This is a genomic window from Streptomyces sp. CB01201 (assembly GCF_002803085.1).
GTDB lineage: Bacteria > Actinomycetota > Actinomycetes > Streptomycetales > Streptomycetaceae > Streptomyces > Streptomyces hundungensis.
In genome coordinates this window covers 172,164-229,834 of the sequence record NZ_NNBJ01000012.1, presented here as the reverse complement: position 1 = coordinate 229,834, position 57,671 = coordinate 172,164, and the positions used below count along the sequence as shown (strand labels likewise).

47 protein-coding genes (1 of these 47 only partly in view) are annotated in these 57,671 nt (G+C 71.5%); 11 read left to right on the top strand and 36 right to left on the bottom strand.

What is annotated here, in order from left to right:
• Positions 1-1,212 carry the 3' portion of a phosphocholine-specific phospholipase C gene (locus CG740_RS25490; protein ID WP_100577593.1) on the top strand. It extends 834 nt beyond the left edge of the window, so only the last 1,212 of its 2,046 coding nucleotides appear in the window; its start codon lies off the left edge, out of view; the stop codon is at positions 1,210-1,212.
• 22 nt (positions 1,213-1,234) lie between these two features.
• Here the strand turns inward: CG740_RS25490 and CG740_RS25485 are convergent, their stop codons facing one another.
• Positions 1,235-1,768 carry a GNAT family N-acetyltransferase gene (locus CG740_RS25485; RefSeq protein WP_100577592.1) on the bottom strand — a complete coding sequence of 178 codons (534 nt, stop codon included), beginning with the start codon at positions 1,766-1,768 and terminating at the stop codon, positions 1,235-1,237.
• A gap of 99 nt (positions 1,769-1,867) precedes the next feature.
• Positions 1,868-3,061 (bottom strand): FG-GAP-like repeat-containing protein, encoded by a 1,194-nt coding sequence (locus CG740_RS25480; protein ID WP_100577591.1) that lies wholly within the window; start codon positions 3,059-3,061, stop codon positions 1,868-1,870.
• 222 nt (positions 3,062-3,283) lie between these two features.
• Between CG740_RS25480 and CG740_RS25475 the strand changes: the two genes are divergently transcribed.
• Complete coding sequence (locus CG740_RS25475) at positions 3,284-3,988, top strand: nitroreductase family protein (RefSeq protein ID WP_100577590.1); 705 nt, start codon at positions 3,284-3,286, stop codon at positions 3,986-3,988.
• A 97-nt stretch (positions 3,989-4,085) separates the two neighbouring features.
• Here the strand turns inward: CG740_RS25475 and pruA are convergent, their stop codons facing one another.
• Both pruA and CG740_RS25465 read right to left on the bottom strand, forming a co-directional pair.
• Positions 4,086-5,717 (bottom strand): L-glutamate gamma-semialdehyde dehydrogenase, encoded by a 1,632-nt coding sequence (gene pruA / locus CG740_RS25470; protein WP_100577589.1) that lies wholly within the window; start codon positions 5,715-5,717, stop codon positions 4,086-4,088.
• 90 nt (positions 5,718-5,807) lie between these two features.
• Positions 5,808-6,734 (bottom strand): proline dehydrogenase family protein, encoded by a 927-nt coding sequence (locus tag CG740_RS25465; RefSeq protein WP_100577588.1) that lies wholly within the window; start codon positions 6,732-6,734, stop codon positions 5,808-5,810.
• A 211-nt stretch (positions 6,735-6,945) separates the two neighbouring features.
• On the opposite strand from CG740_RS25465, the gene CG740_RS25460 reads away from it, so the two are divergent.
• A complete protein-coding gene (locus CG740_RS25460; RefSeq protein ID WP_100577640.1) occupies positions 6,946-8,094 on the top strand; it encodes a PucR family transcriptional regulator in 1,149 nt (382 codons plus the stop codon).
• A gap of 22 nt (positions 8,095-8,116) precedes the next feature.
• Here CG740_RS25460 and CG740_RS25455 read toward each other — a convergent pair whose 3' ends face one another.
• The 7 genes from CG740_RS25455 to CG740_RS25420 all read right to left on the bottom strand — a co-directional run bounded on the left by CG740_RS25455 (position 8,117) and on the right by CG740_RS25420 (position 18,617).
• Positions 8,117-8,710 (bottom strand): TetR/AcrR family transcriptional regulator, encoded by a 594-nt coding sequence (locus CG740_RS25455; protein ID WP_100577587.1) that lies wholly within the window; start codon positions 8,708-8,710, stop codon positions 8,117-8,119.
• Positions 8,711-8,802: 92 nt separating this feature from the next.
• A complete protein-coding gene (serA, locus tag CG740_RS25450; protein ID WP_100577586.1) occupies positions 8,803-10,395 on the bottom strand; it encodes a phosphoglycerate dehydrogenase in 1,593 nt (530 codons plus the stop codon).
• A gap of 257 nt (positions 10,396-10,652) precedes the next feature.
• Positions 10,653-11,654 (bottom strand): ketol-acid reductoisomerase, encoded by a 1,002-nt coding sequence (ilvC, locus tag CG740_RS25445; RefSeq protein WP_100577585.1) that lies wholly within the window; start codon positions 11,652-11,654, stop codon positions 10,653-10,655.
• A gap of 109 nt (positions 11,655-11,763) precedes the next feature.
• Positions 11,764-12,291, bottom strand: a complete 528-nt coding sequence (ilvN, locus tag CG740_RS25440) for an acetolactate synthase small subunit (protein WP_100577584.1) — start codon at positions 12,289-12,291, stop codon at positions 11,764-11,766.
• Between the two features lie 26 nt (positions 12,292-12,317).
• Complete coding sequence (locus tag CG740_RS25435; protein ID WP_100577583.1) at positions 12,318-14,186, bottom strand: acetolactate synthase large subunit; 1,869 nt, start codon at positions 14,184-14,186, stop codon at positions 12,318-12,320.
• Positions 14,187-14,412: 226 nt separating this feature from the next.
• A complete protein-coding gene (locus tag CG740_RS25425; RefSeq protein ID WP_100577581.1) occupies positions 14,413-17,283 on the bottom strand; it encodes a putative bifunctional diguanylate cyclase/phosphodiesterase in 2,871 nt (956 codons plus the stop codon).
• Between the two features lie 392 nt (positions 17,284-17,675).
• Complete coding sequence (locus tag CG740_RS25420; RefSeq protein WP_100577580.1) at positions 17,676-18,617, bottom strand: 2-hydroxyacid dehydrogenase; 942 nt, start codon at positions 18,615-18,617, stop codon at positions 17,676-17,678.
• 74 nt (positions 18,618-18,691) lie between these two features.
• On the opposite strand from CG740_RS25420, the gene CG740_RS25415 reads away from it, so the two are divergent.
• Together CG740_RS25415 and CG740_RS25410 are read left to right on the top strand one after the other, a co-directional pair.
• Positions 18,692-19,705: an aldo/keto reductase gene (locus tag CG740_RS25415; RefSeq protein ID WP_100577579.1), complete on the top strand. Its 1,014-nt coding sequence runs from the start codon at positions 18,692-18,694 to the stop codon at positions 19,703-19,705.
• 137 nt (positions 19,706-19,842) lie between these two features.
• Positions 19,843-21,000 (top strand): PQQ-dependent sugar dehydrogenase, encoded by a 1,158-nt coding sequence (locus CG740_RS25410; protein WP_234376478.1) that lies wholly within the window; start codon positions 19,843-19,845, stop codon positions 20,998-21,000.
• An 8-nt stretch (positions 21,001-21,008) separates the two neighbouring features.
• Here the strand turns inward: CG740_RS25410 and CG740_RS25405 are convergent, their stop codons facing one another.
• The 9 genes from CG740_RS25405 to gatC form a co-directional block, all read right to left on the bottom strand.
• Complete coding sequence (locus CG740_RS25405; RefSeq protein WP_100577577.1) at positions 21,009-24,083, bottom strand: helix-turn-helix transcriptional regulator; 3,075 nt, start codon at positions 24,081-24,083, stop codon at positions 21,009-21,011.
• Positions 24,084-24,233: 150 nt separating this feature from the next.
• Positions 24,234-24,410 carry a hypothetical protein gene (locus tag CG740_RS40440; RefSeq protein WP_199846567.1) on the bottom strand — a complete coding sequence of 59 codons (177 nt, stop codon included), beginning with the start codon at positions 24,408-24,410 and terminating at the stop codon, positions 24,234-24,236.
• A gap of 231 nt (positions 24,411-24,641) precedes the next feature.
• Positions 24,642-25,271 carry a hypothetical protein gene (locus CG740_RS25395; protein ID WP_100577639.1) on the bottom strand — a complete coding sequence of 210 codons (630 nt, stop codon included), beginning with the start codon at positions 25,269-25,271 and terminating at the stop codon, positions 24,642-24,644.
• A gap of 46 nt (positions 25,272-25,317) precedes the next feature.
• The gene (locus tag CG740_RS25390) at positions 25,318-25,878 is read right to left on the bottom strand and encodes a GNAT family N-acetyltransferase (RefSeq protein ID WP_100577576.1); all 561 of its coding nucleotides are present in this window, start codon (positions 25,876-25,878) and stop codon (positions 25,318-25,320) included.
• A 139-nt stretch (positions 25,879-26,017) separates the two neighbouring features.
• Positions 26,018-28,114 (bottom strand): phosphocholine-specific phospholipase C, encoded by a 2,097-nt coding sequence (locus tag CG740_RS25385; protein WP_100577638.1) that lies wholly within the window; start codon positions 28,112-28,114, stop codon positions 26,018-26,020.
• Between the two features lie 934 nt (positions 28,115-29,048).
• Complete coding sequence (gene gatB / locus CG740_RS25380; protein WP_100577575.1) at positions 29,049-30,557, bottom strand: Asp-tRNA(Asn)/Glu-tRNA(Gln) amidotransferase subunit GatB; 1,509 nt, start codon at positions 30,555-30,557, stop codon at positions 29,049-29,051.
• Positions 30,558-30,574: 17 nt separating this feature from the next.
• Positions 30,575-30,814: a hypothetical protein gene (locus tag CG740_RS25375; RefSeq protein WP_100577574.1), complete on the bottom strand. Its 240-nt coding sequence runs from the start codon at positions 30,812-30,814 to the stop codon at positions 30,575-30,577.
• Positions 30,811-32,304 (bottom strand): Asp-tRNA(Asn)/Glu-tRNA(Gln) amidotransferase subunit GatA, encoded by a 1,494-nt coding sequence (gene gatA, locus CG740_RS25370; RefSeq protein WP_100577573.1) that lies wholly within the window; start codon positions 32,302-32,304, stop codon positions 30,811-30,813. Before gatA ends, CG740_RS25375 begins: the two co-directional genes overlap by 4 nt.
• Before the next feature lie 5 nt (positions 32,305-32,309).
• Complete coding sequence (gene gatC / locus CG740_RS25365; RefSeq protein ID WP_003966094.1) at positions 32,310-32,606, bottom strand: Asp-tRNA(Asn)/Glu-tRNA(Gln) amidotransferase subunit GatC; 297 nt, start codon at positions 32,604-32,606, stop codon at positions 32,310-32,312.
• A 271-nt stretch (positions 32,607-32,877) separates the two neighbouring features.
• Here gatC and CG740_RS25360 point away from each other — a divergent pair, with 271 nt between their 5' ends.
• Both CG740_RS25360 and CG740_RS25355 read left to right on the top strand, forming a co-directional pair.
• The gene (locus CG740_RS25360; RefSeq protein WP_100577572.1) at positions 32,878-34,275 is read left to right on the top strand and encodes an endonuclease/exonuclease/phosphatase family protein; all 1,398 of its coding nucleotides are present in this window, start codon (positions 32,878-32,880) and stop codon (positions 34,273-34,275) included.
• A 154-nt stretch (positions 34,276-34,429) separates the two neighbouring features.
• Entirely contained in the window at positions 34,430-36,385 is a 1,956-nt protein-coding gene (locus CG740_RS25355; RefSeq protein ID WP_100577571.1) for a phosphocholine-specific phospholipase C, read from the top strand.
• A 299-nt stretch (positions 36,386-36,684) separates the two neighbouring features.
• Here the strand turns inward: CG740_RS25355 and CG740_RS25350 are convergent, their stop codons facing one another.
• The 5 genes from CG740_RS25350 to CG740_RS25330 all read right to left on the bottom strand — a co-directional run bounded on the left by CG740_RS25350 (position 36,685) and on the right by CG740_RS25330 (position 43,628).
• Positions 36,685-38,802: a putative bifunctional diguanylate cyclase/phosphodiesterase gene (locus CG740_RS25350; RefSeq protein ID WP_100577570.1), complete on the bottom strand. Its 2,118-nt coding sequence runs from the start codon at positions 38,800-38,802 to the stop codon at positions 36,685-36,687.
• 275 nt (positions 38,803-39,077) lie between these two features.
• The gene (ligA, locus tag CG740_RS25345; RefSeq protein ID WP_376211000.1) at positions 39,078-41,279 is read right to left on the bottom strand and encodes an NAD-dependent DNA ligase LigA; all 2,202 of its coding nucleotides are present in this window, start codon (positions 41,277-41,279) and stop codon (positions 39,078-39,080) included.
• 25 nt (positions 41,280-41,304) lie between these two features.
• Entirely contained in the window at positions 41,305-42,330 is a 1,026-nt protein-coding gene (locus CG740_RS25340) for a methionine synthase (protein WP_100577569.1), read from the bottom strand.
• Positions 42,331-42,370: 40 nt separating this feature from the next.
• Complete coding sequence (locus tag CG740_RS25335) at positions 42,371-43,060, bottom strand: SDR family oxidoreductase (protein WP_100577568.1); 690 nt, start codon at positions 43,058-43,060, stop codon at positions 42,371-42,373.
• 28 nt (positions 43,061-43,088) lie between these two features.
• A complete protein-coding gene (locus CG740_RS25330; protein WP_100577567.1) occupies positions 43,089-43,628 on the bottom strand; it encodes a TIGR00730 family Rossman fold protein in 540 nt (179 codons plus the stop codon).
• Between the two features lie 52 nt (positions 43,629-43,680).
• Between CG740_RS25330 and CG740_RS25325 the strand changes: the two genes are divergently transcribed.
• Positions 43,681-44,010: a DUF427 domain-containing protein gene (locus tag CG740_RS25325; RefSeq protein ID WP_100577566.1), complete on the top strand. Its 330-nt coding sequence runs from the start codon at positions 43,681-43,683 to the stop codon at positions 44,008-44,010.
• On the opposite strand, the gene CG740_RS25320 is transcribed toward CG740_RS25325, so the two are convergent.
• A complete protein-coding gene (locus CG740_RS25320) occupies positions 43,983-45,011 on the bottom strand; it encodes a GlxA family transcriptional regulator (protein ID WP_100577565.1) in 1,029 nt (342 codons plus the stop codon). The genes CG740_RS25325 and CG740_RS25320 overlap by 28 nt on opposite strands.
• A gap of 115 nt (positions 45,012-45,126) precedes the next feature.
• Between CG740_RS25320 and CG740_RS25315 the strand changes: the two genes are divergently transcribed.
• Positions 45,127-46,077 (top strand): NADP-dependent oxidoreductase, encoded by a 951-nt coding sequence (locus CG740_RS25315; RefSeq protein ID WP_100577564.1) that lies wholly within the window; start codon positions 45,127-45,129, stop codon positions 46,075-46,077.
• Between the two features lie 17 nt (positions 46,078-46,094).
• Here the strand turns inward: CG740_RS25315 and mnmA are convergent, their stop codons facing one another.
• Positions 46,095-47,240 carry a tRNA 2-thiouridine(34) synthase MnmA gene (mnmA, locus tag CG740_RS25310; protein WP_199846566.1) on the bottom strand — a complete coding sequence of 382 codons (1,146 nt, stop codon included), beginning with the start codon at positions 47,238-47,240 and terminating at the stop codon, positions 46,095-46,097.
• 160 nt (positions 47,241-47,400) lie between these two features.
• On the opposite strand from mnmA, the gene CG740_RS25305 reads away from it, so the two are divergent.
• Positions 47,401-48,009 carry an N-acetylmuramoyl-L-alanine amidase gene (locus CG740_RS25305; RefSeq protein WP_100577562.1) on the top strand — a complete coding sequence of 203 codons (609 nt, stop codon included), beginning with the start codon at positions 47,401-47,403 and terminating at the stop codon, positions 48,007-48,009.
• A gap of 72 nt (positions 48,010-48,081) precedes the next feature.
• On the opposite strand, the gene CG740_RS25300 is transcribed toward CG740_RS25305, so the two are convergent.
• The 3 genes from CG740_RS25300 to CG740_RS40435 all read right to left on the bottom strand — a co-directional run bounded on the left by CG740_RS25300 (position 48,082) and on the right by CG740_RS40435 (position 49,749).
• A complete protein-coding gene (locus tag CG740_RS25300) occupies positions 48,082-49,251 on the bottom strand; it encodes a cysteine desulfurase family protein (protein ID WP_100577561.1) in 1,170 nt (389 codons plus the stop codon).
• Between the two features lie 70 nt (positions 49,252-49,321).
• Positions 49,322-49,591 (bottom strand): DUF4190 domain-containing protein, encoded by a 270-nt coding sequence (locus CG740_RS25295; RefSeq protein WP_100577560.1) that lies wholly within the window; start codon positions 49,589-49,591, stop codon positions 49,322-49,324.
• 2 nt (positions 49,592-49,593) lie between these two features.
• A complete protein-coding gene (locus tag CG740_RS40435) occupies positions 49,594-49,749 on the bottom strand; it encodes a hypothetical protein (RefSeq protein WP_162952519.1) in 156 nt (51 codons plus the stop codon).
• A gap of 161 nt (positions 49,750-49,910) precedes the next feature.
• On the opposite strand from CG740_RS40435, the gene CG740_RS25290 reads away from it, so the two are divergent.
• Entirely contained in the window at positions 49,911-50,528 is a 618-nt protein-coding gene (locus CG740_RS25290; protein WP_100577559.1) for a TetR family transcriptional regulator, read from the top strand.
• A 535-nt stretch (positions 50,529-51,063) separates the two neighbouring features.
• On the opposite strand, the gene CG740_RS25285 is transcribed toward CG740_RS25290, so the two are convergent.
• The 6 genes from CG740_RS25285 to CG740_RS25260 all read right to left on the bottom strand — a co-directional run bounded on the left by CG740_RS25285 (position 51,064) and on the right by CG740_RS25260 (position 57,652).
• A complete protein-coding gene (locus tag CG740_RS25285; RefSeq protein ID WP_100577558.1) occupies positions 51,064-51,933 on the bottom strand; it encodes a thioesterase family protein in 870 nt (289 codons plus the stop codon).
• A gap of 70 nt (positions 51,934-52,003) precedes the next feature.
• On the bottom strand, positions 52,004-52,663 hold the full coding sequence (locus CG740_RS25280; RefSeq protein WP_100577557.1) for a trimeric intracellular cation channel family protein: 660 nt from the start codon (positions 52,661-52,663) through the stop codon (positions 52,004-52,006).
• Positions 52,664-52,709: 46 nt separating this feature from the next.
• Positions 52,710-54,113, bottom strand: a complete 1,404-nt coding sequence (locus CG740_RS25275; protein WP_100577556.1) for a M1 family metallopeptidase — start codon at positions 54,111-54,113, stop codon at positions 52,710-52,712.
• A gap of 97 nt (positions 54,114-54,210) precedes the next feature.
• Positions 54,211-55,530, bottom strand: a complete 1,320-nt coding sequence (locus CG740_RS25270) for an ABC transporter ATP-binding protein (protein ID WP_234376484.1) — start codon at positions 55,528-55,530, stop codon at positions 54,211-54,213.
• Positions 55,531-55,559: 29 nt separating this feature from the next.
• Positions 55,560-56,657, bottom strand: a complete 1,098-nt coding sequence (locus CG740_RS25265) for an ABC transporter ATP-binding protein (protein ID WP_100577554.1) — start codon at positions 56,655-56,657, stop codon at positions 55,560-55,562.
• A complete protein-coding gene (locus CG740_RS25260; RefSeq protein WP_100577553.1) occupies positions 56,654-57,652 on the bottom strand; it encodes an ABC transporter permease in 999 nt (332 codons plus the stop codon). The genes CG740_RS25265 and CG740_RS25260 overlap by 4 nt, the downstream gene beginning before the upstream one ends.
• Positions 57,653-57,671: the final 19 nt, after the last annotated feature.

The following is a 57,671-nucleotide window of genomic DNA, read 5'->3' as shown; positions in this document are numbered from 1 at the left end:
GCAGCGATCCGGGCCGACGCGCTGAACGGGACACTCCCCCAGGTGTCCTGGGTGGTCGCCAACCAGGCCTTCTCCGAGCACCCCTACGCCCCGCCCGGCGACGGCGCGCACTTCGTCGACCTGGTCTACCGCGCCCTGGCCGCCTCCCCCGAGGTCTTCGACTCGACCGTCCTGTTCCTCAACTACGACGAGAACGACGGCTTCTTCGACCACGTCCCGCCGCCCTCGCCGCCGGCCGGAACCGCGGGCGAGTTCCTGGGCGGCATCCCGTACGGGCTCGGCTTCCGGGTGCCGATGCTCGTCATGTCGCCCTGGACGCGCGGGGGTTGGGTCTCCTCGGAGGTCTTCGACCACACCTCGGTACTGCGCTTCATGGAGAAGTGGACGGCCGCGCTCGGCACCCCGGCGAACTGTCCCAACATCAGCGCCTGGCGCCGCAAGGTCACCGGCGATCTGACGGGGCTCTTCGACTTCGCCTCGCCGGTGTACGGCATGCCGTCCGGGCTGCCCGGCACCAAGGTGATCGGCATCGGCACCTGCGGCCCGCTGCCCAACCCGGCGCCGCAGAACAACGCGCTGCCCGCGCAGGAGTCCGGCACCCGGCCGGCCCGAGCGCTGCCGTACCAGCCCAACGGCAACCTCGACCGGTTCGAGTTCAAGGCCGCCGGGCAGATCGTGGCCTGGTTCGGGATGGCCAACCAGGGCGCCCCCGCCACCAGCGCCGCGCACCTGTCCATTCACCCCAATGCCTACCGCGACACCACCCCCTGGCAGTACACGGTCGACCCGGGCGGCACGGCCGCGGACTCCTTCCAGATCGGCACCGGTGCGGGCGCGGGCAAGTACGACTTCACCATGGTGGGCCCCAACCGCTTCCTGCGCCGGTTCGCCGGTGACGCCACGAAGGCGGGCAAGTCCGTCGAGGTGGCCGCGCGCTACGCGGTGGAGCCCGGCACGGGGAAGCTGGCGATCTGGTTCAGGATGACCAACTCCTCGGCGGCGGCGGTGAAGTTCACCATCACCTCGAACCAGTACCGCACCGGCACCTGGACGTACACGGTCCCTGCGGGCGGCTCGACCGAGGACTTCTTCAACGCGGTGGCGTACCAGGACGGCTGGTACGACTTCACGGTCACGGCGGACTCGGACAGCACGTGGTCGCGGCGGTACACCGGCCACCTGGAGACGGGCGCGGTCTCGGTCAGCGGCTGACCGGGACCGGCCCACGGGGGTGCTAGAGCACGTCCCCGTCCCGCCAGTCGAAGGTCAACGGGCTTGCGGCGGAGGGGACTTGCGGCCCCAGGACATAGGTGGTGCCCTCCTCCTCGGGGAGCGGCACCACCCCGTCCGGCGCCAGCGCCTCGATGCGTCCGCCCCACGCCCGCCAGCCCCGGGCCCGGTACAGCGGGGCGCCCTGCTCGCTGGCCGACAGCGCGCCGAAGGCGTAGGCGCCCTCGATGACCCGCTCCAGGGGCGCCATGACGAGCCCGCCGAGCCCGCGCCGCCGCTGGTCCGCGCGGACGGCGACGCCCTCCACGTATCCGACGCGGTACGACCGCCCGGCGTGCAGCACCCGGCGCTGCACCACGCTGCCGTGGGCCACGAGGTCGCCTCCCTGGTGGACGAGGGCGTGCACACCGCCGAGGGTGTGGTCCCAGTCGTCGTCGCTGAAGCCGCCGTCGAAGGTGGTGTCGAGCAGGGCGCGGATGACGTGGAGCTCGGCGGGGGTCAAGTCCGCGGTGTGCGCGGTGCGTTGTGTCACGTCCATGACCCGGATCATTCCAGGGACCGGCCGTTCGGGGCGCGGGAACGGTCCGCGGACCGCGCTGGGCGGTCGCGCGGCTCCCCGCGCCCCTCGGGGGGCGGCTCAGAACAGCCGGTCGCTCGCATCCGGGTACTGCAGGGGCTCGGCCGCCGCGAGGCGGCCGCCCGGCAGGCCGCGGTAGAGGCTGACGACGGTGCCGGTGCCGAGCAGGTCGGGACGCCCGTCCCCGTCGTAGTCGCCGATCCCCAGCAAGGAGTCGTAGGCGCCCCAGCCACCGCTGCCGATCATGACGCGGGTGCCGAACCAGCCGCGGCCGTTGCCGGGGTAGAGCCACAGCTTGCCCGTGTTGTCGCTGACCACGAGGTCGTTCCTGCCGTCGCCGTTCAGGTCGCCCGCCCCGGCGAAGGACTTCATGACGTTCCAGCCGCCGCCGATGAGCAGACGCTTGCCGAACCAGCCCTTGCCGTTGCCCGGGTACATCCAGAGCTGCCCCGCGGTGTCACGGGCCAGCAGGTCGCCCTTGCCGTCGCCGTTGAGGTCGCCCGCGGCCTGGATCGCGCTCATGGTGTTCCAGCCGCCGCCGATGAGCAGCCGGGTACCGAACCAGCCCTTGCCGTTGCCCGGGTACATGTAGAGGTTCCCGGCGGTGTCCCGGGCCAGCAGGTCCTCGTTGCCGTCGCCGGTGAGGTCCCCGTGCCGGGTCAGCGCGGTCATGGAGTTCCAGCCGCCGCCGATCAGAAGGCCGCCGCCGTCGTGCAGGAACCACAGCCGTCCCGCGTAGCTGCGCTGGAGCAGATCCGGTGCCCCGTCGCGGTTGAGGTCCCCGAAGGCCTGGGCCGGGCCCGGTCCCCGCGGTGTCGACCAGTCGAGGTTCTCGGTGCCTCCCTGGCACTCCCGCCAGGTGTGGGCCCAGCGGGCGGAACCGAGGTTGTTGTCCATGTGGCTGTTCTTGTCCGCGAACAGGGACAGGTCGATGCCCCACGATCCCGAAGCGGACACCTCGACGTCGTGGACCGCGTCGATGTACTGGAAGTTGGTCCGGCTGTAGAGGCAGAGGTCTTCGTAACCGGTGCGGTTGATGACCGAGGACGCCTTGAAGCGCCAGGAGCCGAAGTCGCGCTGCGGCGACGAATAGGACGCCATCGCGCCCTGCCCCTCGGCACCCTCGAAGACGCAGAACTTGCCCTGCGGACAGCGGTCGAAGCCGGTCGCGGCCTGGGCCGGGACGACGGAGGTCGCGACAAGACCGAGGGCGGCGGCAGCCGTCACCAGGGCAGCGCGAAGCTTGGTGCGCATGGAAGGTTCCCCCCAAAGGAACGACTCGCCCGGCCGTGTGAGCCGGGCGGGAGCTGCATCGTAGTGGCCGCACAGGGACCCCACAGCACGGGGTGGGCGAGCCGCTTTCCGTCCGCCCGGCGGGCCCCCTGCGCACGCCTGCCCGCCACCCTGCACCGACTTTCACGTCACGTGTGCGCCAAGGGACTTGGACCGGACCAAGCCACCCGCCAGACTCGCCCCATGCCCACACCCACCGAGCAGCACTGGACCCCCGTCCACGGCGAGCCCTACCGGCCCGTCCCCTACCGTCCGGCCCGCATGGCGAGCGCCGAAACCCTGGCGCGCGCCGCCGAACTGCGCGAGCGCCTGGCCGAGCGCCGTACCGTGCGCAGCTTCTCGCCCGACCCGGTGCCCGAGCAGGCCGTCCGGGACGCGGTCGCCTGCGCCGCGACCGCGCCCTCCGGCGCCCATCAGCAGCCGTGGACGTTCGTCCTGGTCAAGGACGCAGAGGTGCGGCGCAGGATCCGCGCGGCGGCCGAGGAGGAGGAGCGGATCTCCTACGACGGGCGGCTCGGCGAGGAGTGGCTGGCGGCGCTGCGGCCGATCGGCACGGACGCGGTGAAGACCCACCTCACGGATGCCCCGGCGCTGCTCGTCGTCTTCCAGCAGCGCTACTGGCTGGCCGAGGACGGCACCAAGCACAAGCACTACTACGTGGACGAGTCGGTCGGCATCGCGGTGGGACTGCTGCTCTCCGCGCTGCACCAGTCGGGTCTGGCCGCCCTGGTGCACACGCCGAGCCCGATGCGGTTCCTGTCCGAGGTGCTCGATCGCCCCGCGAACGAGAAGGCGTTCGCCGTCATCCCGGTCGGCTATCCGGCCGACGACTGCGAGGTCCCCGATCTGGTCCGCAAATCCCTCGACCAGGTGCTCGTCGAGGTCTGAGCGGGCGGCCCGCGCGCGGACGGGCGGACAGGGAAACCGCCCCCGTCCTCGGTTGGGGGACCAAGGACGGGGGCGGGGTTTCGGTGCGGCTACGGCATCAGCCCATGTGCGGGTAGCCGTAGTCGGTCGGCGGGACCAGCGTCTCCTTGATGGCGCGGGTCAGCGTCCAGCGCATCAGGTTCTGCGGGGCGCCCGCCTTGTCGTTGGTGCCGGACGCGCGGCCGCCGCCGAAGGGCTGCTGGCCGACGACGGCGCCGGTCGACTTGTCGTTGATGTAGAAGTTGCCCGCCGCGTAGCGGAGCTTGTCCATCGTGTACGCGGCCGCGGCACGGTCGTTGGAGATGACGGCGCCGGTCAGGGCGTAGTCGGAGGCCGACTCCATCTGCTCCAGCATCTCGTCGTACTTGGCGTCGTCGTAGACGTGGACCGCCAGGATCGGGCCGAAGTACTCGGTCGTGAAGACCTCGTTCGCCGGGTCGGTGCACTCGATGACGGTCGGGCGCACGAAGTAGCCCACCGAGTCGTCGTAGCTGCCGCCCGCGACGATCGTGCAGGAGGCGTCCGCCTTCGCGCGGTCGATCGCGGCCTTGTTCTTGGCGAAGGAGCGCTCGTCGATGACCGCGCCGATGAAGTTCGACAGGTCGGTGACGTCACCCATGGAGATGCCGTCGACCTCGGCCGCGAACTCCTCCTTGAAGCCGTCGTTCCAGATCGACGCCGGGACGTAGGCGCGCGAGGACGCGGAGCACTTCTGGCCCTGGTACTCGAAGGAGCCGCGGGTCAGCGCGGTCTTCAGGACGGCGCGGTCGGCGCTGGGGTGCGCGACGACGAAGTCCTTGCCGCCGGTCTCGCCGACCAGACGCGGGTAGGTGCGGTACTTCTCGATGTTCGTGCCGACGGTCTTCCACAGGTGCTGGAAGGTCTTGGTCGAACCGGTGAAGTGGATGCCGGCCAGGTCGCGGTGGTTCAGGGCGACCTCGGAGACGGCCAGGCCGTCACCGGTGACGAGGTTGATGACGCCCTTGGGCAGACCGGCCTCCTCCAGGAGCTGCATGAGCAGCACGGCTGCGTGGGTCTGCGTCGGGGACGGCTTCCACACGACGACGTTGCCCATCAGGGCCGGGGCGGTCGGCAGGTTGCCCGCGATGGCCGTGAAGTTGAACGGCGTGATCGCGTAGACGAAACCTTCGAGCGGGCGGTGGTCCATGCGGTTCCACACGCCCGGGGAGTTCGCCGGGGGCTGCTCGGCGAGCAGGTTGCGGGCGTAGTGGACGTTGAAGCGCCAGAAGTCGACGAGCTCGCAGGGCGTGTCGATCTCGGCCTGCTGGGCGGTCTTCGACTGGCCCAGCATGGTCGAGGCGGCCAGCGTCTCGCGCCAGGGGCCCGAGAGCAGCTCGGCGGCGCGCAGGATGATCGCGGCGCGGTCGTCGAAGGACATCGCGCGCCAGGCCGGGGCGGCGGCGAGGGCGGCGTCGACCGCGTCCTTGGCGTCCTGCTCGGTGGCGTTGGCGTAGGTGCCGATGACGGCCCGGTGGTTGTGCGGCTGCACGACGTCGAAACGCTCGCCGCCGCCCATCCGCTTCTCACCGTTGATGGTCATCGGCAGGTCGACGGGGTTCTCCGCCAGTTCCTTGAGCTTGGCTTCCAGACGGGCGCGCTCCGGGGAACCAGGGGCGTAGCCGTGCACCGGCTCGTTGACCGGGGCGGGGACCTGGGTCACTGCGTCCATGATTCCTTGACTCCTTTGTCCTGTGTGAGGGGTGTTCGGGTGAACGGAGGCACGGGGCCTGTCCGAAAAATCCGTGGTCCTGGTGGACGGCTAGTTCTTGGTGATCATCGAGCGGACGAAGAACAGCAGGTTGGCCGGCTTCTCCGCGAGGCGCCGCATGAAGTAGCCGTACCAGTCGGTGCCGTACGCCGTGTAGACGCGCATCCTGTGGCCCTCGGCGGCGAGCCGCAGGTGCTCCTCGCTGCGGATCCCGTACAGCATCTGGAATTCGTACTCGTCCAGCTTGCGCCCGGCGCGGCGGGCGAGCTCCTGGCCGATGGCTATCAGGCGCGGGTCGTGGGACCCGATCATCGGGTAGCCCTCGCCCTCCATCAGGATCTTCAGGATGCGGACGTACGACTTGTCGATCTCGCTCTTGTCCAGGTAGGCGACCTCGGCGGGCTCCTTGTAGGCGCCCTTCACGAGGCGCACCCGGCTGCCCGCGGCGGCCAGGCGGCGGGCGTCGTCCTCGGTGCGGAAGAGGTAGGCCTGGATGACGCAGCCGGTCTGGGGGAAGTCCTTGCGGAGCTCCTCGTGGATGGCGAACATCGAGTCGAGGGTGGTGTGGTCCTCGGCGTCCAGGGTGACCGTGGTGCCGATCGCGGCGGCGGCCTCGACGACCGGGCGCACATTGGCCAGGGCCAGCTCGTGGCCGCCCTCAAGCGACTGGCCGAACATGGAGAGCTTCACCGACATCTCGGCCTTGGTGCCGTGGCCGAGCTCACCCAGGCGCTCGATGAGCTCCAGGTAGGCGTCCCGCGCGTGGGCGGCCTGCTCGGGGGTGGTGATGTCCTCGCCCACCACGTCCAGGGTGAGCTCCAGGCCCTTGCCGACCATCTCCTCGACGATGCGGACGACCTGGTCGACGCTCTCGCCGGGGATGAACCGGTTCACCACGGGCTTGGTCACCGGGGCGGCCGAAACGAGCTTGCGCATCTTGTCGCTGCGCGACGCGGCGAGGATCACGGGACCCAGCACGGGGCACCTCCACGGAAAGAACTAGACGGGGCCGGGACCGGGATCTTTCGGACGATGGACGCCTTCGGGACGAAACGGTAACGGCACGGAGAACCACCGTGAAACCTATGGATCTCCCCGATCCTCTGCCATCGACAGCTGTCACGCATCCGTGGCCCAGATCTCATACACCTGTCTGAAGCGGTGCGGGGGATGAGCGAGAATGGCTTCCGTGAAGGGCGACTACCAGGACCTGGTCGATGAGATCTCGGCGCTGCTCGGCGCCCCCGCGACGCTGGAGAACCGGGATTTCGGGCTGATCGCCTTCGGCGCGCACGACTCCGACGACGACCTCGCCATGGACCCCGTCCGCACCCGTTCCATCCTGACCAGGAAGTCGACGCCGGCCGTCCGCGCCTGGTTCGAGGGCTTCGGCATCACCCGCGCCACCGGCCCGGTCCGCATTCCGGCCGCGCCCGACGCGGGGGTGTTCCGCGGCCGGGTCTGTCTGCCGGTGCGCCATCGGGGCGTGGCCCTCGGATACGTCTGGCTGCTCGACGCCGAGCCGGGACCGGCCGAGGACAAGCTGGCCGCCGCGATGGAGGTGGCGGCCCGGATCGGGGTGCTGCTCGCCGACGAGACGCAGGCCGGCGCGGATCTGTCCCGTGAGTTCCGGGCGGTGCTCACCGCCGGGCGCGGCTGGCAGCGCGACACGGCGACGGCCGCACTCCAGACCGCCCTCGGCCCGGACGCGGAGGGCCTGCACGCGCTGGTGTGCGTGGCGCCCTGGCCGGGCGAGGACGCCCCTTCGGTCCGTACGGTCCCGGGCGCGGCGGCGGTGTGCACCCTGCCCTGGCCGGGACCGGCCGGCGGCGGGCATGCGCTGGCCGCCCTGGTGCGGCTGCGTTCGGCGGACGCGCTCGCCCCGGCCCGCACCGCGGCGGAACGGCTGCGCGGCGACGCCGGGCACGGAGCGGCGGCCGGGGTGGCGACGGCCCGCCGGGGCCTCGCCGAGCTGGGCCCCGCCCACCGGGAGGCAACGTCCGCCGTGCGCGCGGCACTTGCCGAACCGGGGCTCGGCCCGGTGGCGCACTGGTCGGACATCGGCCCGTACCGGATGCTGACCGCACTGCCGACCCCCGAGCAGCAAGATCCTTGCGTACGGGCCCTGTTGAGCCCGGCGCACCCCGAACTCGCCCGTACCGCCGAGGTGTTCCTGGACCACGCGGGCCAGGCCGGGCGCACGGCGGCGGCGCTGGGCATCCACCGCCAGACGCTCTACTACCGCCTCTCGCGCGTGGAGCACCTGACCGGACTCGACCTGGACCGGGGCGAGGACCGGCTGCTGCTGCACATGGCGTTGAAGGCGGCGCGGCTCTGAGGGCGGTGCGGGGCGGGGCGGTTCAGCCGCCGGCGGCGACCTCGTCCCGCCCCGTGACGATCTTCAGCCCCTCGGTGAGGTCCTTCGCCGAGGGAGCGGTCCCCGGGTCGATCATCCGCTGGACCATCACCCCGGCCAGCAGCGCCTGGAGGAAGGTTCCGGCGAGCCGGGCCCGCTCGGGGTCGGCCCGCTCGTCGATGCCGAGCAAGCTCTCCGCGAGGCCCTTGCGGCCCTCCAACTGCGGTCCGGCGAGGGCGTGTTGCAGCTCGGGGTCGCTGTCGAGCCGGGAGACGATCTCCATCTGGAGCTGCCACACCGGGCGGCTGTGCCCGTAGGAGTCGATGGCCTTGGCCCAGCCCCGCTCGAAGCGTTCCAGCGGGGGCAGGTCCCCGGCGGTCGCGCCCTCGCCCCGGCTGTCGGCGAGCCCCTCGCCCCACTCCTCGGCGAGCTTCAGGAAGGCCAGGTTGAGCAGGGCCTCCTTGGAGCCGTAGTGGTAGCCGATGGAGGCCAGATTGGTGCCGGACTCGGCGACGATGTCGCGGGCGGTGGTCCGGGCGTAGCCCTTCTCAAGGAGGCAGCGCTTGGCGCCTTCGAGCAGACCCTCACGGTGTCCCATGGCGGCAGCGTACCCGGCGTGCGGACATCGTCCTGGACAGGTGTCCAGGACCCGATGCCGCAGCCGGGTACGGGAATCGCGAGATCTCGGGGTCAGTCGGTCAGGTTCACCGAGCGGGCGGAGTTGGCGCCGATCTCCTCGGCGACCTCGGCCAGAACGTTCGGCGGGATGGTGTCGTCCACGGTCAGCACGGCGAGCGCCTCGCCGCCCTCCTCGGCGCGGGCGACCTGCATGCCGGCGATGTTGAGCCCGGCCTCGCCGAGGACCCGGCCGACGGTGCCGACGACACCGGGGCGGTCCTCGTAGCGCAGCACGACCATGTGGTCCGCGAGCGCCAGGTCCACGTCGAACTCGCCGATCGCGACGACCTTCTGGAGGTGCTTGGGCCCGGCCAGGGTGCCGGACACCGAGACCTCCTCACCGTCCGACAGGGTGCCGCGCACGGTCACCACATTGCGGTGGTTGGGCGACTCGCTCGACGTGGTCAGGCGGACCTCGACACCGCGCTCCTGCGCGAACAGCGGGGCGTTGACGTAGGAGACCGTGTCGTCCACCACGTCCTCGAACACGCCCTTGAGCGCGCTGAGTTCGAGCACCTTGACGTCGTGCTGGGTGATCTCGCCGTACACCTCGACGTCGAGGCGGACCGCCACCTCGCCGGCCAGGGCGGTGAAGATGCGGCCCAGGCGCTCGGCGAGCGGCAGGCCCGGCTTCACGTCCTCGGCGATGACGCCGCCCTGGACGTTGACCGCGTCCGGGACCAACTCGCCCGCGAGCGCGAGGCGTACGGACTTGGCGACGGCGATGCCGGCCTTCTCCTGGGCCTCGTCGGTGGAGGCGCCCAGGTGCGGGGTGCAGACGACCTGGTCGAGCTCGAAGAGCGGGGAGTCCGTGCAGGGCTCCTTGGCGTACACGTCCAGACCGGCGCCGGCGACACGGCCCTCCTTGAGGGCGGAGTACAGCGCGGCCTCGTCCACGATGCCGCCGCGCGCCGCGTTCACGATCCGCACGTGCGGCTGCACCTTGTGCAGCGCCTCGTCGCCGATCAGGCCGAGCGTCTCGGGGGTCTTGGGCAGGTGCACGGTGATGAAGTCGGAGACTTCGAGCAGCTCGTCGAGGGAGAGCAGCTTCACGCCCATCTGCGCGGCACGGGCCGGCTGCACATAGGGGTCGTACGCGACGATCTTCATGCCGAAGGCCGACATGCGCTGCGCGACCAGGACGCCGATGCGGCCGAGGCCGACCACGCCGAGGGTCTTCTCGCTCAGCTCGACGCCGGTGTACTTGTTCCGCTTCCACTCGCCGTTCTTGAGTGCGGTGTTGGCCTGCGGGATGTTGCGCGCGGTGGCGACCAGGAGGCCGCAGGCGAGCTCGGCGGCGGTGACGATGTTGGAGGTCGGGGCGTTCACGACCATGACGCCGGCCTTGGTGGCGGCGGAGACGTCGACGTTGTCGAGGCCAACTCCCGCGCGGGCGACGACCTTCAGCTTCTTGGCGTGCGCGACGGCCTCGGCATCGACCTTGGTGGCCGAGCGGATCAGGATCGCGTCGACATCGGCGATGGCGGGCAGCAGCTCCGCGCGGTCGGCTCCGTTGCAGTGCCGGATCTCGAAGTCCGGCCCGAGGGCGTCGACGGTGGCGGGCGACAGCTCTTCAGCGATGAGTACGACAGGTTTCGAGCTCACGTGGGTCCTCACTGAATCCTTTGCGGACGGCCGTCCCGACGGCCGCAGGCGGTGGAGGGGCTAGCTAGCCGCGTGGAAGACGCACGACGCTGTGGGCCTGACGCGTAGGTGTTGCTGAGCAGTCTAGTGCCGCTCCCCCGGAGGAATTCCGCCGTGGCGGCAGGATCACCCGATGGTGGTTGGACGTGGTGTCCAGAGCGGCGCGAAGCCGACGGGGCCGGACACCGGTGGTGTGCCCGACCCCGTCGGCAGGAGGCCTACGCCTCGTCGTTCTGCACCCAGCTCATGAGCTTGCGCAGCTCCTTGCCGGTGGTCTCCAGGAGGTGCTCGGAGTCCTGGGTCTTGTACTCGTTGTACTTCTTCAGACCGCCGTGGTACTCGTCCATCCAGTTCTTGGCGAACGTGCCGTCCTGGATCTCGGCGAGGACCTTCTTCATCTCGGCCTTGGTGTCGGCCGTGATGATCCGGGGGCCGGTGACGTAGTCGCCCCACTCGGCGGTCTCCGAGATCGACCAGCGCATCTTCTCCAGGCCGCCCTCGTACATGAGGTCCACGATCAGCTTCAGCTCGTGGAGGCACTCGAAGTAAGCGATCTCCGGCTGGTAGCCGGCCTCGGTCAGCGTCTCGAAGCCCGCCTTGACCAGCGCCGCGGTGCCACCGCAGAGCACGGCCTGCTCACCGAACAGGTCGGTCTCGGTCTCCTCGGTGAAGGTCGTCTTGATGACGCCGGCCCGCGTGCCGCCGATGCCCTTGGCGTACGAGAGCGCCAGCGCCAGGCCGTTGCCCTGCGGGTCCTGCTCGACGGCCACGATGCACGGCACGCCGCGGCCCTCTTCGTACTGGCGGCGCACCAGGTGGCCGGGGCCCTTGGGCGCGACCATCGCGACGGTCACGTTGGCCGGGGGCTTGATGAAGCCGAAGCGGATGTTGAGGCCGTGGCCGAAGAACAGCGCGTCGCCGTCCTTCAGGTTGTCCTTGATGGACTCCTCGTAGACCTGGGCCTGGATCGGGTCCGGAACCAGGATCATGATGACGTCGGCCTCGGCGGCCGCCTCGGACGGCGTCACCACGCGCAGGCCCTGCTCCTCGGCCTTCGCCTTGGACTTGGAGCCCTCGTGCAGGCCGACGCGGACGTCGACACCCGAGTCACGGAGCGACAGCGCGTGGGCGTGGCCCTGGCTGCCGTAACCGATCACCGCGACCTTGCGGCCCTGGATGATGGACAGGTCGGCATCGTCGTCGTAGAACAGCTCGGCCACTGGGAAATCTCCTTGGTGTGCTGGTGTTGCGTCCACCGTATCGGTGGGGGTGAGTAAGGAATGGGTGAGTCTCGCGATACGGGCGGGTCAGGGCCCGTGCCGGCGGGGCTCAGGCGCTGCGGTCCAGGGCGCGCAGCGAGCGGTCCGTGATGGACCGGGCGCCACGCCCTATGGCGATCGTGCCGGACTGGACGAGCTCCTTGATGCCGAACTGCTCCAGCATCTTCAGCATCGCCTCCAGCTTGTCGGCGCCGCCGGTGGCCTCGATGGTGACGGCCTCGGGCGAGACGTCCACGGTCTTGGCGCGGAACAGCTGGACGATCTCGACGATCTGGGAGCGCGTTTCGTTGTCGGCACGCACCTTCACCAGGACGAGCTCGCGCTGGATCGCAGCGCTGGGCTCAAGTTCGACGATCTTCAGGACGTTGACCAGCTTGTTGAGCTGCTTGGTCACCTGCTCAAGCGGCAGGTCCTCGACACTGACCACGATGGTGATGCGGGAGATGTCGGGGTGCTCGGTGACACCGACCGCGAGCGAGTCGATGTTGAAGCCGCGGCGGGAGAACAGGGCGGCGATCCGGGCCAGGATGCCGGGGGTGTTCTCGACCAGGACCGAGAGCGTGTGCTTGGTGGACATGAGCCTCTTACCTCTTCCTACAGCTCTCAGTCGTCTTCGTTGTCGCCGAAGTCGGGGCGGACGCCGCGGGCGGCCATGACCTCGTCGTTGGAGGTGCCGGCGGCGACCATCGGCCACACCTGGGCGTCCTCGTGGACGATGAAGTCGATCACGACGGGGCGGTCGTTGATGGAGTTGGCCTCCTCGATCGCCTTGTCGAGGTCCTCGGGGCGCTCGCAGCGGATCGCGTAGCAGCCCATCGCCTCGGACAGCTTGACGAAGTCGGGGACGCGGGTGCCGCCGCTCGGCTTGCCCTGCTCGGCGACGCCGTCCTCGGGGCCGGAGTGCAGCACGGTGTTGGAGTAGCGCTGGTTGTAGAACAGGGTCTGCCACTGGCGGACCATCCCGAGCGCGCCGTTGTTGATGATGGCGACCTTGATCGGGATGTTGTTGAGCGCGCAGGTGGTCAGTTCCTGGTTGGTCATCTGGAAACAGCCGTCGCCGTCGATCGCCCAGACCATCCGGTCCGGCTGACCGGCCTTGGCGCCCATGGCGGCCGGCACCGCGTAGCCCATGGTTCCGGCGCCGCCCGAGTTCAGCCAGGTGGCGGGCAGTTCGTAGTTGACGAAGTGCGCGGCCCACATCTGGTGCTGGCCGACGCCGGCCGCGTAGATGGTGTCCGCGTCCGCGAGCTCGCCGATGCGCTGGATGACGCGCTGCGGGGACAGCGTGCCGTCGTTCGGCTCGTCGTAGCCCAGCGGGTAGGTCTCGCGCCAGCGGTTGAGGTCCTTCCACCAGGCGGTGTAGTCGCCCCGGTGGCCCTCGGAGTACTCGGCCTGGACGGCCTGGACCAGATCGGCGATGACCTCGCGGGCGTCGCCCACGATCGGCACGTCGACCTCGCGGTTCTTGCCGATCTCGGCCGGGTCGATGTCCGCGTGGATGACCTTGGCGAACGGCGCGAAGCTGTCCAGCTTGCCGGTGACGCGGTCGTCGAAGCGGGTGCCGAGCGCGATGAGCAGGTCCGACTTCTGCAGTGCGGTGACGGCGGTGACCGCACCGTGCATGCCGGGCATTCCCACGTGCAGCGGGTGGCTGTCGGGGAAGGCGCCGAGCGCCATCAGGGTGGTGGTGACGGGCGCTCCGGTGAGCTCGGCGAGGACCTTCAGTTCGGCGGTGGCGCCGGACTTCAGGACGCCGCCGCCGACGTACAGGACCGGGCGCTTGGCCGCGACGATCAGCTTGGCGGCCTCGCGGATCTGCTTGGCGTGCGGCTTGGTGACCGGTCGGTAGCCCGGCAGGTCGGTCGTGGGCGGCCACGCGAACGTGGTCTGCGCCTGGAGGGCGTCCTTGGCGATGTCGACCAGGACGGGGCCCGGGCGCCCCGTCGAGGCGATGTGGAAGGCCTCGGCGATGGTGCGCGGGATGTCCTCGGCCTTGGTGACCAGGAAGTTGTGCTTGGTGATCGGCATGGTGATGCCGACGATGTCCGCCTCCTGGAAGGCGTCCGTGCCGATCGCCTTGGAGGAGACCTGGCCGGTGATCGCGACCAGCGGCACCGAGTCCATGTGGGCGTCGGCGATCGGGGTGACCAGGTTGGTGGCACCGGGACCCGAGGTCGCCATGCACACGCCGACCTTGCCGGTGGCCTGGGCGTATCCGGTGGCCGCGTGGCCCGCGCCCTGCTCGTGGCGGACCAGCACGTGCCGGACCCGGGTGGAGTCCATCATCGGGTCGTACGCCGGCAGGATGGCGCCGCCGGGGATCCCGAACACGACCTCCGCCCCGACTTCCTCAAGAGAACGGATGAGGGACTTCGCGCCCGTGACGTGCTCAACGGTCGCGGACTGGTGTCCGCCGTTACGGGGCCGCGGCTGCGGATGGTGGGCCCCGGTGGCCTGCTCGGTCATCGGCATTCTCTTCTCGAAGCTGAGGGTTTTTGCGGTGGTTTAGTCGAGATCGCGGTGGTGCTTGAGGGGTGCCAGTGCAACAAAAAACCCCTCGTGCCGCGAGGCAAGCGAGGGGAGCGCGTCGGGTGCGGTCTGCGGAGCCCACAGGGGCTCCGCTTCAGCCGACGCGCTTTCCAAGTACGAGAATTCGGGTGCGCATGGCATTGACCCTCCCCCCGGCGCGCTGGTGGTGTCAAGTAGGTGGGACGGGCGTCTCATTATGTGAGCCCAGCAGCGGTCCGCTCCGGCCACTGAGCACGGGCAGCGCGGCCCCGCCCGGCACCGGATACTCGCCCCTCAGCAGGGCCCTGCGCAGCCGGAACTCGTCGAGCGGACCGGAGAACGCCATGCCCTGCCCATGCGTACACCCCATGGCGCGCAGGGCCAGGACCTGCTCCGGCACGTCCACTCCGTCGGCCACCGACTGCATGCCGAGATCGCAGGCGATCCGGAGCAGCCCGGCGGTGATCTTGTGGAGGCGGGCCGACTCGACGACACCCTCGACCAGTCCCCGGTCCAGCTTCAGGACGTCGACGGGGAGCCGGCGCAGCGCGTTGATCGCGGCGTAGCCGCTGCCGAACCCGTCGAGCGCGATCCGCACGCCGAGCCGGCGCAGGCCCACGAGGTGCCGCTCCAGCTCGTCGAAGGAAATCCTCGGGTCGCTGTCGGCCAGCTCGATGATCAGGGCGCCGGAGGGCAGCCCGTGCCTGCCCAGGAGGGCTTCCACCGCTCCGATGGGCATCGACTTGTCGAGCAGCCTGCGGGCCGAGAGGCGGACCGAGACGGGCGCGGCATGGCCCGCCCTGCGCCGCTCGGCGGCCTGCTCCACGGCCTCCTCAAGCAGCCAGCGGCCGAGCTCGGCGGCGCGCTCGCTCTCGTCGGCGACCCGGAGGAATTCGGCCGGGGTGAACAGGATGCCCTGGGCCGACCGCCACCGGGCCTGGGCCGCGACGGCGGCGACCTCGCCGGTGGCGAGGTCGACGACCGGCTGGTGCAGCACGGCGAACTCGCCCTCGTTGAGCGCGCTGCGCAGCCGCGCCGCGAGTTCGGTCTTGCGCACGACCTCGGCCTGCATCTGCGGGGCGTACATCTCGACGCGGTTCTTGCCGCCCTTCTTGGCGCGGTACATCGCGAGGTCGGCGTTGCGCAGCAGTTCCCCGGCGCCGACGCCCGGCTCGGCGAACGCGACGCCGATGGAGGCGGCGACCCGGACGTCGTTGCCGTCGATCAGGTACGGCTGCGACAGGGTCAGGCGCAGCCGGTCGGCGATCTCCCGCACCTGGTACTCACGGGCCGCCGGGTCGCGGGTGCCGTCGCCGAGGATGAGGGCGGCGAACTCGTCCCCGCCGAGCCGGGCCGCGGTGTCTCCGGCCCGTACCGAGTCCTGGAGCCTGCGGGCGGCCTGGATGAGCAGTTCGTCGCCGGCCTGGTGGCCGATGGTGTCGTTGACCTGCTTGAAGCCGTCGAGGTCGATGAAGAGCACGGCGGTGCCCGGGTCGGTGGTGCGGCGGCCGCCGAGCGCCTTGCGCACCCGCTTGGTGAACAGCGCCCGGTTGGGCAGGTCGGTCAGCGGGTCGTGTTCGGCGTTGTGCTCCAACTGCGCCTGGAGGCGCACCCGTTCGGTCACGTCACGGCTGTTGAGAATGAGCCCGCCCTGGTGGCGGTTGACGGTGGACTCCACGTTGAGCCACTCGCCGGTCCCCGACTTGAAGCGGCACTCGATCCGCGTCGTGGGCTCCTCGGCGGGCGGCGCCGCCAGAAACCTGCGCACTTCGTGCACCACCCGGCCCAGGTCCTCGGGATGGATGAGCGAGGCCAGTTCGGACCCCACCAGCTCCTCGGCGTCCCGCCCGTAGACACCGGCGGCCGCCGGGCTGACGTACCGCAGTATGCCGGTGGGCGCGGCGATCATGATGACATCGCTGGAACCCTGCACCAGGGAGCGGAAGTGGTTCTCCTTCTGGGCCAGTTCATGGGTGAGCGCGATGTTGTCGAGCAGCATGATCCCCTGGCGGACCACCAGGGCGAGCACGACGGTGCAGCCGGTGAACACGACCATCCGGTCGACCCGGTGGCCCTCGATGACGTTGTAGAGGATGCCCAGGGTGCACACGGCTGCCGCGAGGTACGGCGTGAGCGCGGCCAGCGAGCTGGCGAGCGGCCGGGTCGCCACCGGCTGCGGGCGCGGCCGGCCGGGGGCCGGGCGGGCTCCGCGCGGGGCGACGGCGGGCCTGCGCGGCGGCGCGGCGGGCAGTCGGCGGGCGCCCCAGGGGGCGTAGGCGAGGAGCAGGGAGCCGGCGAACCAGCCGGCGTCCAGGAGTTGCCCCGAGCGGTAGTGCTGGCGCAGCAGCGGCGAGGTGAACAGGGCGTCGCACAGGACGGTCAGGGCGAGCGCCGCGATGGCGGTGTTCACGGCGGACCGGTTGGCCGAGGAGCGCCGGAAGTGCAGTGCGAGCACCATGCTGACGAGCACGATGTCGAGCAGCGGATAGGCCAGCGCGAGGGTGGCGTGGGCCACTCCCTCGCCCTCGCCCTGCCGGGCGGTGCGGGCGAGGGCGAGGCTCCAGGACAGGGTGAGCAGGGAGCCGCCGATGAGCCATGAGTCGAGGCCGAGACACACCCAACCCGCCCTGGTGACAGGGCGTTTGGCGAGGACGAGCAGGCCGACGATGGCGGGCGGCGCGAAGCAGAGGAAGAAGAAGTCCGCGGCCGAGAGGGTGGGCACCTGCCGCCGCAGCACCACCTCGTAGAAGCCCCAGACGCCGTTGCCGCAGGCGGCCATGGCGGAGGAGAAGGAGAACAGCAGCCAGGCCGGCCGAAAGCTGCTCTCGCTGCCGGTCGCCCCGCCACGCGCGTAGCGGAAGCAGGAGACCGCGGCGATCAGCGCCGCGGCGGAGAGCCCGAAGTCGCCCATGAACTGGGCGAGTTGCGGCGAGCCCCAGCCGAGGAATGCGCCGGTGGCATATCCGGCACAGATCACCGCGAGGACGAGTTGGGAAACCATGCCGGTTCCGCCACCTCCGGTCATGGGGGGCCGGGTCAGGACCGCTCCCGGCGCGCTCACCGGACCGCTCCGCGCCACCGGGGCCTGGCCGTGGTCCCGCCCGGCCGGGGCCGGGTGCCGGGATTCGCGGCCCAAGAGCCGTGATTTTGGCCGCCGTTGGTCGTTGTGCCGCTTATCGCCCCGGCGAGTGCCGCTCCATCGCGGCGCATCGCCGCGCGCTGCCCGCGACGGGGCCGCCGCCGGCTGCTCCACCGCGTCGGATCGTTCGTCCATTGGCCGTGCATCGCCCGTCGCCCCCCTCGCCGTGATCGCTCCCCGCGCCGTAGACGCACGGCAGCGGGCCCCGGTCGGGACGATACACCAGTCTCGTCACTCAGGGACATAGCCCTTATACGCTCCGTGACAGCATGGAGTCACGAAGGCACCCGGTGCACCCGAATAGCTCCAGAGAGTTACTGATCCGTCGTCAGAACCACGTTGGCGAGCGGCTGTTGGGCCGCGAAGCGGGTGAGCTGAGCGGCCAGCAGACGCTTGGCCCGGGGCAGGAAGGCGGAGCTGGATCCCCCCACGTGCGGGCTGATGAGAACGTTGGGCGCCCGCCACAACGGATGCCCCACGGGCAGCGGTTCGGGGTCGGTGACATCCAGTGCCGCGTGGATCCGGCCGGACTCCAGTTCGGCGAGCAACGCCTTGGTGTCCACGACGGGCCCGCGGGCGACGTTCACCACCAGCGCCCCGTCCTTGAGGCGGCCCAGGAACTCGGCGTCCACCAGGCCCTTCGTCTGCTCGGTGAGCGGCGTGGAGACGATGACGACGTCCGCCTCCGGGAGCAGCGCGGGCAGGTCGGTCAGTGCGTGCACTTGGCCGCGCTCCGTTGCGCGCGAGGAGCGCGCGACGCGCGCCACCCGCGCGCACTCGAACGGCGCGAGCCGGTCCTCGATGGCCGCCCCGATCGACCCGTACCCGACGATCAGCACCGACTTGTCGGCGAGCGCCGGATAGAAACCGGACCGCCACTCCTGCCGCTGCTGCCCCTGGACGAATCCGGGGATCCCGCGCAGCGAGGCGAGGACGAGGGCCAGGGTCAGCTCCGCGGTGGACGCCTCGTGGACCCCGCGCGCGTTGCACAGGCGGACGCCCGGCGGCAGCAGTCCGACGCCGGGCTGCACATGGTCGATGCCGGCGGTCAGCGTCTGCACCACCCGGACGCCCGTCATCCCGGCGAGCGGGCGGACGGAGGTCTCGGGCGACTTCATGTACGGGACGACGTAGAAGGCGCAGTCGGCGGGGTCCGCGGGAAAGTCGGGGCCGCCGTCCCAGACCCGGTAGGTGAAGGAGTCGGGCAGGCCCGGCACATCGGCCGGGTCGAAGGGGATCCATACCTCGGAAGTCATGGTCAGGAGGCTATGCGAAGGGCGTCGGCGGCCAGAGGTTAGTTTGGGGAGCGACGAGGGAGGGATCCGGCCAGGTGGAGCGCAGGACAATCGGGGCGGGGGCCCTGCGGGCGGGTGCGATCGGACTCGGCTGCATGCCGATGAGCTGGGGCTACAGCCGCTCTCAGCAGGACCTGGAGCGCTCGCTGCGCGCCGTGCACGCCGCCTTGGACACCGGCTCGAACCTGCTCGACACCGCCGACATGTACGGCCCGTTCACCAACGAGCTGCTGATCGGCCGGGTGCTGCGCGAGCGCCGCGAGGAGGCCTTCGTCGCCACCAAGTGCGGACTGCTCGTCGGCGTCGACCAGCACGTGGTCGCCAACGGCCGCCCCGGGTACGTGCGCCGGGCCTGCGACGCCTCGCTGCGCCGGCTCGGCACCGAGGTCATCGACCTGTACCTGCTGCACCGCGCCGACCCCGAGGTCCCGGTCGAGGAGACCTGGGGGGCGATGGCGGAGCTGGTGGGGGCCGGCAAGGTGCGGGCCCTGGGACTCAGCGCGATGGGCGCGCGGGCGGTGCGCCGGACCGCGCCGGTGGCCGGGGTGCACGGGCTGCACGTGGGCCGGTACGAGGAGACGGTGCGGCTGCTCGACCGCGTCCAGCAGGTGTTCCCGGTCGCCGCGGTGCAGGCCGAGCTGTCCCTCTGGTCGCGCGAGGCGCTGCGCACGCTGCTGCCGTGGTGCACGGTCCGGGGTGTGAGCCTGCTGGCCGCGATGCCGCTGGGCAACGGCTTCCTGACCGGAACGCTCACCCCCGGCCAGGGCTTCGAACCGGACGACATCCGGGCCCGCCACCCCCGCTTCACGGCGGAGATGATGGCCGCGAACCAGCCCGTGGTGGCGGGCCTGCGCCGGGTCGCCGAGCGGCACGCGGCGACCCCGGCGCAGGTGGCCATCGCCTGGCTGCTGCGGCTCGGGCAGCAGGTGGTCCCGGTGCCGGGGGCCAAGCGGGAGGAATGGGTGCGCGAGAACGCCCTGGCCGCGGACCTCTCCCTGAGCCCCCTCGACCTGGCGGAGCTGGCCGCACTGCCGCCCGCCCGGGACTGAGCGGGCGTCCGGCGATGCGCCGGAGCGGGCGGGCAGCACAGGAACCGTGCGCGGCAGGGGAGTTGGAACGGCCGGACGCGGGGGTGAGACCGCAGAATGGGCCCAGCGCATCGACCCCGGCGAAGGGAACCCCGACCGTGCGACGTACCACCGTGGCAACCGCCCTGGCCGCAGCCGTGCTCGTGCTCGCGGCCGGCTGCTCCTCGGGGCCCGCGCAGCCGCGGGGACAGGGCGCCGGCTCCGCCACCAAGGCGCCCCCGGCGGCCTCGGCTGCCTCGCCGAAGGCCCAACTACCGCCCGCCAAGGGGTCGGTGAAGGTGGCCAGGACCGTCACCGACGGGCTGAAGTCGCCCTGGGGCGTCGTGGCGCTCCCCGAGGGCGCGCTCCTCGTCGGCTCGCGCGACGACGGCTCGGTCGTGCGCGTCGACACCGCGACCGGCCGGAAGACCTCCGTGGGCAGCGTGCCCGGCGTCGCCCACCAGGGCGAGGGAGGCCTGCTCGGGCTGGCCCTGTCGCCCACGTACGCCTCGGACCATCTCCTGTACGCGTACTTCACCACCGAGTCCGACAACCGCATCGCCCGGATGATCTACGACCCGCAGCGGCCCGAGGGCCAGCAGCTGGGGGCGCCGGACACCATCCTGCGGTCGATCCCCAAGGGCAGCGTCCACAACGGCGGGCGCATCGCGTTCGGTCCCGACCGGATGCTGTACGCCGGGACCGGCGAGACCGGTGAACGGGGGCTCGCGCAGGACAAGAAGTCGCTGGCCGGGAAGATCCTGCGGATGACGCCGGACGGGCAGCCCGCGTACGGCAATCCCGAGGCGGACTCGCTGGTCTACTCCTACGGGCACCGCAATGTGCAGGGCCTGGCCTGGGACGGCGAGAACCGGCTGTGGGCCGCGGAGTTCGGGCAGGACACCTGGGACGAGCTCAACCTGATCGAGCCCGGCAGGAACTACGGCTGGCCCGTAGTGGAGGGCAGGGCCGGCAAGGCGGGGTACGTCGATCCCGTCGCCCAGTGGAGGACGTCCGAGGCCTCCCCCAGCGGGATCGCGATCCAGGACGGCTCGGTGTGGATCGCGGCGCTGCGGGGCGAGCGCCTGTGGCGCGTCCCGCTGGACGGCACCAAGGCGCTCGCCGGTCCCGAGGCCTTCCTGGGCGGTCAGTACGGCAGGCTCCGTACCGTCCTCGCGGCCGGGGGCGGCAAGCTCTGGCTGCTCACCAACAACACCGACTCGCGCGGCACCCCCAGGCCCGGCGACGACCGCGTCCTGGAGCTGGACGTCACCTGAGCCGGCCGTCACCCGAGCGGCGTCAGCCCCCGCGCCGGCTGTTCGGCGAACAGGTTGAGGCGGTGAGCCAGGGCCGCCGCCTCGCCCCGGCCCGAAACCCCCAGCTTGGCAAGGATGTTGGAGACGTGGACGCTCGCCGTCTTCGGCGAGATGTAGAGCTCCTCGGCGATCTGACGGTTGCTGTGGCCCGCCGCGACCAGACGGAGCACGTCCCGCTCCCGGCTGGTGAGCCCGAGGGCCTCCACCGGGTCGGCCGGCTCCTCGGCCCCGGCCGGGTCCGGGGCGGTCAGCGAGACCCGGGCCCGGCGGGCGAGCAGCTCCAGCTGTTCGCGCAGCGGCCGGGCGCCGACCCGCTCGGCCTCGGCGTGGGCCTGGCGCAGCAGCGTGGCCACGGTCTCGCGGTCGCCGCCCTCGGCCAGCAGGGCATGGGCCCATCGGTGGCAGGCCGCGGCCAGTTCGTAGGGGCGCTCCAGGGGCTTGAGGTCCCGGACGGCCGCCTCCCAGCGGGCCGCGGTGTCGCGGCCCTCGGCGCGGTCCAGTTCGGCGGCGACGACGCGGGCGAGCGCCTCGCACAGGGAGGAGCCGGTCGCCAGCTCCTTCGCCGCGGTCCGGATCAGTTCGAGGGCGGCGCCCCGGCCCTGCTCGGCCGAGGGGAGCCCGCGCACATCGGCCTCCACGGCGGCGGCCGCGACGAGCAGCGGCCAGCCGTAGCGCTGGGTGCCGGGCGGGAAGCCGCGCTCCACGGCGCGGGCCAGCTCCGCGCGGGCCTCGTCGACACCGCCCCGGGCGGCCGCCACGCCGAGCCCGATCCGGGCGAGCGGTATGGCGTGCTGGGCCAGCGGGTCGTACTTGCCGAAGGCCGCGCGGGCATCGCCGACGGAGGCCACGGCCTGCTCCAACTCGCCCCGCAGGAGTTCGAGTTCGGCCCGGCGCAGCAAGGCGAGCCCGAGCGGCTTGGTGCTCACCGCGGTGCGCAGGACCCGCTCGATGGAGTCGGCGGCCTCCTCCCAGCGGCCGAGGCCGAACAGCGATTCGGCCCGGTTGGCCTGCACCCAGGCCTCGTTGTCGAGCAGCCCGTACTTCTGGGCGAGGCGCACCCCGTCGTCGGCGACGCGTACGGCCGCGGCCGAGCGGCCGACGGCCTCCAGACCGGAGCTCAGGTTCACATGGCCGCGCATCGCCTCACCGACCAGACCGAGTTCCAGGGAGCGGTCGATCACCGCGCGCATCGTGGCGATGCCCTCCTCGATCGACCCCGAGTCGGCCATCAGGCTGCCGAGAGTCAGCCTGACGTTGAGTTCGATCTCCTCGGTCTGCACCAACCGGGCGTATTCCACGGCCTGTTCGGCCGCAGCGAGGGACTCGGGACCGGGCTTGTGGAGCATGCCCCAGCTGGCCGCCGTGGCCAGCACCTCGGCGTGCACGGGGGACGGGGCGAGGCCGCGCACCAGGTCCTGGGCGGTGGCTATCTCCGCCCAGCCGTCCCCGCGCCCCGCGTGCTGCACCATGCGGGAGCGCTGGATCCAGAACCAGGCGGCGCGCAGCGGGTCGTTCCCGGAGCTCAGGTCGCTCCCGGCCTCGATGAGCCGCAGCGCCTGCTTGGCGAGTTTCAGGGCGCCCTCGCGATCACCGCAGAGCCGGGCCGCCTCCACGGACTCCGCCAGCAGATCGAGGTAGCGCAGCGAAGCGGCCTGTTCGGGTGCGCAGCCGCACGGCGGGTAGGTGCCCGCGTGGTCCAGGGGCCTGAGCCCCTCGCGCAGCTCGGCGGGGACGCTGTCCCACAGCTCCATCGCCCGGGAGAGCAGCCGCAGTTGCTCCGCGTAGGCGTACCGCCTGCGGGCCTCCACCGCGGCGCGCAGCACCACGGGCAGCGCCTTGGCCGCGTCGTGCGCGTGGTACCAGTACGTGGCGAGCCGGGTGGTCCGCTCGTCGGCCCGGACCAGCGACGGGTCGGCCTCCAGGGCTTCGGCGTAACGGCGGTTGAGGCGGGAGCACTCGCCGGGCAGCAGGTCGTCGCTGACGGCCTCGCGGACCAGGGAGTGGCGGAAGCGGTAGCCGTCGCCGTCCGCCGCGGGCAGCAGGACGTTGGCGCCCACGGCGGCCCGCAGGGCCTCGATGAGCTTGTCCTCGGGGAGCCGGGCGACGGCGGCGAGCAGCGGGTACTCCACGGTGGAGCCGCCCTCGGCGGCGATCCGCACCACCCGCTGGGCGTCCTCGGGCAGGCTCTCGACGCGGACGAGCAGGAGGTCGCGCAGCGAGTCGCTCAGGTCCGGGCAGGTGCCGTCGGGGTCGCGGCCCACCACGAGTTCCTCGACGAAGAAGGCATTGCCGTCCGAGCGCTCGAATATCTCGTCGGCCAGGCGCTGTTCCGGTTCGGCGGCGAGGATGCCGGTCAGCTGGTGGTGGACCTCGGCCCGGTTGAAGCGGGGCAGTTCGATGCGCCGCACGCTGCGCAGCCGGTCCAGCTCGGCGAGCAGGGGGCGCAGCGGGTGGCGGCGGTGGATGTCGTCGGCGCGGTAGGTGGCCACGACGACGAGACGGCCGCGCCGCAGGGTGCGGAAGAGGTAGGCCAGCAGATGGCGGGTGGAGGCGTCCGCCCAGTGCAGGTCTTCGAGGACCAGGACGACGGTCCGCTCGGCGGCGATCCGCTCCAGCATCCGTACGGTGAGCTCGAACAGGCGCGCCGTGCCGTCCTCGCGGGCGGTGGGCGGGCCGGTCCTGGCCAGCTCGGGCAGGAGCAGGGCCAGCTCCTCCTCCTGGCCGTCGGCCGCCGCGGCCAGTTCGTCGGGCAGTTGGCGGCGCAGCGCGCGGAACGCGGCGGAGAACGGGGCGAAGGGCAGCCCGTCGGCGCCGACTTCGACACAGCCGCCGATGGCGATCACGGCGCCGTTCGCGCGGGCCGCGTCGGTGAACTCCTCGATGAGCCGGCTCTTGCCGACGCCGGCCTCGCCGCCGACGAGGAGTGCCTGCGGCTCGCTCCGGGGGCCCGCGGCGCGCGCGAGTGCTTCGTTCAATGTCCGCAGCTCGCCGGCGCGGCCGACGAACACGGGGCTGACTGACCTGGTCTCCACGCCGCCGAGCATCGCACAGGCCGGTGACAACGGGGAGGCGGACGGTCCGTCCCCGGCTGGGGAGGCGGCCCCCGAGGAGGTGGGGGCCGCGGTCGGGGACGGCGTCCGGGCGGGATTGGCGGGGCGGGTCGGGGTGGTCGTCATCGCGGTCGGCCGGGCGGTTCAGGCGGCCCGTGCGAACCGGCTCCGCGGTGAACTCACCCGCCTCTCCGGCCCGTTGCCGCCACTGCGGCGGCCGAAACGGCGCCCGGCCCGGCGGACCTGGGCCGCGAGGCGCTCCTGGTCCGCCTGGCGCAGCAGCTCGGCCTGGCGGTTCTTGTAGATCTCGTAGTCGTACATCTCGGTGCTCCCGGGTGGTGGTGAGTGGCTGGGGCTTTCCGCTCGGACCCGGTGTTCCGGGTTCCTTGCGATGCCTCAACTCTCGTCTCCCAGGGGCCTCTCGCGCATGGGGCGAGTGCCGCATCTGTACGGGGGTGCCGCCTTAGACGGTCCGTATGGCGGACCGGAGCGGACCGCAGCCGCCTAAGGCGGGGGGCCGGGGGGCCTTAGACGCCCCCCCTCGCCTCGGGCTCAGCCCTTGGCGCTGGGCAGGGCCGCGAACAGGTCGAGGTACATGCCCGCCGAGATCAGCAGGCCGACCACGCCGAGGACGACTCCGGCAAGGGCGACGGCCTTGACCCACACCGGCTGCTCGGCGCGGCCGGGCGTGCCGAAGGCGGGCCGGGCCAGCACGACCGCGCCGACGATCAGGGCGAGCAGCGCGAAGACGCCGTTGACCAGGGCGGTGGTGTGCCAGGAGTTTCCGTAGATCTGCTGGATCTGCTGGGCCGCGGTACCGCCCTGGGAGGTCTTGATCTGGCCGATCAGGGTGGCCCGCTCGGAGAGCGTCTTTCCCATCCAGGTGCCGGTGAGGGACACCGCGCCGAGCGCGCCCGCGACCACGGCCGCGGCGCCCGCGCCGAATCCCGCGCGGGCCGGGGCCGCCCCGGCGTCGAGCTCGCCTCCGAGGTGTCCGTCCTCGGGTTCGGGGTGGTCCTCGGTGTCCGGCGCGTCCGGGGTGCCGTTGGCGCCGGACACCTTCTCCGCGGGCGCTCCCCCAGGGGTGGACGTGGCCTCGGCGGTGGCGGCGGTCTCCTTTTCGGCGTCCGTCCTGGGCTCGGTCTCGGCGTCGGTCTTCGTCGTGGCGGGGGTGGCGTTCATGCCCGGCACGCTAGGGGCCGTTTCTGAGAGCCCGCTGAGAGCTTCCTTAACGCCCGGCGCGGGCCGCGCGCCAGTCGTCGGCGAGCACCGCCCATACCTCGCTGTCGTGGCGCACCCCGCGGTAGAGGTAGTTCTCGCGGAGCACCGCGTCCCTGGTCATGCCGAGCCGCTTGGCCACGTTGATGCTCGGGGTGTTCTCGGCGACCGCCACCCATTCGACGCGGTGCATGCCGCGGACGTCCACGGCCCAGTCGATCAGCAGGGCGATCGCCCGGGTGATCAGGCCCCGCCCGAGTGCCGAGGGCTCCAGCCAGCAGCCGACCTCGCAGGTGCCCTGTGCCGCGTCGAAGATCCGGAACAGGACGCCGCCGACCAGGGTGCCGTCGATCCGGATGCCGTACAGCCGCCCGGCGTCCGCGGCCGTCTTGTCCGCGTAGCTCTGGAGGTAGGCGCGGGCGGAGGCCTGGTCGGTCACGAAGTCGGGCAGCGCGATGTGGGTGCCGATGAACTCGCGGCCCCGGTCCATGTGGGTGAGGAACTCCTCGGCCTGCCACGGCTCCAAGGGGCCCAGCTCGGCCCCGTCGTCACCCAGCGATACTGCGAACATCCCCGCGCTCCTCCACCCGCGTACACCCGGCCGGTCACGGCACGGGCGGCACGGCCCGCTCGGCCGTCCGGGAATCTTCGCACGGCGGTGCAGGGGCCGGGCCCGGCGCCCGAGGGCCCGGGCCGGCCTGCCGCCGGGGTCAGCCGGAGACGCTGGGCCGCCCGTTCTCGATGTGGCCCATCAGACGGCGGCGGAAGGAGGTCCCGTCGTCCGTGGTCACTTCGAGGTCGTACCAGCCGTGCGCGTCGGCGGCGGAGTGCACCACGGTGCGGCTGCGCCCCGGCTTGACCGTCACGGTCCGCTTCCAGTCCCGCAGATCGGCCTCGTCGGCGTAGCCCAACGGCCGTACGACGAAGGTGACGGCCCGGTGACCGCGGTTGCGCAGCGTCAGATGAACATCGCGGTCGTCGTGGTCGAGGTACGTGGTCAGCTCGGCGGCGTCGGTGGCCGCCGCCCCCTCGAACTCGCGCCGGAAGCCGTTCGGCCCGGTCACCGTGAACTTGTAGGCGCCGTTCGCTCCCTGAGCCAGGGGCACGTTCCACTGCGCCTTGCCCCGGACGTCGCTGTGCTGCGGCGCGGGGAATTCCTTGGCGTACGGGTAGAGCGCGAAGTGGACACTGGACCGGCCGTTGTTGCTGAGCTGCACCTGGAGCGCCTCGCCCGCGACCTTGGCGTACGCGTCCGGCTGGTACGGCAGCGGCCGGGCGGGCCGGGTGCCCTCCTCCTGTACGGGCATGTGCTGCTGGGCGGGCGGCCTGGGGCTCCAGCGTCCGCTCAGCGGCGGGATGGGGCCCGGGTGCGTCACGGCGGGCTGCGGCCTGCCGCGCTTGAAGTCGAACGCGGAGGTCAGATCGCCCGTGACGGTGCGGCGCCACTTGCTGATGTTGGGCTCGCGCACTCCCGTCCAGTGCTCCAGGAAGCGGATCACGGAGGTGTGGTCGAAGACCTCCGAGCAGACGTAGCCGCCGACGCTCCAGGGCGAGACGACCAGCATCGGCACCCGCGCGCCGAGCCCGGTCGGATGCCCCTGCCACTGCTCGTCGGCCACCTCGGGCGGGGCGACGGGCGGCGGGACGTGGTCGAAGAAGCCGTCGTTCTCGTCGTAGTTGATGAGGACGACGGTGTGCCGCCAGACGTCGGGGTGCTTGCCGAGCGCGTCGAGCACCTTGTAGACGATGGTGGCGCTGTGCACGGGCGAGGAGACGCTCGGGTGCTCCGAGTCGAGCGCGGAGGGCACCAGGTAGGAGACCTCGGGCAGGGTGCCGGCGGCGACGTCCTTGCCGAAGGCGTCGGCGAGCGTGCCGGTCGGCACCCGCCTCAACCCCCGCTCGAACAGGCTGCGTTCGGCCTTGGTGAGGGTGGCGACGCCCTGGTCGAGCAGCCCCAGGAGCCGCTGCCGCTCGGTGTCGTCCGGGGCGTCGCGCACGACACCGTAGAAGGACTCCATGAAGGTGTGCCCACCGGTCTTGGCCAGCGCCTTGCGGGCGATCGCCTTGAAGGTGGTGAAGAACTCGATCTGGTTGTCGGTGAAGTTCTCCCACTCGGTGTACGTCTTCCAGCTGCGCCCGGCCTTTTCGAGCCGCTCGGCGTAGGTGCCCCAGTCGTACCCGGGGTGGGTTCCCTCGTCGTACGCGTCGTTGCCGACGGCCCGCTGACCGTTGGCCTCGAACCCGGTCTTCCCGCTCCACAAGTGGTTGCGGTTGGGGCTGGTGGAGCTGTGGATGGAGGAGTGGTAGGCGTCGCAGACGGTGAAGGTGTCGGCGAGCTCGTAGTGCAGCGGGATGTCCTGGCGGTCGTAGTAGGCCATGGTCGCCGAGGTCTTCGCGGAGACCCAGTTGTCCATCCAGCCGCCGTTCCAGGCCTTGGCGCCGCCGCTCCAGGAGTGGTCGAGGGCGCCTATGTACTGGAGGTCCTTGTGCTGGGTGGCCGCGGCGCCGCGCACCGGGAAGGGCAGGACGGTCGTGCCGAGCGGACCCGGCTGCTCGAACACGGGCTTGCCGCCCGGGAGTTGCAGCGCATTGCGGTCACCGAAGCCGCGTACGCCGCGCAGGGTGCCGAAGTAGTGGTCGAAGGACCGGTTCTCCTGCATGAGGATCACGACGTGCTTGACCGCGCTCAGCCCGCCGGGGGGAGGTCCGGCGGCCATCGCCGACTGCAACGAGGGCGGCAGCAGCGAGCCGGCTGCGGCCGCGCCGAGGGCTCCGCCGCTCAGGGCGAGCAGTCGGCGCCGTGAGATGCCGGCTGCGGCGGCGGCGTTGTCCGTGGTCAAGGGGTCCTCCCGAGCGGTGTGGTGCGTACGGGGGGAACGGTAGTGACCCGGGGTGTCCCCCAGAAGGCCCCACCCCGGCCCCCGGATGAACGTCCAAGCCCTCCTTCCGGAAGTCCAACCCCCTTTTCCCCTGCGGGGGGCTGGGGGGGGCGGGGGTGGCTTGGCCCTGGGGGCCGGGGGTGCGGGTGGTGCCGGGGGCTTGGCCCTGCGGGCCGGGGTACCGGGGCGTGGGCTTGGCCCTACGGGCCGGGGTGTGGGCGGGGCTTGGCCCTGCGGGCCGGGGGTGCCAGCGGTGGGGGCTTTGGCCCTGCGGGCCGGGGGTGCGAGCGGTGGGGGCTTTGGCCCTGCGGGCCGGGGGTGCGAGTGGGTTCGATCTCTGCGGACCGTGGGGGCTGGTCGCGCAGTTCCCCGCGCCCCTGTAGGCGCGCCCCGGTAGGGGACGGACCCGGACCCCCGCCCGTCGCGCCACCGCGGCGAAGCCGCGCAAACGACACGGCCCCGCGCCCCTTGGCGGTACCGCTGTTGGCCCGCACGAGGATCCTCACCCCGCCCGGCTGATCGGCGCGGGCCCATGCAGGCACCCTCACCCCGCCCGGCTCATCAACACGGGCCCATGCAGGCACCCTCACCCCGCCCGGCTCATCAACACGGGCCCATACAGGCACCCTCACCCCGCCCGGCTGATCGATGCGGGCCAGTGCAGGCATCTTCAGCCCGTCCGGCGTTTGAGGACGAGCGCCCTTAAGGCGCGAACGGGGTCTGGGGCGGAGCCCCAGGGGGACCCGGAACCAACCAACCCCGGGCAACGGGCGGGAGGGTGGGCAAACCGCCCGGAGCCGAGCAAAGGGCGGCCCCCACCGGACAGACGCCGACGGGGGCCGCCCCCAACAGGGCCGGAGGGCTAGCCCTCCACGCCCAGCCTCTCCAGGATGAGCTGCTTGACGCGGCCCGCGTCGGCCTGACCCCGCGTGGTCTTCATGACCGCACCGACCAGCGCCCCCACCGCCGCAACCTTCCCGCCCCGGATCTTCTCGGCGATCGCCGCGTTGGACGCGATCGCCTCGTCCACGGCAGCCCCCAGGGCCCCCTCGTCCGAGACGACCTTCAGGCCGCGCTTCTCGACGACCGCGTCCGGGTCGCCCTCGCCCGCGAGGACACCCTCGATGACCTGGCGAGCCAGCTTGTCGTTGAGGTCACCGGCCGCGACCAGCGCCACGACCCGGGCGACCTGCGCCGGGGTGACGGGCAGCTCGTCGAGCGCGACGCCCCGCTCGTTGGCGTTGCGGGCGAGCTCGCCCATCCACCACTTGCGGGCACCGGCCGCATCCGCCCCGGCCGCGATCGTCGCGACGATCGGGTCGACCGCACCGGCGTTGAGCATCGACTGCATGTCGTGCTCGCTGACGCCCCACTCCTCGCGGAGCCGGTTGCGCCGCACCCGCGGCATCTCCGGGAGGGCGGCCCGCAGCTCCTCGACCCAGGCGCGCGCGGGAGCCACCGGCACCAGGTCCGGCTCGGGGAAGTAGCGGTAGTCCTCGGCGTTGTCCTTGATGCGGCCCGAGGTGGTGGACCCGTCCTCCTCGTGGAAGTGCCGGGTCTCCTGCACGATCGTGCCGCCGGAGGACAGCACCGCCGCGTGCCGCTGGATCTCGAAGCGGGCGGCCCGCTCCACCGAACGCAGCGAGTTGACGTTCTTGGTCTCCGAACGCGTACCGAACTTCTCGGTGCCGTTGGGCCGCAGCGACAGGTTCACGTCGCAGCGCATCTGGCCCTTGTCCATCCGGGCCTCGGAGACGTCCAGCGCCTTGATGACCTCGCGCAGCTCGGCCACGTACGCCTTGGCGACCTCGGGGGCGCGCTCGCCCGCTCCCTCGATCGGCTTGGTGACGATCTCGATGAGCGGGATGCCCGCGCGGTTGTAGTCCAGGAGCGAGTGCGAGGCGCCGTGGATGCGGCCCGTCGCGCCACCGACGTGCGTGGACTTGCCGGTGTCCTCCTCCATGTGGGCGCGCTCGATCTCCACGCGGAAGATCTCGCCGTCCTCCAACTGGACGTCCAGATAGCCGTTGAAGGCGATCGGCTCGTCGTACTGCGAGGTCTGGAAGTTCTTCGGCATGTCCGGATAGAAGTAGTTCTTCCGGGCGAAGCGGCACCACTCGGCGATCTCGCAGTTGAGCGCGAGGCCGATCTTGACGGCCGACTCGACGCCGATCGCGTTGACGACCGGGAGCGAGCCGGGCAGGCCGAGGCAGGTGGGGCAGGTCTGCGAGTTGGGCTCGGCGCCCAGCTCGGTCGAACAGCCGCAGAACATCTTGGTTTTGGTGCCGAGTTCGACATGGACCTCAAGGCCCATGACGGGGTCGTACGACGCGAGGGCGTCCTCGTACGAGACCAGATCAATGACGGTCACGGTGAAAAACTTCCCTCTCAGCCCAACAGGACGTCGTCGTCACCGATGCGCTTGAGCTCGCGCAGCAGGAGGGCGACACCGGTGGCGATGGCGGCGGCGGAGACGATGGCGTCCAGGAGCTTCAGCGTGTCGTTGTCGGTGCGGGCCTTCTTGGCCTGCTTGGCGACGCTGATGGCACCGAAGGCGGTGGTGCCGATGGACAGGTACGTACCGGCCTTGGACTTCTTGAAGCCTTTGGCCTTGGTCAGTGCACTCACAGCGACGGAGCCTCCTCAAGCAGCGGGTGTCCCCACTTTTCCACGAAGGCGGCCTCGACGGCGGCACCCACCTTGTACAGGCGGTCGTCCTTCAGGGCAGGGGCGATGATCTGGAGCCCGACCGGCAGGCCGTCCTCCGGCGCGAGGCCGCAGGGCAGCGACATGGCGGCGTTGCCCGCCATGTTGGTCGGGATGGTGCACAGGTCCGCGAGGTACATCGCCATCGGGTCGTCGGCACGCTCGCCGATCGGGAAGGCGGTGGTGGGCGTGGTCGGCGAGACGATCACGTCGACCTGCTCGAAGGCCTTCTCGAAGTCGCGCGTGATGAGCGTGCGGACCTTCTGGGCGGAGCCGTAGTACGCGTCGTAGTAGCCGGAGCTCAGGGCGTACGTACCGAGGATGATGCGACGCTTGACCTCGTCGCCGAAGCCGGCCTCGCGGGTCAGCGCGGTGACGTCCTCGGCGGACTTCGTGCCGTCGTCGCCGACCCGCAGGCCGTAGCGCATGGCGTCGAAGCGGGCCAGGTTGGAGGAGCACTCCGACGGCGCGATCAGGTAGTACGCGGAGAGCGCCAGGTCGAAGGACGGGCAGTCCAGCTCGACGATCTCGGCGCCGAGCGATTTGAGCAGCTCGACCGACTCGTTGAAGCGCTGGACGACACCGGCCTGGTAGCCCTCGCCCGAGAACTGCTTGACGACGCCGACGCGCATCCCGGCCACCGAGCCGTTGCGGGCGGCCTCGACGACCGGCGGGACCGGCGCGTCGATGGACGTCGAGTCGAGCGGGTCGTGCCCGGCGATGACCTCGTGGAGCAGCGCCGCGTCCAGGACCGTACGGGCACAGGGCCCGCCCTGGTCGAGGGAGGACGAGAAGGCGACCATGCCGTAGCGGGAGACCGCGCCGTAGGTCGGCTTGACGCCGACCGTGCCGGTGACGGCGGCCGGCTGGCGGATGGAGCCGCCGGTGTCGGTGCCGATGGCGAGCGGCGCCTCGTAGGAGGCGAGAGCGGCGGAGGAACCGCCGCCGGAGCCGCCCGGGATGCGGGTCAGGTCCCAGGGGTTGCCGGTCGGGCCGTACGCGCTGTTCTCGGTGGAGGACCCCATGGCGAACTCGTCCATGTTGGTCTTGCCGAGGATGACGACGTCCGCGTCCTTGAGGCGCTTGGTGAGCGTCGCGTCGTACGGCGGGATCCAGCCTTCGAGGATCTTCGAGCCGACGGTGGTCGGGATGCCCTCGGTGGTGAAGATGTCCTTCAGCGCCAGGGGGACGCCGGCCAGCGGGCCGAGCTTCTCGCCGGCCGCGCGCTTGGCGTCGACGGCACGGGCCTGGGCCAGCGCGCCCTCGCGGTCGACGTGCAGGAAGGCGTGGACCTTCTCGTCGACGGCCTCGATGCGCGCCAGGTGGGCCTCGGTGACCTCGACGGCGGTGAGTTCGCCGGCCGCGATCCTCGCGGCGATCTCGGCCGCGGTGAGCTTGATGATGTCCGTCATGGTGATTAGTCCTCCCCCAGGATCTGCGGCACCTTGAAACGCTGCTGCTCCTGGGCCGGGGCGCCGGAGAGCGCCTGCGCGGGGGTGAGCGACGGACGGACCTCGTCCGCGCGCATGACATTGGTCAGCGGCAGCGGGTGGGAGGTCGGGGGTACGTCTTGGTCGGCGACCTCGGAGACGCGGGCGACCGCGCCGATGATGTCGTCGAGCTGTCCGGCGAAGTGGTCGAGCTCTTCGCCCTTCAGCTCCAGACGCGCCAGCCGGGCGAGGTGGGCGACCTCCTCGCGCGTAATGCCAGGCATGCAGCGATCCTCAGGGGTGAGTGAGTGTGGTTTGGGCCCAATCCTATGGGGCGCACCGCCCTCACCACGAAACGGATTACCCACTCACCCTCGGTCACCGGCCCCGGCGCTCGTGACCGGTCGCTCTCCGGGCGCTTCCCCGCGCGTCCGTGGATCTCCCACATCTGGTCATCCTCCGTTCACATCGCGTGTGCGGACGCCTGGCTGACTGGGCGAAGTTGTTCAGCCAACTCGCCCCACCACGGCGTCCATCGAGAGGACCAGGCCCCCCGTGTCCCCCCTCAGTACGATCCGGCTCAGTACGCCGGGCAGCCCCCGCGAGGGCGACAGGCTCGCCTTCCACTGGACCACCGAAGCGCCCGACCCGAAGAACTGGATCGGTGTCTACGACGGCGACCGCGCCCCCGGCACCGGCTCCTCGCTCGCCTGGTCGTACGTGACGACCGCGGCCGGCGACATCACGCTCGACACCTCCGGCCTCGGCGAGGGCGTCTACACCGCCTACCTGCTGGCAAAGGACGGCTACGGGATCCTCGCGCGGACCGCGCCGATCACGATCGCCGCCCGTCCGCCGGTGGTGGCGCCGCACGCCGCCCTGGACTCCTTCACGACCGGCGAGTACGCGGCCGGGTCGTCGGTTGCGGTTCCGCTGGCCCCGCTGTGGGTGCGCCCGCCGGGCAATCCGGCGGGCACCCCGTCGTTCCGCCGGCTGTCCGGCGACGCGTGGCTGTCCGTCGGCGCCGACGGCACGGTCACCGGGACCGCGCCCGGGCGGCCGGGCCCGCACCCCGGACGGATCGTCGTCGCGGTCAAGGACAGCGCGGGCGCGAGCGATGCCGTCACCGTCCAGGTGCCGGTGCGCGCCGCCGGGTCCCGGCCGCGTCTGACGATCGCCTCCCTGAACCTGTGGGACGCCGGAACCCACATCGACGGCCCGGCGGAGAAGCTGGCGCGCCTCGTGCTCGGGCAGGGTCTGGACGTCCTGGCCCTCCAGGAGACGGGCGGCACCTCGGCGAAGCCGCTCGCCGACGCCCTGGGCTGGCACGCCTACGACACCCCGGCCGGGGTCGGCATCGTCAGCCGCTTCCCGCTCACGGACGCGGCGGCCCCGGTCGCGGACGTGCCCGCGGTCGCCGCCACGCTCCAACTCCCGGGCGGGCGACGGCTCCGGCTGTGGGCGGCCCAACTGGACGAGGCCGCGTACGGGCCCTACGCGCTCCGGGACGGACGCACCCCCGCCGAGGTCGAGGCCGCCGAACGCGCGAGCCTGCGGCACCGGCAGGCGACGGCGCTGCTCACCGCGATGAAGGGCGACCTGGCGGCGCGGAGCACACCGGTCGTGCTCGCGGCCGGCCTGGCCTCCCCCTCGCACCTCGACCGCGCCACCAAGGTGCGCTGGCCGGTGACGGTGGCGCTCGCCTCGGCAGGCCTGCACGACGCGTTCCGCGAGGCGCACCCGAACCCGTCCCGCGAGCCCGGCACCACCTGGTCGCCGGTGCGCCCGGACGAGCCGCGGGACCGCGTCGACCAGGTCCAGTACACGGGCCCGCTGCGCGTCGAGGCGGCGTACGCGCTGTGCACGGGCTGGCCGAAGCCGGTGCCGGACACCGCCGCCAACGGCTGGCCCTCCGATCACGCGGCGCCCGCGGTCACCTTCACGGTCCGCTGATCCGCGGTCCGCCGAGCGCCCGGCCCGACCCGCCGACGCGGCGAGCCACCACCGGGCCTGCCCCGGCCTCACCCTCCGACCCGAAGCGCCGAAGACCCGAAGCCCTGAAGACCTGAAGACCCGAAGCCCTGAAGACTCGAAGGACTCCCCCGTCATGACTCCCCTGAGCCGCCGCGCCTTCGTGGGCGCGTCCGCCGCGACCGCGGCCGCCGCCGCCGTCGGCCTGCCCGACCCCACCACCGCCACCGCCGCCCCGCGCCCGAAGGGCAGCATCGAGGACGTCAAGCACGTCGTCGTCCTGATGCAGGAGAACCGCAGCTTCGACCACTACTTCGGCGCTCTGGCCGGTGTCCGGGGCTTCGACGACCGCCAGGCACTGACGTTCCCCAACGGCGACTCCGTCTTCCGCCAGCCGGACGCGGGCCGCGCCGACGGCTTCATGCTGCCGTTCCGGATGGACACCACGAAGTACAACGCCCAGAACGCGGGCGGCCTCCCGCACGACTGGGGCACCGGTCACACCGCGATCAACGGCGGCGCGATGAACAAGTGGGTGGCCGCCAAGGGCGAGCGGACCATGGGCTACTTCACCCGCGAGGACATCCCCTACCAGTACGCCCTGGCCGACGCGTTCACCCTGTGCGACGGCTACTTCTGCTCCCAGGCGGGCCCCACCGACCCCAACCGCCTCTACCTGTGGACGGGCACCTGCGGCCCCGGCAAGGACGGCACCACCGGGCCCTGGACGGACAACACCCCGGTCACCGACAACCCGGTCGCGGACTGGACGACGTACGCGGAGCGCCTGGAGGCGGCGAAGGTCAGCTGGCGGGTCTACCACAACCCGTCGAAGGACGACCGGTACGGCGACTACGACGACAACGCCCTCTCCTACTTCAAGCAGTTCCACCACTTCCCCGCCGACGACCCGCGTTACGTCAACGCGATGACCAAGTTCGACCCGGCCGCCTTCGACAAGGACTGCAAGGACGGCACACTCCCGACGGTGTCCTGGCTGGTGGCCCCCTACCTCTTCAGCGAGCACCCTTCGGCGGGCCCCGACTACGGCGCGCACTGGGTCGACCAGGCCCTCCAGTCCCTCTTCTCGAACCCGGAGGTGTGGAAGCACACCGTCTTCCTGGTCATGTACGACGAGAACGACGGCTACTTCGACCACGTGCTGCCGCCGTTCCCCGAGCCGGGCACCCCGGACGAGTTCGCGGCGGGCCGCCCGATCGGCCTGGGCAACCGGGTCCCGCTCTGGGCGATCTCCCCGTGGTCGCGCGGCGGCTACGTCAACTCCCAGGTCTTCGACCACACTTCGGTGCTCCGCTTCCTGGAGCTGGTGACCGGAGTCCAGGAGCCGAACATCTCGGCCTGGCGCCGCTCGGTGTGCGGCGACCTGACGAGCTGCTTCGACTTCACGAAGCCGGACTACTCGATCCCGAAGCTCCCCGACACCGTGGCCCTGATGGCCAAGGCGGACGCGGGCAACGCGCTGCCCGCGGTCAAACTGCCGCCCAACGGAGCCCAGTCGATGCCCACCCAGGAGCCGGGCACCCGTCCGCACCGGGAGCTGCCGTACCGCCCGTGGGCGGACGTGGCGGTGGACCGCACGACGGGCCGGGTCACCTGCACCCTGGCCAACCACGGATCCGCCACCTTCCACTTCACGGTGCTCCCCAACACCCTGAAGCCGTTCGCCGGCACGCCGTTCACGGTGGCACCCGGCACGTCGAAGACCTACGTCTGGGAGACGGCGGACACGGACGGCCGCTACGACTTCACGGTCCACGGCGCGGACGGCTTCCTGCGCCGCTTCTCCGGCACGGTGACGCGCGCGACACCCTCGGCCCCGGCCCCCGTCCCCTCGGTGACGGCCACCCTGCACGGGCGCCGCACCATGGAGCTCCGCCTCCGCAACGAGGGCACGGCCGAGCTGTCCTTCACGGTCTCCGACGACCGGGGCTCCCGGGTGGTATGGGTCCCCCCGAGGGACCGCACATCGGTGAACTGGCCTCTGAAGAACGGGAGTTACGACCTCACGGTGACGGCGGCGAGCGGGGGCCGTTTCGTACGGAGGTACGCGGGGACGGTCCACGCGGGGTAGGGCGCACCCGGGCGCGGGGTCGGTGCGCAGGCCCGGGGGCGGCGGGGGCGACTGCGGACCGTGTGTGGCTGGTCGCGCAGTTCCCCGCGCCCCTAAGCCCGTTTCCGTGTGTGGACCGTGGCCGCTTCTCGCGCAGTTCCCCGCGCCCCCGTAGGTGACCCTGAATGGCTCGGTGCCGGCCAGCACAAGCATCCTCAGCCTGTCATGGGGGTCCCCCCTGGCCCTTACGGCCTTGGGGGAGTTTGAGGACGAGCGCCCTCAAGGCGCGAACGGGGTCCGGGGCGGAGCCCCGGGCGGGGTCACTGAACGGGCTGGCCCGAGGCCCGGGACGCCTCCGCCGCGGCCCGCGCAGCCTCCGCCGCGATCTCGGCAGGCCGATGCCACCCGGAGTCCCCCCGCGCAAGCAGCCAAGCCGTCGCCTCGGCCGGCGGCATCGCCGCAGCCACCAGCCACCCCTGAACCGCATCGCACCCCAGGTCCCGCAACCGCTCCCACGTCTCGTCGTCCTCGACGCCCTCCGCGACCACCAACAGGCCCAGCGAATGGGCGAGATCGACGGTGCAGCGAACGATCTCCGCGTCCTCGTTGTCGATGGCGAGCCGCGCCACGAACGACCGGTCGATCTTCAGCTCGCTGACCGGCAGCCGCCGCAGGTGCACCAGCGAGGAGTACCCCGTACCGAAGTCGTCGAGGGACATCTTGACGCCGTGCCCGGTCAGCCCGGCCAAGGTATCGGCGGCCCGTTGCGGGTCCTCCAGGAGGACGTGTTCCGTTATCTCCAGTTGCAGCGCGCCGGCCGGCACCCCGTGCCGGGCGAGCCGGGCCGCGACGGACCCGGCGAAGCCGGGCGTGTGGACGTCGCGCGGCGACACATTGACGGCGACCGGGACGTTGAGGCCCTGCGCACGCCACCGGGCCACCTGCGCGAGCGCGGTGTCCAGGACGTACTCCGTGAGGTGCGGCATGAGCCCGCTGGACTCGGCGATGGCGATGAACTCGTCCGGCGCCACCCGCCCGCGCTCGGGGTGCACCCAGCGCACCAGCGCCTCAAGCCCCGCCACCTGCCCGTCGAACTGAACCTTCGGCTGGTAGTGCAGCTCCACGTCCCCGGCGTCCAGCGCCCGCCGAAGATCGCCCAACAGGCCAAGCCGGTCAGGGGTGTTGGAGTCCCGTTTGGACTCGTACACCTCCACGCCCGTACGGTCCCGCTTCGCCTGGTACATCGCGACGTCGGCCCGCCGCAGCAGCCCTTCGGCGTCCAGCGCGTGGTCCGGGAAGAGCGCCACGCCCGCACTGGCCTCCAGGACCAGGGTCAGCCCGTCCAGGTCGAGCGGTGAGGACAGCTCGGCGACCAGACCGCGGGCGGTGCGCATGGCGCTGGTCGCGGATTCGCAGACCGGAAGCAGCACGGCGAACTCGTCCCCGCCGAGCCGGGCCACCTCGGCGCCACGCGGCAGAGCGGTCCTGAGGCGTTCGGCTATCTGGAGGAGCAGGCGGTCTCCGGCGAGGTGCCCGAGGGTGTCGTTCACCGACCGGAAGCGATCGAGGTCGATCAGGACGAGGGCGGTACGGGAGCCGGCGTTCTCCGCCTCCTCCAGGGCCGACCAGGTCCGCTCCAGGAGCCACTGGCGGTTGGGGAGCCCGGTCAACGGGTCGCGCAGCTGCTCCTCGGCGCGGGCCCGGGCGATCCAGAGCGTCGAGTCGAGGGCGACGAGCGGCACCGCGAACAGCGGGAGCAGCACGGGCACCGCCATGGCGACGACGCAGATCAGCGGTGCGATGCCGAGCAGCGCGACCGCCACCAGGCCCTGTCGCAGCAGAGCCGTACGGGCGACCGTGGGCAGGCCGTTGCGCGGGGCGAGGGCGTACCAGAGCAGCGTCCGGGTGATCAGCAGGTACGTGCCCGCCGCGAGCACGATCTCAGGGACGGTGGCGAGGCTCCACTGGGTGGGCCACCACGGCTGGGCGACGCTCGGGACGATGTCGAGCGCGGCAAGCACCAGGCCCGCGGCCCCTATCCCGAGGACGTCCACGGCGCCGTGCAGCACGCCCTGGCGCCAGCGGTTCCGCCGCGCGGCTCCGACCAGGACCACCACGGCCAGGCTGACCAGCGCGGCCGGCAGCCAGCCGTACAGGAGCAGGACCGCGATGGTGAGGGCGGCGCCGGAGCCGGTGCCGCCCCACCAGCGCTCCCGGCCGAGCGCGACGAGGTGGCCGACGATGATGCCGCTGAGGACGGCCAGCGACCAGCCCGTGGTCCCGCCCGGAAACAGGGCGTCGCCTGCTTGGACGGCGCGGTAGCAGCCGGTGGCGAGGACCACGCCCGCCAGACCGGTGACCACGGCCGTCAACCCGGACGAAAGGCCCGTGAACCCGCGCAGCCTCACGGCCGGGGCGGTGCTCTCGGTCGGTTTCATTCCCGTCCCTCTCACAGCCGGCGGTGCCCGTGCACGCGATGGCCCCGATGTCATGCCACCACGACTGGTGTTGCTCCCCAAACGCTTCACGAGCAGGGGCCATCAGCCGTGCACGACCGGCGCACATCTCAACAGTAGGCCGCGGAAGGCTCTGTCGGGCAGCGGTCTACAGCTCTTGCCCGAATGCGACCCAGCCACCCGCATCGGTCTGCTATGCGCCGAACGGGTGACTCCGCGCAGCCTCCAGGCCCCCTGTTACTACCCTTCTTTGACTCTCATTCCCCCTCCGGGGCGGTGGGCATCGCGGCTTCCCTCGCCGCGTCGGGCCCTTGTTCCAGCAGAACGGCGAAGCCGTCCTCGTCCAGAACCGGAACCTTCAGCTGCATCGCCTTGTCGTATTTGGAACCGGGGCTGTCGCCGACAACGACGAACGACGTCTTCTTCGAAACGGAACCGGTTACCTTCGCTCCACGGCTCTGCAACGCCTCTTTCGCGCCATCTCTGGTGTGCCGCTCAAGCGTTCCGGTCACGACGACGGTGAGGCCCTCCAGCGGGCGCGGCCCCTCGTCCTCGCCGGTGCTCTCGTCCTCCATGCGGACGCCCGCGGCCTTCCACTTGCGCAGGATCTCCTGGTGCCACTCCTCGGCGAACCACTGCTTGAGGGAGGCCGCGATGATGCCGCCCACGCCCTCGACCGCGGCGAGTTCCTCCTCGGTCGCCTGCTCGATGCGCTCGACGGAGCGGAATTCGCGGGCCAGCGCCTCGGCGGCGACCGGTCCGACGTGCCGGATGGAGAGCCCGGTGAGGATGCGGGCCAGCGGGCGCTCCTTGGCGGCCGCGATGTTCTCCAGCATCGAGACGGCGTTCTTGCGCGGCTCGCCGTTCATGTTGGCGAAGACGAGTGCGGTCTTCTCCTCGCCGGTCTTCGGGTCCCGCTTGGGCAGTCCGCTGTCCTGATCGAGCACGTACGCCCTGATGGGCAGGAGCTGATCCATCGTGAGGTCGAAAAGTCCGCCCTCGTCGAGCAGGGGCGGCTCGGCCGGCTCCAGCGGTTTGGTGAGGGCGGCGGCGGCGACGTATCCGAAGTTCTCGATGTCGAGGCTCTTGCGGCCCGCCAGGTAGAAGAGCCGCTCCCTCAATTGGGCGGGGCAGGACTGCGCGTTGGGGCAGCGGAGGTCGATGTCGCCCTCCTTCATCGGACGCAGCGCGGTGCCGCACTCCGGGCACTCGGCGGGCATCTCGAAGGGGTATTCGCTGCCGTCGCGCAGGTCGGCGACGGGGCCGAGGATCTCCGGGATGACGTCCCCGGCCTTGCGCAGCACCACGGTGTCGCCGATGAGGACGCCCTTGGCCTTGACCACGTCCTGGTTGTGGAGGGTGGCGAACTCGACCTCGGAGCCTGCCACGGTGACGGGCTCGACCTGTGCGTAGGGCGTGACACGGCCCGTACGGCCCACGCCCACGCGGATGTTGATGAGTCTGGTGTTGACCTCTTCGGGCGCGTACTTCCAGGCGATGGCCCAGCGCGGGGCGCGCGCGGTGGAGCCGAGGCGGCCCTGGAGGGGGATCTCGTCGAGCTTGACGACGACACCGTCGATCTCGTGCTCCACCACCGAGTGCCGGTTCTCGCCCATGTAGGCGATGAACTGCCGCACTTCTTCGAGGGAGTTGACGACCTTGTTGTGCTGAGCGGTGGGCAGGCCCCATTCGCGCAGCAGCTCGTAGGCCTGGGAGAGGCGGTCGATGTCGAAGCCCTCGCGGGCGCCGATGCCGTGCACCACCATGTGCAGCGGCCGGGTCGCGGTGACCTTCGGATCCTTCTGGCGCAGTGAACCGGCGGCCGCGTTGCGGGGGTTGGCGAACGGCTTGTCGCCCGCTTCGACCAGGCGCGCGTTGAGGCCCTCGAAGGCCTCCATCGGGAAGTAGACCTCGCCCCGGATCTCGACGAGGGCGGGGATGCGGTCGCCCTTGAGGCGGGTGGGGATGTCGGCGATGGTGCGCACGTTGGGCGTGATGTCCTCGCCGGTGCGGCCGTCGCCGCGGGTGGCGGCGCGGGTCAGCCTGCCGTGCTCGTACGTCAGGTTCACGGCGAGGCCGTCGACCTTCAGCTCGCACAGGTAGTGGTAGGCGCCGGTGCCGACGTCCTTGGCGATGCGCTCGGCCCAGGCGGCCAGTTCCTCGTCGTCGAAGGCGTTGTCCAGGGACAGCATCCGCTCGCGGTGCTCGACCGAGGCGAAGTCCGTCTCGTAGGCGCCCGCGACCTTCTGGGTCGGCGAGTCGGGCGTGCGCAGCTCGGGGTGCTCGTCCTCCAGGGCTTCCAGGGAGCGGAGCAACTTGTCGAAGTCTCCGTCGCTGATGACCGGTTGGTCCCGTACGTAGTACCGGAAGCGGTGCTCCTCGATCTGCTCGGCGAGGAGCGCGTGCTGCTCCCGTGCCTCCGCGGGCACCGCCGCGTTCTGTTCGCCAGCCACCGTCATGTCCTCCCGTTTCCCGTTGACCCCGTCACTCAGGGTTGTCCGCGAGCGATCTCGCCGCCCGGACGCAGTGGGCGAGCGCGGCCCGCGCGTGGGCCGGGGACGCGCCCGCCATGCCGCACGTGGGAGTGATCACCACGGACTCGCCCAGAGTCCCCGGATTCAGCCCCAGCCTGCGCCACAGCGTCCTGACACCCATGACGCTACCGGCAGGGTCTGACAATGGGCCGTCGGTGGCGGGCACCACTCCGGCGAAGAGCTTCACACCGCTCTCGGCGGCCTCACCGATCTGCTCGTCGTCACGCTCGGTGAGCAGCGAGAAATCGAACGACACTCCTGCGGCTCCGGCCCGCCGCAGCAGCGCGAACGGGACGTCGGGGGCGCAGGAGTGGACCACGACGGGGCCGTCGTGCACGGCCATGACCTCGCGCAGCGCGCCCTCCACGAGCTGCCGGTCGACGGCCCGGTGGGTGCGGTATCCGCTGGCGGTACGGATCTGTCCGCGCAGTACGGAGGTGAGCGAGGGCTCGTCGAGCTGGAGCACCAGCCGGGCTCCGGGGACGCGGCGGCGTACGTCGGCGAGGTGGTCGCGCAGGCCTTCGGCGAGCGACCCCGCGAGGTCGCGGCAGGCGCCGGGGTCGCCGAGCGAGAGCTCGCCGTTCCTGAGCTCCAGGGCCGCGGCCAGCGTCCACGGGCCGACGGCCTGCACCTTGAGCGGGCCGGTGTACTCCTGGGTGAACTCCTCCAGGGCGTCGAGGTCCTCGCCGAGCCAGGACCTGGCCCGCCGGGTGTCCCGGCCGGGCCGGTCCCCGACCCGCCAGCCGCTGGGCTCGACGTGCCCGTACATCTCGACGAGGAGCCCGATGGTCCGCCCGATCATGTCGGAGCCGGGCCCGCGCGCGGGCAGTTCCGCGAGGTACGGGAAGTCACCGCTCGCCCCTTCGGCCCCGATCAGCGAGCCGGTGACGGTCTTGGCGGTCTCCCGCGCGTCGCCGCCCGGCATCGAGCCGACGCCGGTGGCGGGCCCCCAGGGAAATTTGCTCTGTTCGCTCACCCCGGAAGCCTACGCAACCGGGCGCACGGCCCGGTCCCGGCTACTTGCCGGGGCGCACGGTGAGGTCGTTGACCTCGGCGTCGGCCGGCAGGTCGATGGCCATGACGATGGTGGTGGCCACCGACTCGGGGTCGATGAACTTCGCGGGGTCGTACTCCTTGCCCTCCTGCGAGTGCACCTTGGCCTGCATGGGGCTCGCGGTGCGGCCGGGGTAGACCGAGGTGACCCGGACGCCGTTGGCGTGCTCCTCGTGGCGCAGCGAGTCGGCGAGCGCCTTGAGGCCGTGCTTGGAGGCCGCGTACGCACCCCACTCGGCGTGCGCGGCAAGGCCCGCGCCGGAGTTCACGAAGACCACGTGGCCGCGCGAGGCGCGCAGTTGGGGCAGCAGGTGGCGGGTGATCTCGGCGGGGGCGATCAGATTGACGTTGAGCTGCTGGTGCCAGGTCTTGGGGCGCAGTTCGCCGACCGGGCCGAGGTCGACGATGCCCGCGATGTGCAGCAGCGAGTCGAGTTGCTCGGGCATCGGCTGCTTGTCGAAGGCCCAGGAGAGGCGGTCGGGGTCCGCGAGGTCGCCGACGAGGGTGCGCGCGCCCGGGTAGCGGGCGGCGAACTCCTTGGCGCGTCCGGCGTCGCGGGCGAGCAGGATGAGCTCGTCGCCGCGCTCGTGCAGTCGGCGGGCGACGGCCGCGCCGATGCCGGAACCGGCGCCGGTGATCAGATGAGTAGCCATACCCGCCATGCTCGCACTGCCCGGGGGCTCACTGGATACCGAGGGACTCTTCCAGGTAGGCGAGGGCCGCGACGCCGTCCTCGGCGAAGAAGACCAGCTCGGTCAGGGGGACGGGCAGGAAGCCCTCCGCCTCCATGCGCCGGAACTGCTCCTTGAGGCCGTCGTAGAAGCCCGCGGTGTTGAGCAGGACGACCGGCTTGGTGGTCTTGCCGTGCTTCTTCAGCTCCAGGATCTCGGTGGCCTCGTCCAGGGTGCCGGTCCCGCCCACCATGATCACAACGGCGTCCGACTTGGCGAGCAGCAGCGCCTTGCGCTCGGCGAGGTCCTTGGCGATGACCATCTCGTCGGCGTTCTCGCGGGCCTTGGCGGCCAGGAAGTCGACCGAGACGCCGACGAGCCGGCCGCCGGCCTGCTGCACGCCGTCGGCGACGACCTTCATGAGGCCGCTCTCGGACCCGCCCCACACCAGGGTGTGGCCGCCCTTGCCGAGCAGCTCGGCGAATTCACGGGCGGGGCGCGTGTAGCGCTCGTCGAGGTCGGCCGCGGAGAGGAAGACGCAAATGTTCATGGGGCAACGATACGAGGGGAAGAAGCGGGCGCCCCGAAGCGCTGCACTTCTTATGACGACAGGACATCGCATCACCGTGGAGCGGGGCACCGAGCACGTGCGGGTCGTGCGCGACGGGCAGGTGCTGGCCGAGAGCCGGCGCCCGCTGCTGCTGCGCGAGACCGGCCTTCCGGTCCGCTACTACCTTCCGCCCGAGGACGTCCGTACCGACCTGTTGACACCGTCGGACACCCACACCTATTGCCCGTTCAAGGGAACGGCCTCCTACTGGTCGCTGCCGGACGCGCCCGACCTGGTCTGGTACTACCCGGAACCGAAGGAGGACGTGGCCGAGATCAAGGACCACCTCTGCTTCTACGAGGTGGAGACCGTCACCGGCTGACCGGGGCCGGTCGCCCCCAGCCGGTCGGCGCCCTTGAAGGTGCGCCGGTAGGTCACGGGCGAGACGCCGAGCACCGAACGCATCTGCTGGCGCAGCGAGTTGGCCGTGCCGAAGCCCGCCCGGTGGGCGACCAGGTCCACCGGGAGGTCGCTGGACTCCAGGAGCTGGCGGGCGACTTCGAGGCGCTGGGCGGTGAGCCACTGGCCCGGCGTCATGCCCGCCTCCTCCCGGAAGCGGCGGGTGAACGTGCGCAGGCTCATCTTCGCGTGGGCGGCCAGCTCACCGAGCGAGAGCGGCTCCTGGAGCCGGTCCAGGGCCCAGGCGCGGGTGTCGGCGGTACTGGCGAGCGTCGGCTCGGGGACCGGGCGCTCGATGTACTGGGCCTGCCCGCCGTCGCGGTGCGGCGGCACCACGCAGTGGCGGGCGGCCCGGTTGGCGACGGCGCTGCCGTGGTCGCGGCGCACGATGTGCAGGCACAGGTCGATTCCGGCGGCGGCACCCGCCGAGGTCAGCACGTCGCCGTCGTCGACGAACAGGACGCCCGGGTCCAACCGCACGCGCGGGAAGGTGCGTTGGAAGGCGTCGGCGTCGCACCAGTGCGTGGTGGCGGGGCGTCCGTCGAGGAGCCCGGCGGCGGCCAGGACGTAGGAGGCCGTGCAGATGGAGACCATGCGGGTGCCCGGCCGGATCCGCTCGAAGGCGCGCGCCAGCGGCTCGGGCAGCGGGCCGCCGGAGGCGATGGCGCCGAGGTCGTGGGTCGGGGGAACCACGACGGTGTCGGCGGCGGCGAGGGCCTCGGGCCCGTGCTCCACCGCGACCGAGAACCCCGCCTCGGTGCGCACCGGGTTCCCGTCGACGGTGCAGACGAGCACCTCGTAGAGGCGCTCGCCACCGGGCCCCTTGGCGCTGTCGAAGATCCGGGACGGGATGCCCAGCTCGAAGGAGACGACTCCGTCGAGGGCGAGCACCGCGACGCGGTGGGCTGTCGGTCGTACGGCCATGGCCAGATTCTGTCACATCATGGCCAAACGGCCAGCACCACATGCGGCGCCGGGGGTGCAGTCTGGTCTCCGTTGGTGCCTCCCACCAGCGAAAACACCCCTCAAAGGATCAGACATGTCCCAGACCATGCGTGCCATCAGCTCCCCCAGGCTCGGCGGCCCCGAGGTACTCGCCGAGATCGACATCGAGCGCCCCGAGCCGGGCCCGACCGAGGTCCTGGTGCGCGTGCACGCGGCCGGCGTCAACCCCGCCGACTGGAAGATCCGCGAGCACGGCCCCTTCGGCCGGGAGACCACGCCGCCGATCCTCGGCTTCGACGTGTCCGGCACGGTGGAGGCGGTGGGCCTCGGCGTCACCCTGTACGAGGTCGGCGACGAGGTCTTCGGCATGCCGCTCTTCCCGCACCAGGCGGGCGCCTACGCCGAGTACGTCGCCGCCCCCGCCCGGCACTTCGTCCGCAAGCCCGCCGGCATCGACCACATCCAGGCCGCCGCGCTGCCCCTGGCCTCGCTCACCGCGTACCAGGCGCTCATCGAGACGGCCCGACTGACCGCCGGGCAGCGGGTGTTGATCCACGCCGCGGCGGGCGGCGTCGGCCACCTCGCGGTGCAGATCGCGAAGGCGCACGGGGCGTACGTGATCGGCACGGCCAGCGCCGGCAAGCACGACTTCCTGCGCGGGCTCGGCGTGGACGAGCTGATCGACTACACGGCGGTGGACTTCACCGAGGCGGTGCGGGACGTGGACGTCGTCCTCGATCCCATCGGCGGCGAGTACGGCAGCCGTTCCCTGAAGGTGCTGCGCCCCGGTGGCACCCTGGTCTCGATCTCGTCCCCGGACGAGGACGCGCTGCGCACGGAGGCGGCCGCGCTGGGCGTCCGGGCGGGCTTCACCCTGGTGGAGCCGGACCAGGCGGGCATGCGGGCGGTCGCGGCGCTGGTCGAGGACGGCCGGCTGCGGGCCGAGATCGACTCGGTCTTCGAGCTGTCCGACGCCGCGAAGGCGCACGAGTACGGCGAGCGCGGGCGCACCCGGGGCAAGATCGTGCTCCGGGTCGCCGAGTAGCCGCCCGGTCCGCGGGGTCAGACGCGCGTGGCGGCCCGCTCGGTCGTCGCGATCGTGGCGGAGCCCACCACGCGCGTGCCGTCGTACAGGACGATCGCCTGGCCGGGGGCCACACCGCGGACCGGCTCGGCGAACGTCACGTTCAGGGTGCCGTCGACCAGTTCCGCGGTCACCTCGGTCTCGCCGCCGTGTGCGCGCAGCTGGGCGGTGTACGTGCCCGGCCCGGCCGGGGCGGTGCCGCACCAGCGGGGCTTGATCGCGCCGAGGGCCGTGACGTCGAGGGCCTCGACGGGGCCGACGGTGACGGTGTTGTTCACCGGCGAGATGTCCAGGACGTAGCGGGGCTTGCCGTCGGCGGCGGGGTGGCCGATGCGCAGGCCCTTGCGCTGTCCGATGGTGAAGCCGAACGCACCCTCGTGGCTGCCGATCTTCGTGCCGGACTCGTCGACGATGTCGCCCTCGGCCTTGCCGAGGCGGTTCGCGAGGAAGCCCTGGGTGTCGCCGTCGGCGATGAAGCAGATGTCGTGGCTGTCGGGCTTCTTGGCGACCGCCAGGCCCCGGCGCTCGGCCTCGGCGCGGATCTCGTCCTTGGTCGTCAGGGTGTCGCCCAGCGGGAACATGGCGTGGGCGAGCTGACGCTCGTCGAGCACCCCGAGGACGTACGACTGGTCCTTGGCCATGTCGGAGGCGCGGTGCAGCTCGCGGCTGCCGTCCTCGTTCAGGACGACGGTCGCGTAGTGGCCGGTGCACACGGCGTCGAAGCCGAGCGCGAGGGCCTTGTCGAGCAGTGCCGCGAACTTGATCTTCTCGTTGCAGCGCAGGCACGGGTTGGGGGTGCGGCCCGCCTCGTACTCGGCGACGAAGTCCTCGACGACGTCCTCGCGGAAGCGTTCCGCCAGGTCCCAGACGTAGAAGGGGATGCCGATGACGTCCGCGGCGCGGCGGGCGTCCCGGGAGTCCTCGATGGTGCAGCAGCCGCGGGCCCCGGTGCGGAAGGACTGCGGGTTCGCGGAGAGCGCCAGGTGCACGCCCGTGACGTCGTGGCCCGCCTCGGCGGCCCGGGCGGCGGCGACCGCGGAGTCCACCCCGCCGGACATGGCGGCGAGGACGCGCAGGGGACGCGGGGAGGTCATCGGCGAGGGCTGCGGCGAAGTCTGAGTCATAGCACTCGTAAGGGTACGTGGGATCGGGAACCCGGGGCGCGGGAGTATCCGTTGTGGATCTCAGAGGGGTCGGATCCGGGAGTCACCGGCCGTCGGGGCGCGGTGGTGGTGCGGGGTGGCCCCGCGGGGAGCGGTACGGGGAGGGACGGGGGCGGGGCGTATGGCGACCAGCCGCAGGGGGCTGCTGATCGGGGGCGCGGTGGTGGCGCTCGGCACGATCGGATACCTGAACAAGCCGCAGGCGAGGCCGCACCGGCCGCGCAAGGCCGGCGAGCTGGACTTCGCGGGGGCGCAGTGGGTGGCGGCGGCCCCGCCGAACTGGCGAATGGCGGACCGGCCGGACGACTACGCGGTGGACCGGGTGGTGATCCATGTCGTCCAGGGCAGTTTCGACAGCGCCCTCAGAACGTTCCAGGACCCGGGGAACAAGGCCGCGGCGCACTATGTGGTGCGCAAGGACGGACACATAGCGCAGACGGTGCGGGAGCTGGACGTGGCCTTCCACGCGGGCAACCGGGATTACAACGAGCGCAGTGTCGGCATAGAGCACGAGGGCTTCGTGGACGAGGCCTCGTCGTTCACCGACGCCATGTACGCGTCGTCGGCACGCCTGACGGCGGCGATCTGCGCCCGCTATCGAATAACCGTGGACCGGACGCACATCATCGGGCACGTGGAGGTGCCCGGCACCGATCACACCGACCCCGGCCCGCACTGGGACTGGCCGCGCTACATCAAGCTGGTAGGGGCGGCGGCCGGCCGGGCCTGAACCGCGCTTGGGCCTGCGCCGCGCCCCGTGGCGGAGCCGTGCCACGGGCGGGGCCCTCGGCGCGGCCCCGGCTCAGACGAGGCCCGCGGTACGGGCCCGCTCCACGGCCGGCCCGATGGCACCGGCCACCGCGTCGACATCGGCCGCGGTCGAGGTGTGGCCGAGCGAGAAGCGCAGGGTGCCGCGGGCCAGGTCGGGATCGGTGCCGGTGGCGAGCAGGACGTGGCTGGGCTGGGCGACGCCCGCGGTGCAGGCGGAGCCGGTGGAGCACTCGATGCCCTGCGCGTCGAGCAGCAGCAGGAGGGAGTCGCCCTCGCAGCCGGGGAAGGTGAAGTGGGCGTTGGCCGGCAGCCGGCCGGCCGGGTCGGGGTCGCCGCCGAGGATGGCGTCGGGCACGGCCTTGTGGACGGCCTCCACGAGGCGGTCGCGCAGTCCGCCGGTCTCCCGGGCGAAGGTGCCGCGCCGTTCCGCGGCGAGCCGCCCGGCCACCGCGAACGCGGCGATGGCGGGGACGTCGAGGGTGCCGGAGCGGACGTGCCGCTCCTGGCCGCCGCCGTGCAGCACGGGCACGGGGGTGTACTCGCGGCCGAGCAGCAGGGCGCCGATGCCGTACGGGCCGCCGATCTTGTGGCCCGAGACGGTCATGGCGGCGAGTCCCGACGCGGCGAAGTCCACGTCGAGCTGGCCGAAGGCCTGCACCGCGTCGGCGTGCAGAGGGACTTCGAACTCCCTTGCCACGGCGGCGAGTTCGGACACCGGCATGATGGTGCCGATCTCGTTGTTGGCCCACATGACGGTGGCCAGGGCGACGTCGTCGGGGTCCCGCTCGATCGCGGCGCGCAGCACCTCGGGGTGCACCCGGCCCTGCGCGTCGACGGGCAGGTACTCGACGGTGGCGCCCTCGTGCTCGGCGAGCCAGTGCACCGCGTCGAGCACGGCGTGGTGCTCGACCGGGCTGGCGAGGACGCGCACGCGGCGCGGATCGGCGTCCCGGCGGGCCCAGTACAGGCCCTTGACGGCGAGGTTGTCGGCCTCGGTGCCGCCGGCCGTGAAGACGACCTCGCTGGGGCGCGCGCCGAGCGATGCGGCGAGGTCCTCGCGCGCCTCCTCGGCGGTGCGGCGGGCCCGCCGCCCGGCGGCGTGCAACGAGGACGCGTTGCCGGTGGCGGTCAGCTGGGCGGTCATCGCCTGGACCGCCTCCGGGAGCATCGGAGTGGTCGCGGCGTGGTCGAGGTAAGCCATGGTGGGCCCGATTCTACGAGCCGCACGGGGCGGGCCGTGCCGCAGTTCCGGCCAGGACCGTGGCGAGGGCTCAGCCGTTGAGTCCCCAGGACACGGTGTGGTCGGCCATCATCAGGCCGGCGAGGACCGCGAGGTCGGCCACGCCCAGGGCGAGACCGAGCAGTGCGCGACCCCGGCGCTCGGTGCCGTACAGCAGGGAGAGCGACGACAGGACGATGGCGACGGGGCCGAGGACGACGTTCATGACGAGCAGCCCGACGAGTCCGAGGACGAAGGCCGCGACGGCCATTCCGTCCCTGTCGCGATTGCGGGTGCGGCGGCGGATCGCTGCGAGTTCCATCGTCAGCCCTTCCGGTGCGAGAGGCGTTCACGGGCGGCGAAGACGAGCAGCCAGACGCCGATGACACCGGCGACGGCCAGGGTGACCGGGAGCGGGAGGTGCGCCGCTGAGCCCAGCACGACCCCCAGCAGGAGGAGGGCTGCGACGAGGAAAAGCATGGGAACCCTTTCTGTGCACGACTCCGAGGCATTCCGGATGTTCCGGTGTTCCGGTGTTCCGGGATGGCCCGGATGATCCAACAAGCCTTGAGAGTACGACTGTTCACTGACCGTTGAGTCTAGTCTTCCCAACTTCGGCGAACACATGTTTACTGAGTGGTATGAGCCACACTCTCGGCATCCGGCAGGCCCAGAAGCAGAAGACCCGGCAGGCCCTCATGGACTCGGCGCTCCAGCTCCTGGAGGACCAGAGCCTCAGCAGCCTGGGGCTTCGCGAGGTGACCCGGGCGGTGGGGATGGCTCCGGCCGCGTTCTACCGGCACTTCGCGGGGACGGCCGACCTGGGAGTGGCGCTGGTCGAGCAGGCACTGGGTTCGCTCCACGGCACGATCAGGGCGGCGATCGTCACGACGGGGTCGAGCGAGGAGCGGATCGACCGGGCGGTGGCGCTGATCGGCGCGCACGTGCGGGCGCACCCGGCGCATGTCCGCTTCATCGCCCGCGAGCGGCACGGCGGGGTCGCGCCGGTACGGGAGGCGATCGGGGTGCAGCTGCGCCGCTTCGCGGACGAGGTGGCCGAGGCGCTCGGGGCCGACCCCGAGTCGGCCGGCTGGACCCCGGCGGATCTGCGGATGCTGGCCGGGGTGTACGTCGACCACATGGTGATGACGGCGTCGGCGCTCCTGGAGGGCGACGCGGGCTCGGAGGAATCGGTCCTGGCCACGGCCCGGGCCCAGCTGCGCCTGGTGACCCTGGGCCGCCACCACTGGCTGGACTAACCCCCTGGGGCTCCGCCCCCAACCCCGCCTTCACCCGCCCACCGCGCGTGGCCGGTCGCGCAGTTCCCCGCGCCCCCCTAAAACCGATTTCGTCCGCGGACCGTAGGGGCCGTTCGCGCAGTTCCCCGCGCCCCTAAAACCGATTCCGTCCGCGGACCGTAGGGGCCGTTCGCGCAGTTCCCCGCGCCCCTAAAACCGATTTCGTCCGCGGACCGTAGGGGCCGTTCGCGCAGTTCCCCGCGCCCCTTGGCAGTACCGCTGTTGGCCCGTGCAGGCATCCTCACCCCGCCCGGCTGATCAACACGGGCCCGCACGAGCATGCTCAGCCCGCCGACTGATCAACACGGGCCCGTGCAGCCATCCTCAGCCCGTCCGGCTGATCAACGCAGCCCCGTGCAGGCACCCTCAGCCCGTCCGGCGATTGAGGACGAGCGCCCTTCAGGCGCGAACGGGGTCTGGGGCGGAGCCCCAGGGGGACCCGGAACCTACCAACCCCGGGCAACGGGCGGGAGGGTGGGCAAACCGCCCCCCGGACTCAGCCGCGCGGCGCCCGCGCCAACTGGCGGGACTGGGCGACCAGACGGTCCGCCGAGTCCCAGACCTCCGCGTCCTCCTCCAGAAAACCCCCCGCCAGGTTCCGCGTGGTGATGGACACCCGCAGGGGTCCCGGCGCCGGCCGGCACCGAACATGCGTGGTCAGCTCGACCGTGGGCGTCCAGCCCTTGAGGCCCAGCTCGAAGGAGGTCGGCGGCAACGCGTCCACCGTGAGCAGCAGCGAGAGCGGATCCGCGTCACGCCCGTCCGCGAGCCCGAACCAGGCCCGCATCTCGCCCTTCCCGGACGGCGCCCCCACGGCCCAGCCCAGCGTCGTCGGGTCGAGCTTGAGCATCAGCCGGTCGGTGATGGCGGAGCTGCCCGGGATCGGCGGACGGCTGCCGTCGGGGGCGTCCGCAGCGCCGATGCAGTGCGAGAGAGGCGGCATCGCGGGCGGCTCGGCCGTGGTGCGCACGTCGTCGCTGAGCGCGTCGAGGTCCCCGTACGAGGCGAGCACCCGGATGCGCTCGACCTCCGCGCCGCTCTCGTCGTACTGGAAGAGCGAGGCCTGCCCCGTGGAGAGCGTGCGGCCGGTGCGCACGACCTGGGTGCGGATGACCGCCGGCCCCGGCACGGACGGCGTGAGGTAGTGCGCGGAGACGGTGAACGGGTCCGGGTGCGGCAGCGCGTCGCCGAGCGCGCGGCCCAGCAGGGCGAGCAGATAGCCGCCGTTGACGGCGTGGATGATGGTCCAGCCCGCCGAGAGCTCCGCGTCATAGACCCCCGCTTCCCGCAGGGAGACCGCGGTGTCGCGGTCGAACTCGCTGTCCCCGATCGCGGCGGGGAGTACCGGTGACGATGCCTGTGCCATGGGCAGCACCGTACACCGATAAATTACTGAGCGGTAGCTTTTTCTGCGGCCCGGCGGCCCCCCGGATCCCTCACGCCTCCTCCAGCGTCGAGCTGCGCCGGTTCCAGGCGCGCGGCGCCCGCCAGTGGTACTTCAGCGCGGCGATGCGCAGCAGGAACGCGGTGACCACCGCGAGCCCACTGGTCCCGGCGGTCAGGATGTCGAAGCGGATGAAGAGCACGATCATCGTGGACCCGACGATCGCGGGCACCGCGTACAGATCGCGGTCCCAGCGCAGCAGCGAGGGAACCTCGTTGGCCAGCACGTCGCGCAGCACACCGCCGCCCACCGCCGTCGCGAGGCCGAGCGCGGCGGACGAGGTGAGCCCGAGCCCGTAGTCGTACGCCTTGGTGGTGCCGCTGACGCAGAACAGGCCGAGCCCCGCCGCGTCGAAGACGTTGACGGCGGTCTGGGTGCGCTCGACCTCGGGGTGCAGGAAGAAGACGAGGACCGCGGCGAGCAGCGGGGTCACGAAGTACCCCAGGTCCGTGAACGCGGCCGGCGGCACGGCCCCGATGATGAGGTCGCGGAACAGCCCTCCGCCCAGCGCGGTGACCTCGGCGAGCACCGCGATGCCGAACACGTCGAAGTTCTTGCGCACGGCGAGCAGTGCGCCGGAGATCGCGAAGACGAAGATCCCGACGAGGTCCAGCGCGTGCTGGACGGAGGGACTGAACAGTGAGTGAAGCACCCCGCATTTTTACTCATCACGGGGTGCCACCCGGCACACCCCGGGCTCAGAGCGCGGGCTTGCCCGTGTCGTAGACCCACTTCTGGAAGAGGCTGTCGAGGGACTTGCCCGAGACCTTCTCGGCCAGCTTGATGAAGTCCTCGGTATCGGCGTTGTGGTAGCGGTGGGCCTTGGTCCAGGCCGGAAGCAGCTTGAAGAAGGCCTGGTCGCCGATGTTCTCGCGGAGTTCCTGGAGCATCATCGCGCCGCGTTCGTAGACCGCGTCCGAGAACATCGTGTCGCGCTGGGGGTCGGCGACCTCGATCTTCCAGAAGTCGTCGCCCGCCGGGATCGAGTTGTAGGCGGCGAGGAAGGAGTCGTGCGCGCTCCTCGTGCCGCGGTGCTCCGCCCACAGCCACTGCGCGTACGTCGCGAAGCCCTCGTTGAGCCAGATGTCGTCCCAGTGGGCGACCGAGACGGAGTCGCCGAACCACTGGTGGGCCAGCTCGTGCACGATGGTCGACTCGCTGCGCACCGCCGAGTAGCTCGGCTTGGACTGGGTCTCCAGGGAGAAGCCGGCCTGCGGCATGTCGTCGACGACCGCGCCGGTCACCTCGAAGGGGTAGGGGCCGAAGAGCTTGGACCAGTAGTCGGTGGCCTCGGCGGTCACCGCGTACACATCGACCTTGTTCTGGTTGGCGAGGACCGGGTCGATGGCGACGTAGATCGGTATGCCGCCGGGCGTGCGGCCGGTCTTCACGTCGAACTTGCCTATGGAGGCGGTGGCCAGATAGGTCGCCATCGGCTTGGACTCGCGCCAGTGGTAGTACGAGCGGTTGCCCCGGTCGTGGGACTCCACCAGGCGGCCGTTGGACACGCCGGTGAGGCCCTTGGGGGCGTCGATGCGGATGTCGTAGGTGGCCTTGTCGGAGGGATGGTCGCTGGAGGGGAACCAGGTGGAGGCGGCGTTGGGCTCGCAGGCCACGAAGACGCCGTCCTTGGTCTTCATCCAGCCGTAGTCGGAGCCGAAGACGATGGGTCCGTTCAGCGGTTTCGGCACCCCGCCGTAGACGACGGTGACCTCGAACTCCTCGCCCTTGCTCAGCCGGTGGCGCGGGGTGATGACGATCTCGTCACCGCTCCTGTTGAAGTCGGCCGGCTTGCCGTTCACCCGGATCGAGTCGACCGTGAGCTTCTGGAGGTCGAGGTCGAAGCGGGAGAGGTTCTGGGTGGCGCGCGCGGTCACGGTGGTGCGCCCGTCCAGGCGCCCCGAATCGGGGTTGTAGCTGACGCCGAGATCGTAATGGAGGGCGTCGAAACCGCCGTTGCCCATCTCGGGGAAGTAGGGGTCTCCGATGCCGGGGGCGCCGGGTGAGGCGGCGGGCGCGGCGGCGATGGTGAACCCGGCGGCCACCGCGGTGGCGAGGGAGAGCCAGCGGGAGGTGCGACGTGCCGAACGGGAGAGTGCCATATGAGTCTGCCCTTCGAACGCATGCCGTTGTTACGGACACGCAGACTCTGCACTCTCCCGCTTCGGCATGGACATGACTTTGCCGAACTGTCATGGCCTACTTGTCGGTTGACTCCTGTGGCTCCTCAGGGGCGTCACCCCGGCTGGCTCCGCCCTTGCCGTCCGCGGCCTCGGCCGTCGCGGCAGACTCGGCCGTAGCGGCAGACTCGGCAGGCGCGGCAGACTCGGCCGTCGCCGCAGCCGGCTCGGTCTCGGCGGGCTCGGACGCCACCGGAGCAACCGGCTCCGACGGCTCCGCGCCCTCGCCGATCGTCACGACCTCGATCGACTCCCGGGCCTCCGGCAGGATCGCCTCGCCCGGCGCCTGGTCCGGCGCGTTCTCCGGGTGGTGGCAGGCGACGCGCTGGCCGGGCTTGAGCTCCACGAGCACCGGCTCCTGCGTCTTGCAGACCTCGGTCGCCTTCCAGCACCGGGTGTGGAACCGGCAGCCGCTCGGCGGCGAGATCGGCGAGGGGACATCGCCCTTGAGCAGGATCCGCTCGCTCTTCACCCCGCGCCGCTTCGGGTCCGGCACCGGCACCGCGGACATCAGGGCCGTGGTGTACGGGTGCATCGGCGCCGAGTACAGCGACTTGCGGTCGGCCAACTCCACGATCTTGCCGAGGTACATGACCGCGATCCGGTCCGACACGTGCCGGATGACGGACAGGTCGTGCGCGATGATCACGTACGTCAGTCCGAGCTCCTGCTGGAGGTCGTCCAGCAGATTGACCACCTGCGCCTGGATCGACACGTCGAGCGCCGACACCGGCTCGTCCGCGACGACCAGCTTCGGGTTCAGGGCGAGCGCGCGGGCGATGCCGATGCGCTGGCGCTGGCCGCCGGAGAACTCGTGCGGATAGCGGTTGTAGTGCTCGGGGTTGAGACCCACCACCTCCAGGAGGCGCTGGACCTCCTTCCTGATCCCGCCCTCGGGTTTGACGCCTTGCAGCTTGAAGGGCGCGGAGATGATGCCGCCCACCGTGTGCCGCGGGTTCAGGGAGGAGTACGGGTCCTGGAAGATCATCTGCACATCGCGGCGCATCGGCCGCATGCCGCGCACCCCGAGGTGGGTGATGTCCCGGCCCTCGAACTCGACGCTGCCACCGGTCGGTTCGAGCAGCCGGGTGATGAGCCGGCCCATCGTCGACTTGCCGCAGCCCGACTCGCCGACCACGCCGAGCGTCTCGCCGGAGCGCACGTCGAAGTCGATGCCGTCGACGGCCTTGACCGAACCGGTCTGCCGCTTGAGCAGACCGCTGCGGATCGGGAAGTGCTTCTGGAGACCGCTGACCTTGAGCAGCACCTCGCCGGGAGCGGCTTCCTTGTTGAGCACGCCCTGGCCGGCCGCGCCCTTGCCCTGGGCGGGAATCGTCACGTCGTTGTCCGTCACGCCTTTGTCCTCGCTCACAGCTTGGGCGCAATCTCTTCGGTCCAGATGCGCTCCCGCTCGTCCGGCGTCATGTGGCAGGCGGCCCAGTGGCCGCTCCCGCCGTCGCTCAGCTCGGGGCGTACGGTCCTGGTGATGTTGTCCTTGGGCACATCGGCGTACGGGCAGCGCGGGTTGAAGGCGCAGCCGGACGGGATGTTGATCAGGGACGGCGGGGAGCCCTTCACCGGGATGAGACGCTCGGTCTCCTCCCGGTCGATGCGCGGCATCGAGCCGAGCAGGCCCCAGGTGTAGGGGTGGCGGGGCTCGTAGAAGACCTTCTCGGCGGGGCCGCGCTCCACACAGCGGCCGCCGTACATCACCAGGATGTCGTCGGCCAGCTCGGCGACGACGCCCAGGTCGTGGGTGATGATGATGACCGCGGAGCCGAACTCCTTCTGCAAGTCCCGGATCAGGTCGAGGATCTGCGCCTGGACGGTGACGTCCAGGGCGGTCGTCGGCTCGTCCGCGATCAGCAGGTCGGGGTTGTTCACCAGCGACATCGCGATCATCGCGCGCTGGCGCATGCCGCCGGAGAACTCGTGCGGGTAGGAGTCCACGCGCTTGTCGGGCTGCGGGATGCCGACCCGGTCGAGCATCTCGATCGCCCGGACGCGGGCGGCCTTCTTGTCGACGTCGTGGTGGACCCGGTACGCCTCGACGATCTGCTTGCCGATGGTGAAGTACGGGTGCAGCGCGGACAGCGGGTCCTGGAAGATCATGGCCATGTCGCGACCGCGCAGCTTGCGCACGTCGTCCGGGTCGGCGGTGAGCAACTCCGTGCCGTTGAGCCAGATTTCGCCGGATATCTGCGCCTTGCGCTTGCCGTACTGGCCGGCCGTGTGCAGGCCCATGATGCCCATCGAGGTGACGGACTTCCCGGAGCCGGACTCGCCCACGATGCCGAGGGTCTTGCCCTTCTCCAGGGAGAAGCTCAGCCCGTCGACGGACTTGACCAGGCCGTCGTCGGTCGGGAAGTGCACCTTCAGGTCGCGTACGTCGAGGAAGGCGTCCGAGGGCCGCTCACCCGCGACCGGCTCGCCGACCGCGGCGCCGGTCTTGTTCAGGTCGGTCATACGAGCCTCACTCGGGGGTCGATCACGGCGTACAGGAGGTCCACGACGAGGTTCGCGAAGATCACCGCCGCCGAGGTGATCAGCGTGACCCCGAGGATCACCGGAAGGTCGCGCTCGTCGATGGCCCGGAGCACGGCCTGGCCGAGACCGGGGATGCTGAACGCGGTCTCGGTGAGGATCGCGCCGCCGATCAGGGCGCCGATGTCCATGCCGAGCACCGTCAGGATCGGTGCCATGGTGGACCGCATGGCGTGCTTGCCGATGACGGTGGATTCCTTGAGGCCCTTGGCCCGGGCGGTTCTGACGTAGTCCTCGCCCATCACTTCGAGCATGGTCGCCCGGGTGAGCCGGGCGTACATCGCCGCCTGGAGCAGGGCGAGCGTGATCCAGGGCAGGATCAGTCCGCTGAACCACCCGCTCGGTGAATCGCTGAAGGAGACGTACTGGCCGTCGATCCAGTGCAGTCCGTACGTGAAGATCGCCAGCGACAGCAGACCGGTGAAGTAGATGGGCAGCGAGACGCCCGCCAGGGCCACGGTCATGGAGGCCCGGTCCCACAGCGAGCCGCGCTTGAGGGCGGAGACCACGCCGGTGAGCACACCGAAGATGACCCACAGGATGGCCGCGCCGATGACCAGCGAGAGCGTGACCGGGAAGCGGTCCTTGAGGACCGGCCAGATGGCCTGCTCGTTCTTGAACGAGTAGCCGAAGCAGGGGGCGCCGCAGTGGATCGTCGAGCCGCCGCCGGTGTAGTCGCGACCGACCAGGATGCCCTTCACGAAGTCGAAGAGCTGCACGAAGATCGGGTCGCCGAGACCCAGCTTGGAGCGGATCGCTTCGAGCGCGGCGGCGTCGGACTGCTTGCCGACGTACATCGTGGCCGGGTCGACACCCGTCCACTTGGGAACCAGGAAGAAGATGCCGAACGTCACGAGCATGACGATCAGCAGCATCACGATGGCGGCGAAAAACCGCCTGATGAGATATGCGAGCACTGCTCTCGGCCCGGCGGCG

Bases quoted from the DNA above. Each gene is read 5' to 3' on its own strand.
- CG740_RS25485 (WP_100577592.1), bottom strand. From the start codon at position 1,768: ATGGACGTGACACAACGCACCGCGCACACCGCGGACTTGACCCCCGCC.
- CG740_RS25480 (WP_100577591.1), bottom strand. From the start codon at position 3,061: ATGCGCACCAAGCTTCGCGCTGCCCTGGTGACGGCTGCCGCCGCCCTC.
- CG740_RS25475 (WP_100577590.1), top strand. From the start codon at position 3,284: ATGCCCACACCCACCGAGCAGCACTGGACCCCCGTCCACGGCGAGCCC.
- pruA (WP_100577589.1), bottom strand. From the start codon at position 5,717: ATGGACGCAGTGACCCAGGTCCCCGCCCCGGTCAACGAGCCGGTGCAC.
- CG740_RS25455 (WP_100577587.1), bottom strand. From the start codon at position 8,710: ATGGGACACCGTGAGGGTCTGCTCGAAGGCGCCAAGCGCTGCCTCCTT.
- ilvN (WP_100577584.1), bottom strand. From the start codon at position 12,291: ATGTCCACCAAGCACACGCTCTCGGTCCTGGTCGAGAACACCCCCGGC.
- CG740_RS25435 (WP_100577583.1), bottom strand. From the start codon at position 14,186: ATGCCGATGACCGAGCAGGCCACCGGGGCCCACCATCCGCAGCCGCGG.
- CG740_RS25420 (WP_100577580.1), bottom strand. From the start codon at position 18,617: ATGACTTCCGAGGTATGGATCCCCTTCGACCCGGCCGATGTGCCGGGC.
- CG740_RS25405 (WP_100577577.1), bottom strand. From the start codon at position 24,083: ATGCTCGGCGGCGTGGAGACCAGGTCAGTCAGCCCCGTGTTCGTCGGC.
- CG740_RS40440 (WP_199846567.1), bottom strand. From the start codon at position 24,410: ATGTACGACTACGAGATCTACAAGAACCGCCAGGCCGAGCTGCTGCGC.
- CG740_RS25395 (WP_100577639.1), bottom strand. From the start codon at position 25,271: ATGAACGCCACCCCCGCCACGACGAAGACCGACGCCGAGACCGAGCCC.
- CG740_RS25390 (WP_100577576.1), bottom strand. From the start codon at position 25,878: ATGTTCGCAGTATCGCTGGGTGACGACGGGGCCGAGCTGGGCCCCTTG.
- gatA (WP_100577573.1), bottom strand. From the start codon at position 32,304: ATGACGGACATCATCAAGCTCACCGCGGCCGAGATCGCCGCGAGGATC.
- gatC (WP_003966094.1), bottom strand. From the start codon at position 32,606: ATGCCTGGCATTACGCGCGAGGAGGTCGCCCACCTCGCCCGGCTGGCG.
- CG740_RS25355 (WP_100577571.1), top strand. From the start codon at position 34,430: ATGACTCCCCTGAGCCGCCGCGCCTTCGTGGGCGCGTCCGCCGCGACC.
- CG740_RS25350 (WP_100577570.1), bottom strand. From the start codon at position 38,802: ATGAAACCGACCGAGAGCACCGCCCCGGCCGTGAGGCTGCGCGGGTTC.
- ligA (WP_376211000.1), bottom strand. From the start codon at position 41,279: ATGACGGTGGCTGGCGAACAGAACGCGGCGGTGCCCGCGGAGGCACGG.
- CG740_RS25335 (WP_100577568.1), bottom strand. From the start codon at position 43,060: ATGGCTACTCATCTGATCACCGGCGCCGGTTCCGGCATCGGCGCGGCC.
- CG740_RS25330 (WP_100577567.1), bottom strand. From the start codon at position 43,628: ATGAACATTTGCGTCTTCCTCTCCGCGGCCGACCTCGACGAGCGCTAC.
- CG740_RS25325 (WP_100577566.1), top strand. From the start codon at position 43,681: ATGACGACAGGACATCGCATCACCGTGGAGCGGGGCACCGAGCACGTG.
- CG740_RS25320 (WP_100577565.1), bottom strand. From the start codon at position 45,011: ATGGCCGTACGACCGACAGCCCACCGCGTCGCGGTGCTCGCCCTCGAC.
- CG740_RS25315 (WP_100577564.1), top strand. From the start codon at position 45,127: ATGTCCCAGACCATGCGTGCCATCAGCTCCCCCAGGCTCGGCGGCCCC.
- mnmA (WP_199846566.1), bottom strand. From the start codon at position 47,240: ATGACTCAGACTTCGCCGCAGCCCTCGCCGATGACCTCCCCGCGTCCC.
- CG740_RS25305 (WP_100577562.1), top strand. From the start codon at position 47,401: ATGGCGACCAGCCGCAGGGGGCTGCTGATCGGGGGCGCGGTGGTGGCG.
- CG740_RS25300 (WP_100577561.1), bottom strand. From the start codon at position 49,251: ATGGCTTACCTCGACCACGCCGCGACCACTCCGATGCTCCCGGAGGCG.
- CG740_RS25295 (WP_100577560.1), bottom strand. From the start codon at position 49,591: ATGGAACTCGCAGCGATCCGCCGCCGCACCCGCAATCGCGACAGGGAC.
- CG740_RS40435 (WP_162952519.1), bottom strand. From the start codon at position 49,749: ATGCTTTTCCTCGTCGCAGCCCTCCTCCTGCTGGGGGTCGTGCTGGGC.
- CG740_RS25290 (WP_100577559.1), top strand. From the start codon at position 49,911: ATGAGCCACACTCTCGGCATCCGGCAGGCCCAGAAGCAGAAGACCCGG.
- CG740_RS25285 (WP_100577558.1), bottom strand. From the start codon at position 51,933: ATGGCACAGGCATCGTCACCGGTACTCCCCGCCGCGATCGGGGACAGC.
- CG740_RS25275 (WP_100577556.1), bottom strand. From the start codon at position 54,113: ATGGCACTCTCCCGTTCGGCACGTCGCACCTCCCGCTGGCTCTCCCTC.
- CG740_RS25265 (WP_100577554.1), bottom strand. From the start codon at position 56,657: ATGACCGACCTGAACAAGACCGGCGCCGCGGTCGGCGAGCCGGTCGCG.